Origin of the sequence: Methylobacterium sp. NFXW15 (assembly GCF_049887755.1) — a bacterium.
Lineage (GTDB): Bacteria > Pseudomonadota > Alphaproteobacteria > Rhizobiales > Beijerinckiaceae > Methylobacterium.
Genome location: NZ_JAGEKG010000004.1, coordinates 55,622 through 111,618, shown reverse-complemented (window position 1 = coordinate 111,618; position 55,997 = coordinate 55,622). Strand labels below are relative to the sequence as shown.

General features: G+C 67.0%; 54 protein-coding genes and 1 riboswitch (2 of these 55 running past the window's edge). Of the genes, 28 read left to right on the top strand and 26 right to left on the bottom strand.

The features are described 5' to 3' along the window. The 3 genes from mutS to J4O73_RS10535 all read right to left on the bottom strand — a co-directional run. A protein-coding gene (gene mutS, locus J4O73_RS10545) for a DNA mismatch repair protein MutS (RefSeq protein ID WP_426217082.1) crosses the window boundary here: on the bottom strand, window positions 1–2,187 show its 5' portion. It extends 546 nt beyond the left edge of the window; only the first 2,187 of its 2,733 coding nucleotides appear in the window; the start codon lies at window positions 2,185–2,187; its stop codon lies beyond the left edge, outside the window. Window positions 2,188–2,293: 106 nt separating this feature from the next. Then, window positions 2,294–2,587, bottom strand: coding sequence for a hypothetical protein (locus tag J4O73_RS10540; RefSeq protein ID WP_426217712.1), 294 nt, complete (start codon window positions 2,585–2,587; stop codon window positions 2,294–2,296). Window positions 2,588–2,716: 129 nt separating this feature from the next. After that, window positions 2,717–3,616, bottom strand: a complete 900-nt coding sequence (locus tag J4O73_RS10535; protein WP_426217080.1) for an alpha/beta fold hydrolase — start codon at window positions 3,614–3,616, stop codon at window positions 2,717–2,719. Between the two features lie 143 nt (window positions 3,617–3,759). Here J4O73_RS10535 and J4O73_RS10530 point away from each other — a divergent pair, with 143 nt between their 5' ends. Further along, complete coding sequence (locus J4O73_RS10530) at window positions 3,760–4,512, top strand: SDR family oxidoreductase (RefSeq protein ID WP_426217078.1); 753 nt, start codon at window positions 3,760–3,762, stop codon at window positions 4,510–4,512. 118 nt (window positions 4,513–4,630) lie between these two features. Here J4O73_RS10530 and J4O73_RS10525 read toward each other — a convergent pair whose 3' ends face one another. Further along, a complete protein-coding gene (locus J4O73_RS10525) occupies window positions 4,631–5,602 on the bottom strand; it encodes a polyprenyl synthetase family protein (protein ID WP_426217076.1) in 972 nt (323 codons plus the stop codon). A gap of 42 nt (window positions 5,603–5,644) precedes the next feature. Between J4O73_RS10525 and mtgA the strand changes: the two genes are divergently transcribed. Continuing rightward, complete coding sequence (gene mtgA, locus J4O73_RS10520; RefSeq protein WP_426217710.1) at window positions 5,645–6,409, top strand: monofunctional biosynthetic peptidoglycan transglycosylase; 765 nt, start codon at window positions 5,645–5,647, stop codon at window positions 6,407–6,409. On the opposite strand, the gene J4O73_RS10515 is transcribed toward mtgA, so the two are convergent. Continuing rightward, complete coding sequence (locus J4O73_RS10515) at window positions 6,410–7,648, bottom strand: argininosuccinate synthase (RefSeq protein WP_426217074.1); 1,239 nt, start codon at window positions 7,646–7,648, stop codon at window positions 6,410–6,412. A gap of 198 nt (window positions 7,649–7,846) precedes the next feature. Between J4O73_RS10515 and J4O73_RS10510 the strand changes: the two genes are divergently transcribed. From J4O73_RS10510 to J4O73_RS10480, 7 genes are all read left to right on the top strand, one after another. Next, window positions 7,847–8,473, top strand: a complete 627-nt coding sequence (locus J4O73_RS10510) for a 2-hydroxychromene-2-carboxylate isomerase (RefSeq protein WP_426217072.1) — start codon at window positions 7,847–7,849, stop codon at window positions 8,471–8,473. A 53-nt stretch (window positions 8,474–8,526) separates the two neighbouring features. Beyond that, complete coding sequence (locus J4O73_RS10505) at window positions 8,527–9,210, top strand: DsbA family protein (RefSeq protein WP_426217071.1); 684 nt, start codon at window positions 8,527–8,529, stop codon at window positions 9,208–9,210. 236 nt (window positions 9,211–9,446) lie between these two features. Then, entirely contained in the window at window positions 9,447–10,019 is a 573-nt protein-coding gene (locus J4O73_RS10500) for a F0F1 ATP synthase subunit delta (RefSeq protein ID WP_426217069.1), read from the top strand. A gap of 54 nt (window positions 10,020–10,073) precedes the next feature. Further along, a complete protein-coding gene (gene atpA / locus J4O73_RS10495) occupies window positions 10,074–11,606 on the top strand; it encodes a F0F1 ATP synthase subunit alpha (RefSeq protein WP_426217067.1) in 1,533 nt (510 codons plus the stop codon). 128 nt (window positions 11,607–11,734) lie between these two features. Then, window positions 11,735–12,625 (top strand): F0F1 ATP synthase subunit gamma, encoded by an 891-nt coding sequence (locus J4O73_RS10490; RefSeq protein WP_426217066.1) that lies wholly within the window; start codon window positions 11,735–11,737, stop codon window positions 12,623–12,625. A gap of 42 nt (window positions 12,626–12,667) precedes the next feature. Continuing rightward, window positions 12,668–14,125, top strand: coding sequence for a F0F1 ATP synthase subunit beta (gene atpD / locus J4O73_RS10485; protein WP_426217064.1), 1,458 nt, complete (start codon window positions 12,668–12,670; stop codon window positions 14,123–14,125). A gap of 82 nt (window positions 14,126–14,207) precedes the next feature. Then, complete coding sequence (locus J4O73_RS10480; RefSeq protein WP_426217062.1) at window positions 14,208–14,609, top strand: F0F1 ATP synthase subunit epsilon; 402 nt, start codon at window positions 14,208–14,210, stop codon at window positions 14,607–14,609. Window positions 14,610–14,690: 81 nt separating this feature from the next. Here J4O73_RS10480 and J4O73_RS10475 read toward each other — a convergent pair whose 3' ends face one another. The 8 genes from J4O73_RS10475 to J4O73_RS10440 are packed head-to-tail and all read right to left on the bottom strand — an operon-like array spanning window position 14,691 to window position 22,155. Beyond that, the gene (locus J4O73_RS10475; protein ID WP_426217061.1) at window positions 14,691–15,929 is read right to left on the bottom strand and encodes a CCA tRNA nucleotidyltransferase; all 1,239 of its coding nucleotides are present in this window, start codon (window positions 15,927–15,929) and stop codon (window positions 14,691–14,693) included. Further along, window positions 15,926–16,183: a DUF6111 family protein gene (locus J4O73_RS10470; protein ID WP_426217059.1), complete on the bottom strand. Its 258-nt coding sequence runs from the start codon at window positions 16,181–16,183 to the stop codon at window positions 15,926–15,928. Before J4O73_RS10470 ends, J4O73_RS10475 begins: the two co-directional genes overlap by 4 nt. Before the next feature lie 47 nt (window positions 16,184–16,230). Next, window positions 16,231–16,890 carry a CoA pyrophosphatase gene (locus J4O73_RS10465; protein WP_426217057.1) on the bottom strand — a complete coding sequence of 220 codons (660 nt, stop codon included), beginning with the start codon at window positions 16,888–16,890 and terminating at the stop codon, window positions 16,231–16,233. Beyond that, window positions 16,887–17,468: a DUF1285 domain-containing protein gene (locus tag J4O73_RS10460; RefSeq protein ID WP_426217055.1), complete on the bottom strand. Its 582-nt coding sequence runs from the start codon at window positions 17,466–17,468 to the stop codon at window positions 16,887–16,889. The genes J4O73_RS10465 and J4O73_RS10460 overlap by 4 nt, the downstream gene beginning before the upstream one ends. A 49-nt stretch (window positions 17,469–17,517) precedes the next feature. Continuing rightward, a complete protein-coding gene (locus J4O73_RS10455) occupies window positions 17,518–17,937 on the bottom strand; it encodes a PaaI family thioesterase (protein WP_426217053.1) in 420 nt (139 codons plus the stop codon). A 24-nt stretch (window positions 17,938–17,961) separates the two neighbouring features. Next, the gene (gene hrpB / locus J4O73_RS10450) at window positions 17,962–20,418 is read right to left on the bottom strand and encodes an ATP-dependent helicase HrpB (protein WP_426217051.1); all 2,457 of its coding nucleotides are present in this window, start codon (window positions 20,416–20,418) and stop codon (window positions 17,962–17,964) included. Window positions 20,419–20,464: 46 nt separating this feature from the next. Then, on the bottom strand, window positions 20,465–20,974 hold the full coding sequence (locus J4O73_RS10445) for an OsmC family protein (protein ID WP_426217050.1): 510 nt from the start codon (window positions 20,972–20,974) through the stop codon (window positions 20,465–20,467). A 59-nt stretch (window positions 20,975–21,033) separates the two neighbouring features. After that, complete coding sequence (locus J4O73_RS10440) at window positions 21,034–22,155, bottom strand: aminotransferase class I/II-fold pyridoxal phosphate-dependent enzyme (protein WP_426217048.1); 1,122 nt, start codon at window positions 22,153–22,155, stop codon at window positions 21,034–21,036. An 87-nt stretch (window positions 22,156–22,242) separates the two neighbouring features. Between J4O73_RS10440 and J4O73_RS10435 the strand changes: the two genes are divergently transcribed. From J4O73_RS10435 to J4O73_RS10420, 4 genes are all read left to right on the top strand, one after another. Further along, on the top strand, window positions 22,243–23,508 hold the full coding sequence (locus J4O73_RS10435) for an adenosylmethionine--8-amino-7-oxononanoate transaminase (RefSeq protein WP_426217046.1): 1,266 nt from the start codon (window positions 22,243–22,245) through the stop codon (window positions 23,506–23,508). A 121-nt stretch (window positions 23,509–23,629) separates the two neighbouring features. Next, a complete protein-coding gene (locus J4O73_RS10430; protein WP_426217045.1) occupies window positions 23,630–24,016 on the top strand; it encodes a response regulator in 387 nt (128 codons plus the stop codon). 141 nt (window positions 24,017–24,157) lie between these two features. Next, on the top strand, window positions 24,158–24,736 hold the full coding sequence (locus J4O73_RS10425; protein ID WP_426217043.1) for a MarR family winged helix-turn-helix transcriptional regulator: 579 nt from the start codon (window positions 24,158–24,160) through the stop codon (window positions 24,734–24,736). 129 nt (window positions 24,737–24,865) lie between these two features. Further along, on the top strand, window positions 24,866–26,992 hold the full coding sequence (locus J4O73_RS10420; protein ID WP_426217042.1) for a TonB-dependent receptor plug domain-containing protein: 2,127 nt from the start codon (window positions 24,866–24,868) through the stop codon (window positions 26,990–26,992). Between the two features lie 15 nt (window positions 26,993–27,007). Here J4O73_RS10420 and J4O73_RS10415 read toward each other — a convergent pair whose 3' ends face one another. Both J4O73_RS10415 and J4O73_RS10410 read right to left on the bottom strand, forming a co-directional pair. Further along, window positions 27,008–28,423, bottom strand: a complete 1,416-nt coding sequence (locus tag J4O73_RS10415) for a PepSY domain-containing protein (protein ID WP_426217040.1) — start codon at window positions 28,421–28,423, stop codon at window positions 27,008–27,010. Further along, entirely contained in the window at window positions 28,420–30,606 is a 2,187-nt protein-coding gene (locus tag J4O73_RS10410; protein ID WP_426217038.1) for a TonB-dependent receptor, read from the bottom strand. The genes J4O73_RS10415 and J4O73_RS10410 overlap by 4 nt, the downstream gene beginning before the upstream one ends. A 232-nt stretch (window positions 30,607–30,838) precedes the next feature. Further along, window positions 30,839–31,038, bottom strand: a riboswitch (cobalamin riboswitch). 112 nt (window positions 31,039–31,150) lie between these two features. On the opposite strand from J4O73_RS10410, the gene J4O73_RS10405 reads away from it, so the two are divergent. From J4O73_RS10405 to J4O73_RS10385, 5 genes are all read left to right on the top strand, one after another. After that, window positions 31,151–32,461, top strand: coding sequence for an RluA family pseudouridine synthase (locus J4O73_RS10405; RefSeq protein ID WP_426217036.1), 1,311 nt, complete (start codon window positions 31,151–31,153; stop codon window positions 32,459–32,461). A gap of 121 nt (window positions 32,462–32,582) precedes the next feature. After that, window positions 32,583–32,978, top strand: a complete 396-nt coding sequence (locus J4O73_RS10400; RefSeq protein WP_426217034.1) for a hypothetical protein — start codon at window positions 32,583–32,585, stop codon at window positions 32,976–32,978. Window positions 32,979–32,994: 16 nt separating this feature from the next. Next, a complete protein-coding gene (locus J4O73_RS10395) occupies window positions 32,995–33,651 on the top strand; it encodes an HAD-IA family hydrolase (protein ID WP_426217032.1) in 657 nt (218 codons plus the stop codon). 42 nt (window positions 33,652–33,693) lie between these two features. Then, window positions 33,694–34,485 (top strand): ATP12 family chaperone protein, encoded by a 792-nt coding sequence (locus J4O73_RS10390; RefSeq protein ID WP_426217030.1) that lies wholly within the window; start codon window positions 33,694–33,696, stop codon window positions 34,483–34,485. 74 nt (window positions 34,486–34,559) lie between these two features. Next, window positions 34,560–34,910: a hypothetical protein gene (locus J4O73_RS10385; protein WP_426217028.1), complete on the top strand. Its 351-nt coding sequence runs from the start codon at window positions 34,560–34,562 to the stop codon at window positions 34,908–34,910. On the opposite strand, the gene J4O73_RS10380 is transcribed toward J4O73_RS10385, so the two are convergent. Both J4O73_RS10380 and J4O73_RS10375 read right to left on the bottom strand, forming a co-directional pair. Continuing rightward, window positions 34,907–35,392 (bottom strand): glutathione peroxidase, encoded by a 486-nt coding sequence (locus tag J4O73_RS10380; RefSeq protein ID WP_426217026.1) that lies wholly within the window; start codon window positions 35,390–35,392, stop codon window positions 34,907–34,909. The two genes, J4O73_RS10385 and J4O73_RS10380, sit on opposite strands and share 4 nt — an antisense overlap. A gap of 82 nt (window positions 35,393–35,474) precedes the next feature. Next, a complete protein-coding gene (locus J4O73_RS10375; RefSeq protein WP_426217025.1) occupies window positions 35,475–36,014 on the bottom strand; it encodes a hypothetical protein in 540 nt (179 codons plus the stop codon). A 107-nt stretch (window positions 36,015–36,121) separates the two neighbouring features. Here J4O73_RS10375 and J4O73_RS10370 point away from each other — a divergent pair, with 107 nt between their 5' ends. Further along, window positions 36,122–37,504: an aminotransferase gene (locus J4O73_RS10370; RefSeq protein ID WP_426217023.1), complete on the top strand. Its 1,383-nt coding sequence runs from the start codon at window positions 36,122–36,124 to the stop codon at window positions 37,502–37,504. Between the two features lie 77 nt (window positions 37,505–37,581). Next, window positions 37,582–38,523, top strand: a complete 942-nt coding sequence (locus tag J4O73_RS10365) for an AraC family transcriptional regulator (RefSeq protein ID WP_426217022.1) — start codon at window positions 37,582–37,584, stop codon at window positions 38,521–38,523. Between the two features lie 6 nt (window positions 38,524–38,529). On the opposite strand, the gene J4O73_RS10360 is transcribed toward J4O73_RS10365, so the two are convergent. Both J4O73_RS10360 and J4O73_RS10355 read right to left on the bottom strand, forming a co-directional pair. Further along, window positions 38,530–42,597, bottom strand: a complete 4,068-nt coding sequence (locus tag J4O73_RS10360; RefSeq protein WP_426217021.1) for a Pls/PosA family non-ribosomal peptide synthetase — start codon at window positions 42,595–42,597, stop codon at window positions 38,530–38,532. A gap of 142 nt (window positions 42,598–42,739) precedes the next feature. Next, window positions 42,740–43,327 (bottom strand): histidine phosphatase family protein, encoded by a 588-nt coding sequence (locus J4O73_RS10355; protein WP_426217020.1) that lies wholly within the window; start codon window positions 43,325–43,327, stop codon window positions 42,740–42,742. A 96-nt stretch (window positions 43,328–43,423) separates the two neighbouring features. Between J4O73_RS10355 and J4O73_RS10350 the strand changes: the two genes are divergently transcribed. Beyond that, the gene (locus J4O73_RS10350) at window positions 43,424–44,416 is read left to right on the top strand and encodes a PPK2 family polyphosphate kinase (protein WP_426217018.1); all 993 of its coding nucleotides are present in this window, start codon (window positions 43,424–43,426) and stop codon (window positions 44,414–44,416) included. 27 nt (window positions 44,417–44,443) lie between these two features. Here the strand turns inward: J4O73_RS10350 and J4O73_RS10345 are convergent, their stop codons facing one another. Together J4O73_RS10345 and J4O73_RS10340 are read right to left on the bottom strand one after the other, a co-directional pair. Next, window positions 44,444–45,667 (bottom strand): serine hydrolase domain-containing protein, encoded by a 1,224-nt coding sequence (locus J4O73_RS10345; RefSeq protein ID WP_426217016.1) that lies wholly within the window; start codon window positions 45,665–45,667, stop codon window positions 44,444–44,446. A gap of 71 nt (window positions 45,668–45,738) precedes the next feature. Continuing rightward, complete coding sequence (locus tag J4O73_RS10340; protein ID WP_426217015.1) at window positions 45,739–45,981, bottom strand: hypothetical protein; 243 nt, start codon at window positions 45,979–45,981, stop codon at window positions 45,739–45,741. Between the two features lie 140 nt (window positions 45,982–46,121). Here J4O73_RS10340 and J4O73_RS10335 point away from each other — a divergent pair, with 140 nt between their 5' ends. Continuing rightward, entirely contained in the window at window positions 46,122–47,594 is a 1,473-nt protein-coding gene (locus tag J4O73_RS10335; protein ID WP_426217014.1) for an MFS transporter, read from the top strand. Between the two features lie 9 nt (window positions 47,595–47,603). Here the strand turns inward: J4O73_RS10335 and J4O73_RS10330 are convergent, their stop codons facing one another. Together J4O73_RS10330 and J4O73_RS10325 are read right to left on the bottom strand one after the other, a co-directional pair. Next, window positions 47,604–47,843, bottom strand: coding sequence for a hypothetical protein (locus tag J4O73_RS10330; protein ID WP_426217012.1), 240 nt, complete (start codon window positions 47,841–47,843; stop codon window positions 47,604–47,606). A 231-nt stretch (window positions 47,844–48,074) separates the two neighbouring features. Beyond that, complete coding sequence (locus J4O73_RS10325; RefSeq protein ID WP_426217708.1) at window positions 48,075–49,022, bottom strand: glucokinase; 948 nt, start codon at window positions 49,020–49,022, stop codon at window positions 48,075–48,077. A gap of 300 nt (window positions 49,023–49,322) precedes the next feature. Here J4O73_RS10325 and mqo point away from each other — a divergent pair, with 300 nt between their 5' ends. Beyond that, window positions 49,323–51,026, top strand: a complete 1,704-nt coding sequence (gene mqo / locus J4O73_RS10320) for a malate dehydrogenase (quinone) (protein WP_426217010.1) — start codon at window positions 49,323–49,325, stop codon at window positions 51,024–51,026. A 25-nt stretch (window positions 51,027–51,051) separates the two neighbouring features. Here mqo and otsB read toward each other — a convergent pair whose 3' ends face one another. Continuing rightward, window positions 51,052–51,795: a trehalose-phosphatase gene (gene otsB, locus J4O73_RS10315; protein ID WP_426217008.1), complete on the bottom strand. Its 744-nt coding sequence runs from the start codon at window positions 51,793–51,795 to the stop codon at window positions 51,052–51,054. 198 nt (window positions 51,796–51,993) lie between these two features. On the opposite strand from otsB, the gene J4O73_RS10310 reads away from it, so the two are divergent. Further along, window positions 51,994–52,197 (top strand): hypothetical protein, encoded by a 204-nt coding sequence (locus J4O73_RS10310; protein ID WP_426217007.1) that lies wholly within the window; start codon window positions 51,994–51,996, stop codon window positions 52,195–52,197. 41 nt (window positions 52,198–52,238) lie between these two features. After that, window positions 52,239–52,610 (top strand): DUF6894 family protein, encoded by a 372-nt coding sequence (locus J4O73_RS10305; protein WP_426217006.1) that lies wholly within the window; start codon window positions 52,239–52,241, stop codon window positions 52,608–52,610. 9 nt (window positions 52,611–52,619) lie between these two features. On the opposite strand, the gene J4O73_RS10300 is transcribed toward J4O73_RS10305, so the two are convergent. Continuing rightward, entirely contained in the window at window positions 52,620–53,063 is a 444-nt protein-coding gene (locus J4O73_RS10300) for a DUF488 family protein (protein ID WP_426217004.1), read from the bottom strand. A 276-nt stretch (window positions 53,064–53,339) separates the two neighbouring features. On the opposite strand from J4O73_RS10300, the gene J4O73_RS10295 reads away from it, so the two are divergent. Then, entirely contained in the window at window positions 53,340–54,140 is an 801-nt protein-coding gene (locus J4O73_RS10295) for a glycoside hydrolase family 25 protein (protein ID WP_426217706.1), read from the top strand. A 131-nt stretch (window positions 54,141–54,271) separates the two neighbouring features. Further along, window positions 54,272–55,120 (top strand): Crp/Fnr family transcriptional regulator, encoded by an 849-nt coding sequence (locus J4O73_RS10290; protein ID WP_426217002.1) that lies wholly within the window; start codon window positions 54,272–54,274, stop codon window positions 55,118–55,120. A gap of 3 nt (window positions 55,121–55,123) precedes the next feature. On the opposite strand, the gene J4O73_RS10285 is transcribed toward J4O73_RS10290, so the two are convergent. Then, the gene (locus tag J4O73_RS10285; RefSeq protein ID WP_426217000.1) at window positions 55,124–55,504 is read right to left on the bottom strand and encodes a VOC family protein; all 381 of its coding nucleotides are present in this window, start codon (window positions 55,502–55,504) and stop codon (window positions 55,124–55,126) included. A gap of 202 nt (window positions 55,505–55,706) precedes the next feature. Here J4O73_RS10285 and J4O73_RS10280 point away from each other — a divergent pair, with 202 nt between their 5' ends. Next, on the top strand, window positions 55,707–55,997 hold the 5' portion of the coding sequence (locus J4O73_RS10280; RefSeq protein ID WP_426216998.1) for a DnaJ C-terminal domain-containing protein. It continues 636 nt past the right edge of the window; only the first 291 of its 927 coding nucleotides appear in the window; the start codon lies at window positions 55,707–55,709; the stop codon falls past the right edge of the window.

The window sequence follows — 55,997 nt, the reverse complement described above, 5'->3', positions numbered from 1 at the left end:
CAGGGATCGCCGGGTCGCCTGGTTCAGGATCGCGGCGGTCTCGACCATCTCGACCATGAAGGTCGATTGACCCCGCGCGAGGTCGTCCGCCGCGCCGACGCGGGAGAACAGCCGGTCGACCCGGCCGATCTGCGCCGAGGCTGCCGGCACGAAGGCCCCCATCTGCGCCAGCACGACGATCAGCGCGTTCTGGCGCAGGAAGGTCGACTTGCCGCCCATGTTGGGCCCAGTGATCAGCCGGATGCGGCCCCTTCCCTCGCCCGACAGGTCGCAATCATTCGCGATGAACGGCTCGCCTGTGCGGCGAAGGGCAGCCTCCACGACCGGATGGCGTCCGCCGGAAATGGCGAAGCTCAAGGACTCGTCCACGATCGGTCGCCGCCAATCGTTTTCCAAAGCCATGGCCGCGTGGCTCTGCGCCACGTCGAGGGAGGCCAGCGCCTCCGCCACCGCGCCGAGGCTCGCCAACGCCGAGACGACGGCGCCCGAGAGATCGTCGAACACCTCGCTTTCTAGGGCGAGCGCCCGGTCGGCGGCACCGGAGATCTTACGCTCCAACTCGCCGAGTTCGACACTGGTGAAGCGCATGGCGTCCACCATCGTCTGCCGGTGCACGAACTCCTTCTGGAGCCCCTTCAGGCAAGCCTCACCAACGGATTGGGGCACCTCGATGAAATAGCCGAGGAGGTTATTGTGCTTGATCCGAAGGGTTCGGCAGCCGGTCTCCTCGGCGTAACGAGCCTGTAGCGCCGCCACGACCTTGCGCGAATCCTGCCCGAGCAGACGCGCCTCATCGATCTCCGCAAGAAAGCCCGGCCTGACGAAACCGCCATCGCGGCGCGACAGGGGGAGTTCGTCGGCAAGCGCGGCGCTCAAGGTCCGTGCGAGTTCGGGATCGACCCCCGATAGGGCACGACCGATCTCCACCAGGGCCGCCGGAAGTCCGGTCGTGGCACGCAAGGTCTCGGCGATGGTCGAAGCCGCCGCGAGGCTGTCGCGGATCGCGGCGAGATCACGCGGCCCGGCGCGTCCGAGGCCGATGCGCGACAGGGCACGCGGTAGATCGGGCGCCGAAGCCAGGGCTTCGCGGCAAGATTGCCGGAGAGCCGGGTCCTCCACGAGCCGCGCGACCGCCTCCTGCCGCCGCACGATGCGGCCAAGGTCGGTAAGCGGCCCGGCGAGGTGCTCCGCGAGAAGCCGCGCGCCATTCGCCGTGACCGTCCGGTCGATGGTGGCGAGCAGGCTGCCCGTCCGCTCGCCCGAAAGGGTGCGGGTCAGTTCGAGGTTGGCGCGGGTCGCGGCGTCGATGGCGAGGGTCGCGCCGGTTTCCTCACGACTCGGCACCGCGAGCGGCGCGCGGGCAGCGAGCTGCGTCCGGGCGATGTAGAGCAGCCCCGTTCCCGCCGCTGCGATTTCCGCGCGGGTGAACCGGCCGAATCCGTCGAGCGTCGAGACGCCGTATTGTTCGCGGATGCGCCGCTCGGCCGCCGCCGGTTCGAGTTCCGCCTGCGCCAGCGGGACGATGGCTGCCCGCGTATCCTGCCACAAACGGGCCAGGGCCGGGTCGGCGTGGATCGCTTCCGACAATACGATCTCGCGGGGATCGTGACGCGCGATGGCGCCAGAGAGCTCGCCTGCGGGAACCTCGCTCAGGGAGAAACGGCCGGTCGAGATATCGATGGCTGCCAGCCCGTAGACGAATCCGCTTTCGGACGCCTTTTGTCGGCCGATGGCCATGAGCAGGTTGGCGCTCGCGGGATCGAGTAGCCGGTCTTCGGTGATGGTGCCGGGCGTGACAAGGCGGACCACCTCTCGCTTCACGACCGATTTTGGGCCGCGCTTCTTGGCCTCCGCGGGATCCTCGGTCTGCTCGCACACGGCGACCCGGTGGCCGAGGGCGATCAGGCGGCTGAGATAATCGTCCGCCCGCTCGACCGGCACGCCGCACATCGGGATCTCCGACCCCGCATGCTTGCCGCGCTTGGTGAGGACGATGCCAAGCGCCCGCGATGCGATCTCCGCATCGGCGAAGAACAGCTCGTAGAAGTCGCCCATCCGGTAGAACAGCAGGCAATCCGGATTGGCCGCTTTGATCTCGATGTACTGCGCCATCATCGGCGTGGCGCCGACCGGGTCGAGACCGCCCGTTTCCTGCGGAACTTGAGGGAGACGAGATGAGCGGCCCATGCCGCGCTTCTAACAGAGCGTCGGCTTCGAATCAGTCCCGACGCCGCGCTTGGCTGGGGACGTCGTGGCCCGGCACCATCGGCGCCGGGCCCGTCTCACGAAAAACTCAGTAGCGCGGGCCACCCGTGGTGTTGCCGAGCTGCTGCTTGTAGCCGGGCTGCTGCGGGTTGCGGGCGTTCGGATCACCATGGCGCATGGTGTTCATGCGGCGCATCCGGCGCTGGTGCCGGGTCGAGTGGTGGCGGTGCATATGGTGGCGGTGATGACGATGCATCGCAGCCTGCTCCACGAGCCCGTCCTGGGTGAGGCCCGTCTGGACCGGAACCGGGGCGGCCTGAGCCGATCCGGCGAAGAGCGCACCAAGCACGAGCCCGGCGGCGAGAGAGGTACGAAGAGAAATCACGGTGGTCCTCCGGACGAGAATGTCTGGCGGCGGCGTAAGAGCTCGGGATCGCTGGAAGTTCCGTCTCTGCGAGCAAAAAGAAATATGATGTTCGTATACTTAGGCAGGGATTAAGCGCGAAAAAGCCTATCCCGACCTCGACCCGAGATCCTCGCCCTTGAAGAAAGCGGCAAGCGCGATCGAGACAGCTTCGAATTCTTCGTGCTGAATCCAATGCGTGGTGTCGGGAAACCAGTGGATCCGGCCACGGTCGCAGACACGAAGACTCGCTTCCGCCAGACCGGGCTGAAGGGCGTGATCGCGGCGCCCCCAGAGAATCAGCGTCGGCGTTATTACGCGATCCGGATCGCGCCGGGGAAGCCTGACCAGCGCGCGGTACCACGCCAGCATGGCCGTCATCGCACGTGGCCGTGTCCAGTCCCGCGCGTAGGCGTCGAGTTCGGCTTTTGTGAATGTGCCCGGCTTGCTGGTCTGTACGAGCGCCCGGCGTAGCGCCTTCGCGTTGTCGGCCACGAGCCAGCGTTCGGCGAAGCCTCGCATCTGGAAGAAGCCGACATACAGGCTTCGCAGCCACTGCCCGGGATGCCGCCGGATATAATCACGCACGATGCCCGGATGCGGAGCGTTGAGGATTGCAAGACGGGCGACGTGGTCCGGGTAGAGGCTTGCGACCCACCACGCGACGAGGCCGCCCCAATCGTGCCCTGCGAGATGAAATCGCTCGGCGCCACAAGCCCGTCCGAGGGCGACGACATCTTCGGCCAGACGGTCGAGATGATAGGGCTCGATGCCCGTAGGCTTGTCGCTCAGCCCGTAGCCCCGTTGATCGGGCACGATCACCCGGAAACCCGCTTTGGTCAGCGGACCGATCTGTTTCTTCCAGCCCACCCAACTCTCCGGGAAGCCGTGAAGCAGAATCACGACCGGCCCGTTCGCGGGGCCAGCCTCGGCGACATGAAGCGTGACGTCGCCGAGAGCGATGCGGCGGAAGGCAATCTCGGGAGAGGGGGACGAAGCGTGCGGCATCACTCCTTTCGACGCCCATGCCGCTATGAGCGTTCCCATTGCGACAATCACGGGCATTCGCGCCGGTCTCTGGGACACGGCCGATTGCATGCCGCGCAAGGCTCGCACTACAGCCTGTCACCAAAGAGATCAGGGAGGACATCATGAGCGGGACGGGCAAAATCGCGATCGTCACCGGCGCCGGGACCGGGGTCGGGAAAGCCGCGGCCGTGGCGCTTGCGGGCGCGGGTTGGAAGGTCGTGCTTTCCGGCCGACGTCGCGAATTGCTGGACGAGGTTGCGTCGGTGATCGGCGCGGACAACACCCTCGTCGTGCCGACCGACGTGACCGATCCCGAATCGATCCGCGCGCTGTTCGACACGACCGTGAAAACATTCGGCCGCCTCGACATGCTGTTCAACAATGCCGGGATCGGCGCCCCAGCCGTGCCGCTGGAGGATCTGCCCTTGGAGACGTGGCGTCAGGTCGTGGACACGAACCTGACCGCAATCTTCCTGTGTACGCAGCACGCCTTCCGCGTCATGCGCGACCAGAATCCGCGTGGCGGTCGCATCATCAACAACGGGTCGATTTCAGCGCATGCGCCGCGCCCGAACTCGATCGCCTACACGGCCACGAAGCACGCGGTGACCGGCATCACCAAGTCGACCTCCCTCGACGGTCGCGCCTACGACATCGCCTGCGGCCAGATCGATATCGGCAATGCCGACACGCCGATGGGCGGCCGGATGAAGGAGGGTGTGCCCCAGGCCGACGGAAGCATCCGCGCCGAGGCAGTGATGGACCCGCTCCATGTCGGCGAAGCCATCTTGATGATGGCAAACCTGCCGATCGAGGCGAACGTGCAGTTCATGACCGTCATGGCTACGAAGATGCCGTTCGTCGGGCGGGGCTAGTCTCTTGTCGCCGCGATCCCGGGTAGTGAGCGAGAGCGAAGGCGCACTTTCAAAAGGCGCGCCTCCCTCACTTGCTCCGCTTTCCTTGAAAAGACGGCGGCAAGATCTCTGAGTCTTCTCAAGTCTTGCGCGCAACCGTGAACCGCGCCGCATCGCGCAGGATGCGGGCACCCTCACCCCATTGCGAGACGGCATCCTCGCACTCGGCGACCAGGCGGTCGCATTCGGCGCGGGCGCCATCGAGACCGAGGCGGTCGACCAGAGTCGCCTTGCCCGCGTCCTTGTCCTTGCCGGTGGCCTTGCCCATCGCTTCCGGGGAGGCCTCGCGGTCGAGGATGTCGTCGGCGATCTGGAAGGCTTGGCCGAGCGCATGGCCGTAACGCAGAAGCGCGGCCCGCTGGTCCTTATCGGCCCCGCCGACGAGGGCACCGGCTTCCACCGAAAAGGCGAGAATGGCGCCGGTCTTCATCGCCTGCATGCGAAGGGTGTCGTCGACCCCGAGATCTACCGCACCGAACCGGCCTTCGGCGGTGAGATCGAGAAGCTGGCCGCCAACCATTCCGCCAAGGCCGGAGGAGCGAGCGAGCCCAAGCACGAGATCGGCGCGGATCGCCGGATCCGGCTGCCAAGTCGGGTCGGCGACCACCTCGAAGGCCAGCGTCTGAAGAGCGTCGCCCACCAGGATCGCGGTGGCCTCGTCATAGGCCTTGTGCACCGTCGGCTTGCCGCGGCGCATGTCGTCGTTGTCCATAGCCGGAAGATCGTCGTGGACGAGCGAGTAGCAATGGACGAGCTCGACACCCGCGCCCGCCGCGAGGGCCGCCGCCTCGGCGCCGCCGAGCATCTTCGCCGTTTCGATGGCGAGGAAGGGCCTCAGGCGCTTGCCGCCTCCGAGCACCGCGTGGCGCATCGCCTCCATCAAGCGTGGAGGGCGCGTGATCTCGCCGGGGCCGGTTCGCTCGCCGAGGCGCTCCACAAGGAAGTCTTCGACCTGTTGCGCAACCTGCGCGAGCCTGTGGGAAAAGTCATACGCGGAAGAGTTCGTCTTGACCGGACTGGCTTCCGACTGCGTTGAGGAGTTCAGGTTCATCGGGCGCTGCGTCCGGATCTGGCCGTGCGGGGTAAGTTGAGCATCGGCGTGAGAGAGGATGACATCAGAGCCGAAGCCGACGAGGGGCATTCGGGACGGCTCACACAGCCGCGACCGGCGAGCCGGACCCGACGGTCGGCGCCGTTTCGGCGGGCGGTCGGGCTGATTCTGCTCGTTCCCGCGGTAATTGTCGTCATTCTGCTCACGTTGGCGCTCGTCTATAGCGCAGTGACGCCGCCGTCGACTCTGATGCTGGGCCGATGGTTGACGCTGCAACCGGTTGATCGTCAGGCCGTCCCCCTGTCGCGGATCTCCCCGGCGTTGCAACTCGCGGTTCTGACCTCGGAAGATCAGCGCTTCTGCCTCGACCACGGTGTCGATTTCGGCGCCCTGCGCGACGTGGTGGAGGATGAGGATTCGCCCTCGCGCGGTGCATCGACCATCGCCATGCAAACGGTGAAGAACGTCTTCCTGTGGCCTGGACGGTCCTACATCCGAAAGGCGATCGAGATCCCCCTGGCGCTCGCGCTCGACACGCTGTGGGGCAAGCGCCGTATGATGGAGATCTACCTCAATGTCGCCGAATGGGGCGAGGGTATCTACGGGGCCCAGGCGGCGAGCCGCCACTGGTTCCGCAAGGACGCCGCCGATCTGACGCGCTCCGAGGCGGCGTTGCTCGCCGCCGTCCTACCCAATCCCATCATCCGAAATGCCGGCCGCCCCTCCCCCGGAGTGCGCCGCCGAGCGGCGCAGATCCAGGGGATGATGGGGCGGACGGAGGGCTTAGCCGCCTGCCTGAGGCGATGATCAGCCTTCGCGCTTCTTGCGCTGGGCGAGGGTGCGCAGCCGCAGGGCATTGAGCTTGATGAAGCCCGCCGCATCGCGGTGATCGTAGGCGACAGCGCCTTCCTCGAAGGTCACGAGGTCCTGATCGTAGAGCGAATTCGGGCTCTCGCGGCCGATGACGTGGACGCCGCCCTTGAACAGCTTGAGACGAACGGTGCCGGTGACCTTTTCCTGGCTCCTGTCGATCAGCGCCTGAAGCATCTCTCGCTCCGGCGAGAACCAGAAGCCGTTGTAGATCAGCTCCGCATATTGCGGCATCAGCTGGTCCTTCAAATGGGCGGCTCCGCGATCCAGCGTGATCGATTCGATCGCCCGGTGCGCCGGGAGCAGGATCGTGCCGCCGGGCGTCTCGTACATGCCGCGGCTCTTCATGCCGACGAAGCGATTCTCGACGAGATCGAGGCGACCGATGCCGTTGGCCCGGCCAAGCTCGTTGAGCTTCGCCAGCAGGCTTGCCGGTGACAGCGCCTCGCCATCGATCGACACCGCGTCGCCACGCTCGAAGCCGATGGTGATGACCGTCGGCTGATCGGGCGCCTCTTCCGGCGAGAGTGTGCGCGAGTAGACGTAATCCGGCACTTCGACCGCCGGATCCTCCAGCACCTTCCCCTCGGAGGAGGCGTGCAGCAGGTTGGCGTCCACCGAGAACGGGCTCTCGCCGCGCTTGTCCTTGGCGATCGGGATCTGGTGCTGTTCGGCGAAAGCGATCAGCTGCTCGCGCGAGCGCAGATCCCATTCACGCCAGGGGGCGATGACGGTCACATCCGGCTTCAGGGCATAGTAGCCGAGCTCGAATCGGACCTGATCGTTCCCCTTGCCGGTAGCACCGTGGCACACGGCGTCCGCGCCCACGCGCTCGGCGATCTCGATTTGCTTCTTGGCGATGAGCGGGCGTGCGATGGATGTACCCAGCAGGTACACGCCCTCGTAAACGGCGTTCGCCCGGAACATCGGGAACACGTAATCGCGAACGAACTCCTCGCGCAGATCCTCGATGAAGATGTTCTCCGGCTTGATGCCGAGGAGTTCTGCCTTGCGCCGCGCGGGCTCCAGCTCCTCACCCTGGCCGAGATCGGCGGTGAACGTCACCACTTCGCAGCCATAGGTGGTTTGGAGCCATTTCAGGATGATGGAGGTGTCGAGGCCGCCGGAATAGGCGAGCACGACCTTCTTCACGGGGGACTTGGCGAGATCGGTCATGCGACGTCCGGTAACGGGAGGGCCTGGAACGCGGCGGCTTATCGCGGGCAACACGGACCTGCAACCGGCATGCCGCCTTGAGCGTATGCCCCTGTGAGGATGGGCCCGAATCGACAGGTCGGACGCCTTTAGCCCTGGCGTCGGCGGCCCAACTTGGCCAGACCGAACCTGTGAGACGATTACCGAGAGGCCGAACAGATGGCGCGCCAGCCCACCTTGGAGTTCTGGTACGAATTTGCCTCGACCTATTCGCACCTCGCGGCGCACCGCATCGAGGCGGCGGCCGAGGCGGCGGGGGTGAGCGTACGCTGGCGGCCCTTCCTCGTCGGCCCGCTCTTCGCCTCGCAGGGCTGGACGACCTCGCCGTTCAACCTGTTTCCGACCAAGGGTCGCAACATGTGGCGTGATCTCGAACGGCAGGCCGCGAGTTACGGCCTGCCACCGATCACCAAGCCCGATCCCTTTCCGCAGAACAGCCTGAATGCCGTTCGGGTCGCGCTGTTCGGACAGGATCAGGAGTGGCTCGTGCCGTTCTCCAAGGCGGTTTTTTCGGCAAGCTTCTCGCAGGGGCGCTCCATCTCGGAGCCGTCGGCGGTCGTCGCCATCCTCGATTCGCTCGGGCTCGATGGGACGCAGGTGCTGAAAGCCGCCGCGTCGGACGCCAACAAGACAAAGCTTCGGGTCGCCGTCGAGGAGGCGCGGTCTCGCGGCATCTACGGCGCGCCGACTTTCCTCACGGATGATGGCGAATTGTTCTGGGGCAACGACCGGCTGGAACAGGCCCTCGCTTGGGCGAGCGGAGACCGGCCCCCGGGCTTAAGGTGACGACAACCGGGGGCGGCCATAAAAGCGCCATCTGACGCCGCACGGTTTCCCCCATGATGCTGTCCCGCCGCCGCCTCCTCGCGGCCTCTGCCGGTCTCGCTTTCGCGGGCCCGGCCGTCGCGCAATCCTATGGCCAACGTGTCGCCGTGACCGGCGATGACGGCAAGGCGGTAGCGAATTCCGTCCTTCCCGGCGAGATCACCGGCCAAATTCCGGCTCTGCGCGGCGTTACTTATGCCGGGCCGAAGGATGGCGAGACGGTTCTCTACGAGTTCTTCGACTTTAACTGTCCCTGGTGCCGGAAGGCCGCCGCCGACGTCGTAGCCCTGCACGAGTCGGACGCGACCCTGCGCATCGGCCTGGTCCAAAACCCCATCCTCTCGCCGGAATCGGCCCAGGCCGCAAAGGTGATGCTCGCCGTCCAGCGCAAGCTCGGCTCTGCGGCGGCCTTCGGCTTTTACCGCACCCTTCTGTCGAAGCCCGGCCGTATCGATGGCCCCGGCGCATTGACCGCCGCGACCGCCCTGGGGGTGCCCCAGGACGAGATCGAGCAGATCGCCGACAGCGACGAGGTCAGGTTGGCCCTGAAGAGCCATATGCGGATGGCGGCCGACCTCGGTCTCTATGCCACGCCGTCCTACGTACTCGGCAATGCGGGAATTCTCGGCCATCCCGGCGCAAAGTCCATGGCCAAGATGATCGGCAGTATGCGCCGCTGCGATCGCTTGACGTGTTGAAAAAGCACGAAGCGGGTGGCGTCACACTTCTGCCGCCCTGTCGAGCAGCACGTCACGTCGCCTTGCGCCCATCGGTCCAGCCATGCTAGGCGGTCGCCGCGCCGGACGGGGCGGCAACTGCCTTGCCCGACCCCGGCGCGATCCAAAAACCTTTGCCCAGGGCCGAAAGGCCTTGCGCAGCGCACGGGCGGGTTCCAAAGACCTGACCGGCGGGCAACGAGAGAAGAGAGCGACGGGTGGCGCAGAACGGTTCCGAGGCTGGTCCCCTGATCGCAGGCGTGGCGGGCCGGTACGCTTCCGCTCTTTTCGAGCTCGCGCGGGACGAGCGCCAGCTCGACTCCGTGGCCGAGGGCCTCAATCAATTCGACGGGCTGCTGAAGGAGAGCGCTGACCTGCGCCGCCTCGTGCGCAGCCCGGTCTTCAGCGCCGAGGAGCAGGAAGCCGCCGTCGGCGCCATCCTCGAGAAGGCCGGCATCACCGGCTTGGCCGCCAATTTCATCCGTCTCTCGGCGTCGAACCGCCGCCTGTTCGCTCTTCCGGGCATGATCGCGGCCTTCCGCGCCCTCGTGCAGGAATCGAAGGGCATCGTCCGCGCCGAGGTGCGGGTGGCCGAGAAGCCTTCCGATGCGCTGATCGAGGAGATCAAGGCGTCGCTGAAGGACATCGCGAAGGCGGATGTCGACATCGACCTCGTGGTCGATCCGAGCCTGATCGGCGGCCTCGTCGTGAAGATGGGCTCCCGCATGGTCGACGCCTCGCTCAAGACCAAGCTCAACGGTATCCGCCTCGCGATGAGGGCTGCGCGCTAAGGCGCCACTCCGCGATCCGCAATTCGACCAGACGCTAACGCCACAGGGGCACCCATGGACACCCGCGCCGCCGAGATCTCCGCGATCCTCAAGGACCAGATCAAGAACTTCGGCGAAGAGGCCGAGGTCTCCGAGGTCGGTCAGGTTCTTTCCGTTGGTGACGGCATCGCCCGCGCCTACGGCCTCGACAACGTCCAGGCCGGTGAGATGGTCGAGTTCGAGTCGGGCGTGCGCGGCATGGCCCTGAACCTCGAGCAGGACAACGTCGGCATCGTGATCTTCGGCTCAGACCGTGAGATCAAGGAAGGCCAGACCGTCAAGCGCACGGGCGCCATCGTGGACGTGCCGGTCGGCAAGGGTCTGCTCGGCCGCGTGGTCGACGCTCTCGGCAACCCGATCGACGGCAAGGGCCCGATCCAGTCGACCGAGCGCCGCCGCGTCGACGTGAAGGCCCCGGGCATCATCCCGCGCAAGTCGGTGCACGAGCCGATGGCCACGGGCCTGAAGGCCATCGACGCCCTGATCCCGGTCGGCCGCGGCCAGCGCGAGTTGATCATCGGCGATCGCCAGACGGGCAAGACCGCCATCGCGCTCGACACGATCCTCAACCAGAAGCCCGGGCATGCCGCCGGCGGCGATGAGAAGGCCAAGCTCTTCTGCATCTACGTCGCCATCGGCCAGAAGCGTTCGACCGTTGCCCAGTTCGTGAAGGTCCTCGAGGACCAGGGCGCGCTGGAGTACTCGATCGTCATCGCCGCTACCGCCTCCGACGCCGCGCCGATGCAGTTCATCGCGCCGTTCGCCGGCTGCGCCATGGGTGAGTACTTCCGCGACAACGGCATGCACGCCGTGATCGTGTACGACGATCTGTCCAAGCAGGCCGTCGCCTACCGCCAGATGTCCCTGCTGCTGCGCCGCCCGCCGGGCCGCGAGGCTTACCCGGGCGACGTGTTCTACCTCCACAGCCGCCTGCTGGAGCGCGCCGCCAAGATGGGCGACGCGGCTGGCAATGGCTCTCTGACCGCCCTGCCGGTCATCGAGACTCAGGCGAACGACGTTTCGGCTTACATCCCGACCAACGTGATTTCGATCACCGACGGCCAGATCTTCCTTGAGACCGACCTGTTCTACCAGGGCATCCGCCCGGCGGTGAACGTCGGCCTCTCGGTGTCGCGCGTGGGCTCCTCGGCCCAGACCAAGGCGATGAAAAAGGTCGCCGGCAAGATCAAGGGTGAGCTGGCGCAGTACCGCGAGATGGCGGCCTTCGCTCAGTTCGGCTCGGATCTCGACGCCTCGACCCAGCAACTGCTGAACCGTGGCTCGCGCCTCACCGAGCTCCTGAAGCAGCCGCAGTTCTCGCCGCTGAAGATGGAAGAGCAGGTCGCGGTGATCTACGCCGGCGTGAACGGTTACCTCGACAAGCTCCCGCTCGCGAAGGTCCGTCCGTTCGAGGACCAGCTCCTCGCCACCCTGCGCAGCAAGCACAAGGACCTGCTCGACTCGATCGCCGCCTCGAAGGACCTGTCGGACGAGAACGCCGGCAAGCTGAAGGGCGTCGTCGAGGGCGTGGCCAAGGCCGTCGCCTAAACCGAGCCCCCCTGATCCCGGGACCGCCCGGGATCAGGCTTGCGCTTGCCTGAATCGGGCGAGCACCATCCGCCTCCTCTCGATCCGCGGGAGGAGAGGCCCCTAGGAACGGACCTGGACCTCACTCGATGGCGAGCTTGAAGGACCTGCGGAACCGCATCACCTCGGTGAAGGCGACGCAGAAGATCACCAAGGCCATGCAGATGGTCGCCGCAGCCAAGCTGCGCCGCGCCCAGATGGCCGCTGAAGCGGGCCGGCCCTTCGCTGAGAAGATGGCGGGCGTGCTGGCGAATCTCGCGGGCAGCATGGTCGGCGGCGCTGGCGCCCCGAAGCTGCTGTCCGGCACAGGCTCGGAGCAGGTTCACCTGCTGGTGATCTGCACCGGCGATCGTGGCCTCTGCGGCGCGTTCAACTCCTCGATCGTCCGCATGGCCCTTCGTGAGCATGTCACGAAGCTTCAGGCCGCCGGTAAGACGGTCAAGTTCATGACCGTGGGTAAGAAGGGTTACGACCTTCTCCGCCGTCAGTACCGCGATCAGATCGTTGAGAACATGGACATCCGCGGCAACAAGCCGGTGGATTACGCCTTCGCGACAGAGATCGCCCAGAAGATCGTCGCGCGCTTCGATGCGGGCGAGTTCGATGTGGCGACGCTGTTCTTCTCCGAGTTCCGCTCGGTGATCTCGCAGGTTCCGACTGCGCAGCGTCTCATCCCGGCGGAGCTTCCGGCTAAGGCCGACAGCACGGCCAAGCCCGGCGGCGAGGCCTCGCTCGAGTTCGAGCCCTCCGAGGAGGCGATCCTCGAGACCCTGCTGCCGCAGAACCTCGCGGTGCAGGTGTACCGGGCGCTTCTAGAGAACGCCGCTTCCGAGCAGGGCGCGCGCATGAGCGCGATGGATTCCGCCACGCGCAACGCGGGCGAGATGATCAAGAAGCAGACGCTGGTCTACAACCGGACCCGTCAGGCGATGATCACCAAGGAGCTCATCGAAATCATCTCCGGCGCCGAGGCCCTTTAAGGGTATCAGCACCGTCCGCACAGATTGAAGGGTAGGCAGACAATGGCGAACACCGCGCTCCCCGGCACCGGCTCCAACAAGAGCGGCAAGATCACCCAGGTCATCGGCCCCGTGGTCGACGTGCAGTTCGAGGGCCACCTGCCCGAGATCCTGAACGCTCTGGAGACCAAGAACAACGGCGCCCGCCTCGTCCTCGAGGTCGCCCAGCAGCTCGGTGAGAACACCGTCCGCTGCATCGCCATGGACACGTCCGAGGGCCTGACCCGCGGGCAGGAGTGCACCGACACCGGCGAGCCGATCAAGGTTCCGGTGGGCATGAACACCCTCGGCCGCATCATGAACGTCATCGGCGAGCCGATCGACGAGCTCGGTCCGGTCGTCACGGACACCTACCGCGCCATCCACCAGCCGGCTCCCTCTTACGCCGAGCAGTCGACCGAGGCGCAGATCCTCGTCACCGGCATCAAGGTGGTGGACCTGCTCGCTCCCTACGCGAAGGGCGGTAAGATCGGCCTGTTCGGCGGCGCCGGCGTCGGCAAGACCGTTCTGATCATGGAACTGATCAACAACATCGCGAAGGTGCACTCCGGTTACTCGGTGTTCGCCGGCGTGGGTGAGCGTACCCGTGAGGGCAACGATCTCTATCACGAGATGATCGAGTCCAACGTGAACAAGAACCCGAAGGAGAACGGCGGTTCGGCCGAGGGTTCGAAGTGCGCGCTGGTCTATGGCCAGATGAACGAGTCCCCCGGCGCCCGCTCCCGCGTGGCCCTGACCGGCCTGACCATCGCGGAGCAGTTCCGCGATGAGGGCCAGGACGTGCTGTTCTTCGTGGACAATATCTTCCGCTTCACCCAGGCGGGCTCCGAGGTGTCGGCGCTTCTCGGCCGTATCCCCTCGGCCGTGGGTTACCAGCCGACGCTGGCCACCGACATGGGCGCCCTGCAGGAGCGCATCACCACGACGAACAAGGGTTCGATCACCTCGGTGCAGGCCGTCTACGTGCCGGCCGACGATCTGACCGACCCGGCGCCAGCCGCCTCGTTCGCCCACCTCGACGCCACGACGGTGCTGTCCCGCTCCATCGCCGAGAAGGGCATCTACCCGGCCGTGGATCCGCTCGACTCCACCTCGCGCATGCTGTCGCCGACCATCCTCGGCGAAGAGCATTACGACGTGGCCCGCCGCGTTCAGCAGACCCTGCAGCGCTACAAGGCCCTGCAGGACATCATCGCGATCCTGGGCATGGACGAGCTGTCCGAAGAGGATAAGCTCACCGTGACCCGCGCCCGCAAGATCGAGCGCTTCTTCTCGCAGCCCTTCTCGGTGGCCGAGGTGTTCACCGGCTCGCCGGGTAAGCAGGTCGCTCTCGAAGACACGATCAAGGGCTTCAAGGGCCTCGTGAACGGCGACTACGACGACCTCCCCGAGGCGGCCTTCTACATGGTCGGCACCATCGAGGAGGCCCAGGAGAAGGCCAAGAAGCTCAAGGCGGCGTAAGCCGGCTATAGCCCCCTCCCCTTGCCGGGGAGGGGCCATACTTCCCTTCGGGAAGAGAGCTTGAGGCGGGAATTCTGAGACGATGGCCACCTTCCATTTCGATTTCGTCGGCCCCGAGCGGACGCTGTATTCCGGCGAGGTGAACGCCGTTCAGTTGCCCGGTATCGAGGGCGAGATGACTGTGATGGCGGGCCACGCCCCGGTCGTCACGTCGCTGCGCGTCGGCGTCATCGTCGTCACCGAGAGCGCCGGTGCGGGCAAGCGCATCTATGTCCGCGGTGGCTTCGCCGATATCGGTCCGAACGGCGTCACCGTCCTGGCCGAGCGCGCAGCCCCGATCGAGGAGCTGAACTCCGCCTCGCTCGACCGCGACATCGAAGCGATTCAGCTACAGTACGACATGGCCGAGGATCCGCAGAAGCGCGAGGAGCTCAACGCTCAGATCGTGCAGTTGCGTGAGACCAAGGAACTGTTGAAGCTCTAAGCTTCACAGCATCATTCGATGACACAGCGTCCCCGTCCGAAAGGTGCGGGGACGTTTTCGTTTTCAGGATGGGTCGTCGCGCTATCCAATTGCGGCGGCAATGGCTTTCGCCAGAAGGTCGTTGCGCGAGACCTCATCCATCGGGCAGCCGAGAGCAAGCCATTCGGCCTTCGCTACCGCTAGCCCCTGACCGATATGGCGACCGGGCGTCAGGCCAGCGTCGATGAGATCGCTGCCTGCAAGGGGAAAGAGCGGATCGTTGTCCCCACTCGCCAGACGGTCGGCCTCCATCTGAGCTTCGTCGGCCAGCAGCGGTCGAGGCTCTCCCGCTAGGATTGCGAGGCTTTGCGCGACCATCGCCCCACCGTGCAGGGCCGCGAGTGCCCTGATATCCCCGCGACCGATGCGCTCCCGATCGTGCAGGGCCGCGAGCAGGCGGGCATAAGTCGCGAGTTGTGCGGCCTCGGCATTGGCGAGGCGCAAGTCCTGACGCAGGCGAGGCTCATCGTGAGCAGCGTGGACGCAAAGGGCCGCGAGCCGCATGGCAGCGTCCTGCCCAGCTTCCGCGCTCCGGGCGAGGCGTCCGAGTTCGGGCACGCCGCCGCCGATCCGTTGAAGCAACCCGATCGATGAGAGGAGAGCGGCCACCGGCACGCAGCCCGGTGCCAGCAAAAGCTTCAGAAGTTCGCTGCGCACCCGCTCGCGGGACAGGCCGTCGAGGGCGTCGCGCGCGGCGATGCAGGCGGTGAGCGCTTCCGCATCCGGCTCGCCCGAGGCAAAGCGCGCGTGGAACCGGAAGAATCGAAGGATGCGCAGGGCATCCTCGCGGATGCGGGCCGCGGCCTCACCGATGAAGCGGACATGGCCCGCCTGAAGATCGTCCACGCCCCCAACCGTGTCGTGCACGATGCCATCGGCCCCGACAGAGAGAGCGTTGATCGTAAAGTCGCGCCGGGCCGCATCCTGGGCGAAATCACCCCCGAACCGCACCACGGCATGGCGGCCATCCGTCTCGACATCCTCACGCAGCGTCGTGACTTCCAGCGGCTCCTGCGGCGTCACCACGGTAATGGTGCCATGCTCGATGCCAGTCGGCACGGCTTTCAGGCCTGCCGCCCTTGCCCGTTCCATGACCGCTGCGGGGCGAAGCGTCGTGGCGAGGTCGATATCCGCCGCGGAATGGCCCAGCAGCGCATCGCGCACACAGCCGCCGACGAGGCGCGTCTCCTCCCCTGGAGCAGACAGCGCCGCGAAGGTCGCGCGCACGCCGGGGCGGGCGAGAAGCGCCGCCGGGCCAGCCCTGTCGAGCTGGTGGCTCACCGGAACTGCCCTGGCACGAGGCGCCCGTTTTCCATGTGCGGAGGAACGTAGCCCGTGGAACGGCGCTCCGAGAAGAGGCCCTCGTACACAAGGGAAATGATGACCACGAACAGTCCGGCGAGCACGAGTCTGAAGCCCTGCTTGCTCCAGTGGTGGAGCTGGAAAGGATTGCGTCCCGTGACGACGAGCAACACGAGGAACAGGCCGAAGGGAATCAGGAAGAGGCCGAACTCTTCGATAAAGCGGCGAAGCATGATGATGCCGGCTTGAGGACGAGACGCGGAGGCTGGCGTCCGTCAGACTAGCGCGTCGCGTCCGCGCTGTCGTCCGGATAGAGCCGTTCGCGCAGATTGTTCAGGATTCCGGCGGTCACGCCCCAGATCAGCCGCTCACCGAAATGCATCGCGTAGAAGTAGCGCAACCGCCCCTGCCACTCGCGTGCGCGGAGGGCGTAGCGCTTCCGGTCCATCAGGAAGGCGAGAGGCACCTCGAACACTTCCGCCACCTCGGCGGGATTCGGCTGAAACGGAGCGGTGGGCTCGGCCAAGCCGATCACGGGGGTCACGAGGAAGCCCGTGCCCGAAAGATAGGGGTCGAGATAGCCGAGCACCCGCACCTCGTGCGGCGGCAAGGCAATCTCCTCCTGCGCTTCGCGTAAAGCCGCCTCGGCGGGACCAGGATCGGACGGATCGATCTTACCGCCCGGCAGGGCAACCTGTCCGGAATGGTCGCGCAGCCCCGTCGCGCGCTGTGTCAGCACCAAGGCAGGACCATCCGGCCGGTGGAGAACCGGCAAGAGCACGGCGGCGCGCCGATGGGGCGGAGGCGGGATCACCGCCGTCCCGTCAGGATCGATGCTGTGGTCGCCGCGCGGGTTCGAGGTCGGATCGTCCGGCCCGGGCGGATGGCGTGACAGACCCGCCTCGGCACGAGCGAGGAAATCGGCGAGCGATGGGCTCACGCTTCGGGAGCCGGGGCGATCGTGTGGAAGATCCCGCCCGCCTCGATCCCGAGCCAGGTTTCCCCGTCGATCTCGCGTTCCTCCGCGAGGTCCACGAGTTCATAGGTCAGGGATCGCGTCACCAAGGCCCACAGGCCCCGCCGGACATGGAGATAGGGCTTCAGACCACCCTGCGGATCCTGCTCGAAGCGCAGGCCGTGCTCGGCATCAACGCTCACGAGATCATCGACATTGGTACGGAAGGCGATCGTCCTGCTCGCGCCCTCCCCCTCGACGGCCATCTCGACCGCGCGGAACGGCGCGTCCTCCACCGTGATGCCGACGCATTCCGCCGGGGTGACGAGCACCGTCCGCCCATCCGGCTCGCGCCGCAGGATGGTCGAGAACAGGCGGACCAGCTTCTCGCGACGGATCGGTGAGCCGTTATGGTGCCACGTGCCATCGGCAGCGATGCGGATATCGATCTCACCGCAATAGGGCGGGTTCCAGGCCTCGACCGGCGGGAGGCCCCGTTTCGGCAGGGCGCCGAGGGCCGCGCTCAGGCGGCTCAGGGCCGGATCGGTGGCGTCGTCGCTCATGGTTGGAAGATAGCGCCGCCCCGCCGCCTCAGCCATGGGCATTGGCGGATCAACCCTTGCGGCCTTTCAGGATCTTCCAGACCCCGTCTGCCGTGGCGACGAGGCGCTCGCCATCGCGAACCTCGCCGCGCAGAAAGACCAGGGACCCGGTACGCTTCATCAGGAAGGGTTCACACGTCAGCCAATCACCGATCCGGCCCGCGTCGAGAAACTTCATTTCGAGCTGGATCGTGACGCAATTCGCTCCATCGGCCGCCGCCATGGCTGCGACGCCCATGGCGCGGTCGGCGAAACTCATCAGCATGCCGCCGTGCACGACGCGGATGAGGTTGGCGTGTTTCTGCGTGGCACGGAAGCCGTAGACGCTGCCCCGGGCATAGAGCGGGCCGACCAGGGCAATGAAGCCCTCATCCTCGATGGGGAGCCACTCGGCGCTCGGGGGTTCGACGTGCTCTGCTTCAGGCGTCATAGGGGGCAAACGTCCATTTCGAGGTCAGGTGCCGCGGGGCTTGGCCCGGCGGGTCGGCGCCTCGGCCAGGGGATCGTCCGGCCAGGGATGGCGGGGATAGCGCCCCCGCATCTCGGCGCGCACGGCGGCCCAGGAGCCGCGCCAGAAGCCCGGCAGATCGCGGGTGATCTGAATCGGCCGCTGGGCGGGCGAGAGCAGGTGCAGCACGAGGGGCCGACCGCCCGCGCTTGGATGGTTGTCGAGGCCGAACAGTTCCTGCACCCGCACCGACAGGGCGGGTTCCTCGGCGGCGTAATCGACCGGGATACGCGAGCCTGTCGGGACCTCGACATGGGTCGGCGCGGCCTTATCGAGTCGCGCGCGCATCTCCCACGGCAAAAGCGCATGGAGGGCGTTGGCGAGATCGTCGGCCGTGATCGCGGCAAGGCTGGTTCGGCCCTGGATCGACGGAGCGAGCCACTCGGCCGCGTTCGCTGCAAGCGTGGCATCGGACAGATCCGGCCAGGGCTCACCCTCGGCGGCACGGAGGAAATTCACGCGGGCGCGCCACTGGGCGATGGCGGGCGTCCAGGGGAGCCGGTCCAGGCCGAGCTTGGCGATGCCCTCGGCCAGGATCGCGGCGGATCGCTCGTCGCCCGGTACGGGCAACGTCTTCTCACCGAGATTCACGGATCCCAGGCGGCGCACGGCACGGGCGCGGAGGGCAGCCGCCTGCGGATCGAAGGTGACCTGCGTGACGGATTCGATGCGATCGGCGAACAGAGCCTCGATCGTCTCCGGGCCGATGGCGGCAGCCGCAAGGATGCGCGCATTCGCGGCGCTGCCCGCGAGGTCCGCGATGACGATGAAGGTCTCCCGCGCAAGGGGGCTCGCGGCGTCGAGCCGCCCGGCCCGGCCGCTGGCCATCACGAACTCGCCCTCCTTCCCCCGGGCGCGGGCGACGCGATCCGGGAAGGCGAGCGCCAGGAGGGGGCCAGCGGGTGAGGGATCGGCCGGGCCCGAAGCGCCCGCGATGCGCGCCCAATTCTCGGCGAGGCGCCGCATGTCGGCAGCGCGTCCACCCCGATCACGGCTGAAACGGTCGACGCGCTCATCGAGATCGACGCCATCCCCACCGAGGCCGCGCTCTACCAAGACGGCGGCAAGATTGGTCGCTGCATGGCCGCGCCCGTCGAGGGCGGCGCTCGCCACCATGCGCGCGAGCCGCGGGGGCAGCGGCAGGGCACGCAGACGGCGGCCCGTGTCGGTCAGACGCCCCTCTTTGTCCAGGGCGCCGAGCCCTTCCAGCATTGCGCGTGCCTCGGCGAGCGCCGGGGCCGGGGGCGGATCGAGAAAGGCAAGCGTGCGCGGATCGGTGACGCCCCAAGCGGCACAGTCCAGCAGCAGCCCGGCGAGGTCGCTCGACAGGATCTCGGGACGGGCAAAGGCGTCGAGCGCCCCAGTCGCCGCCTCCGGCCACAGACGCCAGCAGATACCGGGCTCCGTGCGCCCCGCGCGGCCCCTGCGCTGATCCACCGCCGCCTTCGACGCCCGCGCCGTCACAAGCCGCGTGAGGCCGAGGCCGGGCTCGTAGACCGGCACCCGCGCGAGCCCGGGATCGACCACGATGCGCACACCTTCGATGGTGAGCGAGGTTTCGGCAATGGAGGTCGCGAGCACGACCTTGCGCTGCCCCGGCGGCGGCGGGCTCACCGCCCGGTCCTGCTCGGCGGGGGTGAGCGCGCCATAGAGGGGGGCGAGGATCACGTCCGGCCCGACCTTTTGAGCCAGCGCCTCGGCGGTGCGGCGGATCTCGGCCTGCCCCGGTAGGAAGACCAGCACGGAGCCGGGATCGGCGCGAAGGGCGCGCAACACGGCTTCGGTGACGCTGTCCTCGATGCGCCTATTCGGATCGCGGTCGAGGTGGCGCGTCTCCACCGGAAAGGCGCGCCCCTCCGAGGTGACGATCGGCGCATCGCCGAGCAGGCCGGCCACCCGCGCTCCGTCGAGGGTCGCGGACATGACGAGGATACGAAGGTCCTCCCGCAGGCCGCCCTGCGCGTCGAGGGCGAGTGCAAGCCCCAGATCGGCATCGAGGGAGCGCTCGTGAAACTCATCGAACAGCACGGCGCCGATGCCGGTGAGTTCGGGATCATCGAGGATCATGCGTGTGAACACGCCCTCGGTGACGACCTCGATCCGGGTCCGCGCGGAGATCTTCGACCCGAGTCGCACCCGAAGCCCGACCGTTCCGCCGACCTCTTCGCCCAGGGTGCGTGCCATCCGCGCGGCGGCGGCACGGGCCGCGAGGCGGCGGGGCTCCAGTAGAATGACCTTACCATCGCCGAGCCAAGGCGCGGCCAGCAAGTCCAGGGGGACGCGGGTCGTCTTACCCGCGCCGGGCGGTGCGACGAGCACAGCGGCGTTGCGGGCTTCGAGCGCCCGGCGAAGTTCGGGAAGCGCCGCCTCGATCGGGAGGCTGGCATGGGGATCGGCGGCCATCACCGCCGCTGATGGCGCGGCGGCGGCGATGACGCAACCGGTGTGCTTACGCCGTGGTCAGCGCGACCGAGAGGGCCGGCTTGTGATTGAGCGTCTGGAACACCACGCAATACCGCTCGGTGAGCTTCAGAAGCTGGGCCAGCTTCTCCTCGGACGCGTCGGTATCGAGCTTGAACGACAGGCGGATATCACGGAAGCCGACTGGGGCCTCCTTGTCGACGCCAAGCGTACCGCGGAAATCGAGATCGCCTTCCGCCGATACGGTCCCGGAGCGAAGCGGAATTTCGAGGGCGGTGGCCACGGCCTTCACCGTGACGCCCGCACAGGCGACGAGGGCTTCGAGCAGCATGTCGCCGGAGCAGAGTTCGGCGCCGGAGCCGCCGGTCGCGGGATGGAGGCCCGCCACGGCCAGGGCGCGGCCGGTTTCGACCTTGCAGGCGATCTTGCTGTCATCGAGCGTGCCGTTCGCCTTCAGGGTGATGACGGCCGAGTCGGGCGCGTTGCGATACTGGTCCTTCAGCGGGGCCTGAAGGCTGCGCAGGGTGGTGGCGTCCATGATCGTCCTGTCCTCCGTTTTGTTGTTGTGGCTGGGCCTAACCTCTCGCGCCGCCGGGCTCAACCGGCGGTGAGGCGTGCCACCGCCTCGGACAGGGCATCGACCTGCGATTCGCTGTGAGCCGCCGAGAAGGCGACGCGCAGGCGCGCGGTTCCGGCAGGCACCGTCGGCGGGCGGATCGCCACGACGAGGAAGCCCTCGGCTTCGAGCTTTGTCGAAAGGTCGAGCGCCTGCTGCGCCTCACCCACCAGCACCGGCACCACGGCGCTCTCGGCCGCGGGCAATCCCAATCGGGCGGTGAAGCGCCGGGCCAGGGCGAGCGGCCGGGCGCAGCGGTCCGGCTCCTCTTCGAGAATCACCAGCGCTTCGAGGGCGGCAGCCGCCGAGGCCGGGGGCAGGCCCGTCGTGTAGATGAAGCTGCGCGCGCGGCTGGTCAGCAGATCGATCACCGCGCGAGAGGCGCAGAGATAGCCGCCATAGGAGCCCAGGGACTTCGACAGCGTGCCCATCTCGAGGGGCGCGCGCGGCCCGTCCTCGACGACGCCGAGGCCGTGGGCGTCATCGACCAGCGTCCAGGCATCGAAATCCCCGGCGATGGACAGGATGTCGTCCATCGGCGCGCGATCTCCGTCCATCGAGAAGATGCGTTCGGTGAGGAGGAGCGCCCGCCCGTGCCCCGCACGGTTGGCCGCGAGGACGGAGCGCAGATCGTCCATATCGTTGTGGCGGAAGGTGAGCACGCGGGCGCCGGAGAGCCGCGCCCCCGCCCACATGCAGGCGTGGGATAGTTCATCGAGCAGGACGAGATCGCCGGAACCGGCCAGAGCGGGCGTGATGCCGAGATTGGCGAGGTAGCCGCTGCCGAACACCATGGCCGCTTCCTTGCCCTTGTGGGCCGCAAGCCGCGCTTCGAGTTCGCCGAGAATCGCGTGGTTGCCCGTCACGAGGCGAGAGCCGCCCGCGCCCGCGCCATGGGCGGCCACCGCTGCCTGCGCCGCCGCGATGACGCGCGGATGTTGCGACAGGCCGAGGTAATCGTTGCACGAGAACGAGACCATTGTCCGCCCGCCGCGGGTCGCAGCAGAATCCGGCCCGCGTCCGGTGGTTGTGAGCCGCCGACGCAGGGCGCCGGCTTCGAGGGCCGCGAGCTTTTGCTCCGCGAAGGCATCCAGGCTGTTCATGGCGGCGAGAAGCCAGGGGCGCGACAGGCCGTCAAGGGGATGCGCCTGCGGTTGACCAGGGCGCCGCCGCTGTCCATCCCCGATGGCATGAACGAGGCACGATCCACCCACCTCTGGCGCCCCTACACGCAGATGAAGCGCGCTGCTCCTCCCCTTGAGGCGGTGGCAACGATGGGCACGCGCATCCGCCTCGCGGACGGGCGTGAACTCGTGGATGGCATCGCCTCGTGGTGGACGGCCGTCCACGGCTACAACCATCCCCACATCGCCAAGGCTGTTGCGGCCCAACTCGCCTCCATGCCTCACATCATGTTCGGGGGTCTGACCCATGCGCCCGCCGAGAGGCTGGCGGCACGGCTCGCCGCCCTTCTGCCGGGTGATCTCGACCACGTCTTCTTCAGCGATTCGGGCTCGGTCGCCGTGGAGGTCGCGCTGAAGATGGCTGCCCAGCTCTGGATTAACCGGGGCGTCGCGGGGCGGACCAAGGTGCTCGCCTTCCGGGGCGGCTACCACGGCGACACGATGGGGGCGATGTCGGTCTGCGACCCCGAGGAGGGCATGCATCGCCGTTTCGGCGCGTGGTTGCCCGAGCAGATCGTCTGCGACCTGCCCCGGACCGAGGCCGAAACGAACGCCCTTGACGCCGCCCTGACGCACAATCGCGACCGGCTCGCCGCCCTGATCGTGGAGCCCCTCGTGCAGGGCGCGGGCGGGATGGTGATGCATCCACCGGAGGTTCTGGCCCGCATCGCCACCCTCGCCCGGCGCCACGGTCTGCCGCTCATCGTGGACGAGATCTTCACCGGCTTCGGCCGCACCGGAACGATGTTCGCCTGCGAGCAGGCAGGCATCGTCCCCGACATCGTGTGCCTGTCGAAGGCTCTGACCGGCGGGACCCTCACCCTGGCCGCCACGGTGGCGCGGACGGACATCTTCTCGGCCTTCTGGTCGGATGACCCGGCGGCCGCCCTGATGCATGGGCCGACCTTCATGGCCAATCCCCTCGCCTGCGCCGCCGCCAATGCCAGCCTCGATCTCTTCGAGCGCGAGCCCCGTCTCGAGCAGGCGCGCGCTATCGAGAGCCGTCTCACCGAAGGCCTCGCGGACCTGCGCCGCCTGCCGGGCGTAGCGGATGTGCGCGTGCTCGGCGCCATCGGCTGCGTGCAATTCGCCACGTCGCCGGATCTCGCGGCGCTGAAGGAGCGGCTCGTGGCCCGCGGCGTCTGGGTGCGCCCCTTCGGCGACATTCTCTACCTGACGCCCGCGCTTTCGATCGAAGCGACCGATCTCACTCGGCTGATCGAGGCGGTGACGGAAACGGTCCGAGAGGAGACCCAGTGCGCGATTTCGTGAGCGCGTGCGCGAGAGGTACAACCAGGGCTGCAACTCCGTCGCGTTTCTCCCGTTGGGCTTAGGGCTGGAGACGCCGCAAACCGGTCATGCCGGGGGGATTGCGGCGGGGGAGGAGCATGACGTGACGAGCGAGCAGACGAGAGCGGACGATCGGCCGGTGATCCTCCTCGTCGAGGACGAGGCGCTCACCATCATGGACCTCGGCGACGTCCTCGAAGAAGGCGGCTATGACACCATCCAGTGCGCGTCGGCGGAGCGCGCCCTGAGCATTCTTCAGACACGGCCCGATATCTGCGGGCTCGTCACCGACGTTCAGCTTTCGGGAAAGACAGATGGGTTCGATCTCGCCGCCTCGGTGGCCGAGGCGCGCCCGCAGCTGCCGATTCTCATCGTGTCGGGCCGTTCCGCGCCCGATCCCGAGCGCATGCCCGGACACGCCGAATTCATTGCGCGGCCATGCAGCGGTGAAGACATCCTACAGCGCTTGCGTCATCTGATGGATTGCTGATCCGCAAGCCATCTCGGCCTTTGTCATCCGACCGTCACCGGTCTTCCTCCAAGAGCCTCGTGCCGGGAGAAGGACGGGAATCGAAGGGTGCAGGTCTACGATCTTCCGGTGGTTGCCGCCGGATCCGACTCAGGCTCGCCAATGGGCGACAAAGCGAAGCTCGATCACGGGGCGGGGGTGGATAACACCGTTTTCGATCCCGGATCGAAGAAGCTGCGGCCTCCGGGCTCTCGCAGCGTCGGTTGGGCGCTGATCCAGGCAGCCCGCCTCCACCGTGCCCGAACGGGCGACAGGCTGGCCAAGATCGGTCTGTTCGCCGGCCAGGAGCAGGTGGTGCAGGTGTTGGCCGCCGCCGGCACGATGACCATGGGCGACCTCGCCGCGCTCCTGCGCGTGCGCCCGCCCACCGCCTCCAAGACCGTAACGCGGCTTGCAGCCCTCGGCATCGTCGAGCGCCGTGCCGAAGCCGGAGACGGTCGTGTGGTTCGCGTGCGCCTGACCGAGGCTGGTCTCGCCAAGGCTCAGGCGATCGAGGCGATCCAGGAAGAGGTCGAGGCGGAATTGCTCGATCACCTCGACAAGGGCGATCGCCGCCGACTCAGAAAGCTTCTGCGCAAGGCCGCCAAGGGCCTCGCCGGAGCCGCTGGCGCGGCGGGTCCGGCCTCCGACATGGATGCCGAGATGGAAGGCGAGGACGAGGCCGACGCCCTCGAACCGTAGAGTCGCCGTCCAAGCGGACAGTTGCAACTTTGTAACGTTTCACAGCCTTCTCGGCGGCGAGCGCCGGCACCCCTTGCAGGGCGCGACCGCCACGCGGCATTGAAACGTTATAACGAGTTGTGAGAGCCGATGTCGTCCGCGCGCCACCCCGCCGTGCCCCTCCTCGCCTGCGCCGCCTTCCTCGGCGCGAGCCCGGCGCTTAGCCAGAGTGCGGTCACCCTGGACCAGATCAGCGTCACGAGCCCGACGCCGGTGCAACCGGTCCGGCCCGTGACGGTCGCCACACCGGCACTCCCCACCGGCATTCTTCCAGTGGCGACGGACACCTTCTCGCCGGTCACGGTGGTGACCGGAGAGCAGATCGCCCGCGACCAGCCCCGCACCCTCGGCGACGCGCTGTTCGACCGGCCCGGCATCTCCGGCACGACCTACGCCCCCGGCGCAGCCTCCCGCCCGATCATCCGCGGACTCGACAATGCGCGGGTGCGGATTCAGGAGAACGGCATCGCCAATGGCGGCGTGTCCGATCTCGGTGAGGACCATACCGTTCCGGTCAATCCGCTGGTGGCGGATCGGATCGAGGTGATCCGCGGCCCGGCGACGTTGCGCTACGGCTCCGGCGCGATCGGCGGCGTGGTCTCGGCGGACAACAATCGTGTCCCGACCTTCATTCCGGCCAACGGTGTGCAGGGGCAGGTGACGACGGGCTATTCCACCGTCGACAACGGAAGGCTCGGCGCCGCGACCGTCGATGCGGGCGGCGACGGGATCGCGGTCCACGCGGACGGGTTCAAAACCGCCGCCGACAATTACGCCATCCCCGGTGGCATCCAGCGCAACTCCTACAACGAGTCCCAGGGCGGGGCGTTCGGTATCTCCGCCATCGGCGACCGCGGCTTCGCGGGGATCTCGTTCAGCCATTACGACGCGGTCTACGCCATTCCCGGCGACGTCTCGGCGGATGCCCGCACCCGACTCACGCCGAATCAGGACCGCGTGGTCAGCCGGGGTGAGTACCGCCCCGAAGACGGGCCGATCGAGGTCATCCGCTACTGGGCGGGCTACTCGGTCTACAAGCACAATGAGGTCGGTATCGGCGGCGACGGGATCGAGGGGATCCAGGCGACCTTCAAGAATCGCGAGGCCGAGGCCCGGGTCGAATTCCAGCACGTCCCGGTCTTCACCGCGCTCGGCAAGCTGACCGGCGCCCTCGGCTTCCAATCCGACCGGCGGGTCATCAACACCGCTCTCGAATCCTTCCTGCCGAAGACCGAGTCGCGCGCCAACGCGGTGTACCTGTTCGAGGAACTCGAACTGCGCCCGGGCACCCGCCTCCAGGCGGCGGGCCGCTACGAGGTCGATCGCGTGTCCGGTACGGCGGCGATCTTCCCTGAGAACTTCCTGCCGGAGAATGGTGCGGAGCCGTTCCAGTTCGCCCGCACGCGCCGTTTCGCGCCCAAGAGCGTGAGCCTCGGCGCCCTGCAAGATCTGCCCTTCGACTTCGTGGCGAGCCTCACCGGCTCCTATGTCGAGCGGGGGCCGAGCGGCTACGAGCTGTTCTCACAGGGGCCGCACGATGCCACGGCGACCTTCGAGATCGGCAACCCGAATCTTAAACGCGAGCGTGCCCGGACCATCGAGGCCAGCATCCGCCGGGCGGTCGGGCCGCTGCGCCTGGACGCCACCGGTTATTACACGCGCTATACGGGCTTCATCTACCGCAACTATACGGGCCTGTTCTGCGACGACGACTTCGCCTCCTGTGGCACCGGTACGGAAAACCGGCAGATCGTCTACCAGCAGCAGAATGCGACCTTCTACGGCGCGGAGATCATCGGCCAGTACGACATCCTCCCCATCGGTGATGGCTTCGCGGGTGTCGAAGGGCAGTTCGATTTCGTGCGGGCCCAGTTCGATGACGGCACCAACGTGCCGCGCATCCCGCCTTATCGCGTCGGCGGCGGCGTCTATGTGCGGGCCGATGGCTGGTTCGCGCGGGTGAACCTGCTCCACGCCTTCGACCACCGGAGCATTGCGCCGTTCGAAACGCCCACGGCGGGCTACGACGACCTCCGTGCCGAGGTGAGCTACACGAAACCGCTGGATCCGAAGCTCTACGGTGCGAGCTCGGTGACGCTGGGCGTCCAGGGCCGTAACCTGCTCGACGCGGATATCCGCAACTCGGCCTCGTTCAAGAAGGACGAAATCCTTCTGCCGGGCCGCAACGTACGCCTGTTCCTCACCGCCCGGTTCTGAGGACAATTCGCCCGATCACGGACGGGGCGTCCGTGATCGGGCGAGACGCCGCGCTCCTGCGACAAGCCCGGTGAGTGCGATCCCGCCGCAGAGCAGGTTCAGTAGCCATTGGCTCGCCTGCCGGGCCGAGGGGCGCAGGGTCAGGCCGGGAACGTCGAGCCTATGCGGGGCGGAGAACAGCCACCGGTTGATCCGGCCCGAGCGGTCGAGCCGGTTGAGAAGCGTGCCGTCGCGCGGATCGACATGCAGCCACGTGGCGGCCGGGTCATCGAAGATCAGGCGTAAGACCGGCAGTGGGCGCTCATCCCCCTGCGGATACCAATAGGCATCGTAAGCCGGGAGTCGCTCGACGGAGACGAGGCGCCCGCCCGAAACGTGCGCGGCGGCTTCGATGGCGGAGGCATCAAGTCCGGTCGCCTGCGGGCCGTCCCGCATTTCGCGGATCACGAACCACCGCCCGCCGATGGAGGCGAAGCGCATGAGCGTCAGACTCGGCCCGCCACTATCGCGAAGGTCGGTTGGCGAGAGGCCGACGGGGCCGGGCGTGCCCGCATAGGTGGCTCGCATGGTCGCGGGGGGCGTGAGCGACGAGAACCAACGGTTTGGATTCATGGACAGCCAGCCGCTCACGATGAATCCGATGAGCGCGGCGCCCCCAACGAGGCCGAACGCGTGGTGCCACAGGGCGAGGCCGCGATACGGGCTGACCGCGCCGCCACGATAGCGACGCCGCAGACGCATCCGCCAGATGCCGATGACGATGCCGGTGATGGCCGCAAGGCTCGCCGCGCCGGAGAGCCACAGCACCACCTGCCGCCACGCCTCGGGCGCCGCCCGCAGGGGCGTGAGATAGACCCAGTGGATGACCGAGCCCGCCCAGTTCCAGCCTCGTTGCCAGCGTGTGGTGACGAGGGCGATCTCCCCCGTAGCCACGGAGACGTAGGTTTCGGTGCCGTCCGGATCCCCGGCGAAGACTTTTATGAACGGCCGCAGGGGATCGTAGCGTGCGGTGACGGTCCACTGATCGCGCTCGACCGATTTGAACTCGCCCCCGCCCGCGATGCGCCGTGCGCTGTCGGCACTGACCAGCCCTAGCTTTTCGCCGGTTTCGGCCGAGACCGTGATGCGGGCGCCGTCAGGACGGGCGAAGCGATAGACCGGCGCTCCGTCCCGCATGTCCAGCCGAAGGCCCGATGCGGCATCCACCGGGCCAACTCCGGCCATCGCGGCATCGGGGCCGATTCGGACCCTGTCCCAATCCAGCGGCGCCAGCCGGGCCAACGTGTCCGCGCGGCTCAGCGAGGGAAACGGCACATAGAGCATGATGAGCCCGGAGCCGATCCATAGGGTGAAGAGCAGCGCCGTGCCGATCCCGAGCCATCGATGGCTCAGGAGCAGCCAACGCCGCGCTGCCTTTCCCGCTGCGCTCACCACGCCACCGTGTAGGCGACCTCGACCGAACGAGGGCGCCCGAGCAGCCAATTCGTGCCGACCCCGTCCACGGCGTTGCCGTTGATGGCGTAGACTTTGTCGAACAGGTTGTAGACTCGCAGCGACAGACGCGAATCCGCCGTCACCTGCCGGTCGAGCACTAGGTTCACCAAGGTATAGGCCGGGCGCCGGGCGGTGTTGCCGAAGTCGCTATAGACCTGACCGATGTTCTGCAGGCCGATCCGGGCCGCCCAATCCCGGCTCGGCTCCCAGGTGAGCCAGAGGTTGGCCACACGCTCCGGCACGTCGATGGGCTGCTTGCCCGCATAGGAGACGGTGGCGCCGTTCACCACTTGGGTGAAGCTGTCATACTGCGCGTGAAGCAGCGCGAGGTTGCCGTCGATCCGCCATCCGGGCGCGACACGCCAGCCGAGGGCCAATTCCACGCCTTGTGAGGATTGGCTGCCCACCTGAACGCCCGCGGCAGGCGAGTTCGGAAGCCGCGAGATCAGGTTGTCCTTCACGATGCGATAGCCCGCGAGCGTCCATTCGAGCTGGCCGTCGAAGGCAAGGCCTTTTGCCCCTACCTCGATCTGATCACCGGTCGCGAGCTTGAAGCCTGCCAGCGACTGCGACAACGTGATGAGGCTCCCCACCGGATCGGTAGCGTAGCTGTATTGGGCGTAGAGCGCGCTGTCCGGCGTCGGGTTGTAGACGAGCCCGAACCGGTAGCCGAGGGCATTGAACGTGCGTTCGAACTGCGCCCCAGTCTGCAGATCCGTCCGCCGCAGCGTCGGCACGTCGAGCCGGGCGCCGGTGAGGAAAGAGAGTTTGTCCGTGATGATCAGACGATCCTCGGCGAAGACCGAGGCTTGGCTCGTCTGCGTCGCGTAGGCCGGGCGAGCTCGTCCATTTTGCGGGAACAGGCCGGGATCATAGCCGGTAAGCGGCACGCTGGTGGTCTGGTCGAAGTAGAAGTTGTTCGTGTGCAGGAAATCGATGTGGTTTACATCGAAGCCCGCTGCGAAGACATTCGGCAGGCCGAGTACATCGCTCCGGAAGGTCGCGTCGAGCCGATTACCGACCTGCTCCTGATTGTGGTAGATTTCGAGGTAGTTGCTGCGGTCGACCAACCCTGTGCCGCGGTTGAACGCGTATTGCTCGACGTCGAGCCAATGCCGACGCGAGGTCAGACGGTAGGCCGTATTGCGGATGGTGATATCGGCGCTCGGCGACCATTCGGCCTTCAGCTGAGTCCAGTTGTCGGCCCAGGTGATCTTCGCGTCTCGCACATTGTAGTTGTTGAAGCGGATCAGGTCAGGGATACGCCCTTCGACGAGGGGCGTGCCCCAGTAGCGCGCGGGCTCCTGGTAGCCGAGATCGTGCGAGAGGGTGATCGCGAGATCGGGGCTCGGCTGGAACAGCAGGGCTGCCGAGACGGCGAGATTGCGGAAATCTCCCTCTGGCCGCAACCAGCCATCGGCCCGGTTGCCGCTGACATTGAGGCGGTAGGCGAACGTGTCGCCATATTCGGCCTGCGCGATGCCACCGCCCGAATCGAAAGCGAGCCGGGCCAACCCGTCGGAACCCACCACGGCGCGGGCGGTATTGATGGGAACGAAGACCGGCTTTTTGGGCACCACGTTGATGATGCCGCCGATTGCCCCGTCGCCGTAGAGCACGGAGGACGGGCCGCGCAGCACCTCGATCCGCTCGACGTTCCACGTGTCGAACGGGAACGTCACGGTTCCCGCGCCAACGTAGAAGCGCGTGCCGTCATAGAGTTGCTGGATCGAGTTCGGCCCCGCGAAGCCGCGGCTGGTGAACGCCCCGTTGCCGTTGCCGGGATCGGCGATCGTGGTGATGCCGGTGGCGTCCTGCGTCACCGCCTCGGCGATGGAGGTCTGGCCGCGCAGGCGCGCAGCCTCCCCCGACACGATGTCGATGCTGGCGGGCGTCTCCAGCGGGGTCAGGCCAATGCGGCTCGCCGTGCGATCGGGCGTGCGCAGGTTGAGACCGACCGGCGCGGCACGGGTGAGGCTGACCCCGCCTTCCCCTTCGACCGACAATTGTTCGAGGGTGACGACCTCCTGCGCCGAGGCGGGCGGCGCGGCGAAGATGAGGGGAGCATGGCTGAGCGCCGCGAACAGGCGCTTGCGGCTCAAAGGATGAGAAGCGGACATCAGACGGCGGACTCCGGCGCGGCGAAGACCGGCCTCGCTCCCATTGCAATGTAACAACATTACATGTCCAGAGCCGCGCGGACGAGTTCCTGCGAACGGGTCGAACGGACGAGAGGGGAACATGGCGGTTGCGGGCGCGCTTGCTGTGGCACGTCACCGCGAACGAGGCCTCGGCACGCCCATGGGGCAGTGCCTCGACACCCGCCGGGGCACCCCGCCCAGCGCGTTTCGCGTGTGACCACGGCTGACGGCAGGTCTCCTGGCTCGCGGGTCATCGCCCTCGCACCGTCTTCCCGGATGACAGGCATCCAGTGACGCGGTGGTGCTGGGCTCGCCGCTTACAGTTGCGGGGGCAGCCGCGGCTTCGGAGCGAGCTCCCCACCGCGTTCCCTTTTGATCCCTTTGCAGGGAACCGTCACGGCTAAGCTAGGCCACGGGATCGCCACGCGTCAACGCGGGCTCGGCGCTTATCGGCTACCATCCAAGGTGAAGACTTTGCCGGGTGGCTCCCGCGATGCTATGCGGCGGGCATTCCAGGAAGATCATGACCACACGACCTCCCCGCCGCGGCGGCCCCTCCGGCGGCAATGGCCGCCCCGACGGACGGCCCGGCCGCAAGCCCCCCTTTGGCGCGGATCGCGCCCGCACGGGCCCGCGCACCAGCGCCAAGGACGCCGCCGAACGCGCCGCACGGGCGCGGGGAGACGATGCGGGCGAGCGCGCCCCGTGGATCCCCGCCGCCGCGCCCGAGCCGCGCGAGAAGGCGCCTCCGCGCAAGCCCGCCAAGCCGGAGGCCGTCGCGCCCGCCCCTGGACCGACGCGCCGCGAGCAGCGCGCTGAAGCCTCGGCGACGCTGGCTTCCGGCGTCCAGACGCTGACGGTCGAGGCCGACGAGGCGGGAATGCGCATCGATCGCTTCCTGACCGCCCGCTTCCCGCAGCTGCCCTTTACGCGGGTGCAAAGCATCGTCCGCAAGGGCGAGTTGCGCGTGGATGGCAAGCGCGCCAAGCCGAATGACCGGTTGGAGCCGGGGATGAGCGTGCGCGTGCCGCCGCTCCGCCTCGACCAGCCGAGCGAGCGCCCCCGCAATCCCGCCCGCGAATCCGACGACGCAGCCTTCATCCGCAGCCTCATTCTCTACGAGGATGCGGAGATGATGATTCTCAACAAGCCGTTCGGCCTCGCCGTCCAGGGCGGCTCGGGCACCGTGCGCCATGTCGACGGCCTGCTCGAGTCGATGATCGGGCCGGATGGGCAGAAGCCGCGCCTCGTGCATCGGCTCGACAAGGATACGGCGGGCTGCCTCATCATCGCGAAGACGCGCCTCGCCGCCTCGACGCTCGCCAAGAGCTTCCGTTCGCGCGCCGCCCGCAAGATCTACTGGGCGCTGTGCGCGGGGGTGCCGCGCGTGCGCCAGGGCCGCGTTTCGACCTACCTCGCCAAGGACGAGCCGACCGATGCCGACGCACGGATGCGCATCGCCAAGCACGGCGAGGAGGGCGCGAGCCACGCGCTGACCTATTACGCCATGGTCGATCAGGCGGCGCAGAAGCTGTCCTGGTTGTCGTTCAAGCCGGTCACCGGCCGGACGCACCAGTTGCGTGCCCACGCGGCGCATATCGGCCACCCGATCGTCGGCGACCCGAAATACTTCTCGGTGGAGAACTGGGAGTTGCCCGGCGGCATTCAGAACCGTCTGCATCTCCTGGCCCGGCGGATCGTGATTCCCCATCCGCGTACGGGCAAGCCCGTGGATGTGAGCGCGCCTTTGCCGCAACACATGGCACAGAGCTGGAATCTGCTCGGCTTCGATGCGAGCCGCTACGATCCCGTGGTGGATGCACCCGAAGATTGAGCGGGTCGTGAGAGCCCACACCGGCGCCGATGCCTTGGCAACGGCGCCGACCGCCTCATATGCTGCGTTGCTCGGCCGTGCGCCTACCTGCCGGGTAATCCGACGGTCGAGACCCTGGGATATGAAGCACGCGATTCTGGCCTGCCTCGCCGCTCTCTGTTTGACGGCCCCCATCGCCCAGGCGGCGCCGGGCGATGCCGCTCAACAGAAGCCCGCCCCCGCGCGGCAGGAGGCTCCGAAGGCGGAGGCTCCCAGGGCCGATGCGGCGAAAGCCGAACCGCCCAAAACGGAAGCCCGTGCGCCCGGCGCACCAGTCGTGGCGGGGCGGGACAAACGGCGACGCTCCTATGCGGCCTGCAACCGTGCCTCGCACCAGCGCGGATATCGCGGCGGCAAACGACGGCGCTTTCTGATCCGCTGCCGCCTCGGCTACGAGCGCACCCGCGCGCATCAGCAACAACAGCAGCAGCAACAGGCGCCCACTTTGCCTGCCCCCGCGCCGACCCGTAAGCCATGACGAAGCGAGGCCGGAGATGAGGCTCGTCGTCTTCGACGTGGACGGGACGCTCGTCGACAGCCAGCACTTGATCGTCGCTGCGCAGGCTGTGGCCTTCGCCGAGGTCGGCCTTCCGGCGCCGGAGCGGAGGATTGCGCTCTCCGTGGTTGGGCTATCGCTGCCGCAGGCGTTCCGGCGCCTCGTCGGCGAAGACGGGCCGGTGGCCGAACTCTCCGAGGCCTACAAGAACGCCTATAATCGGTTGCGACTCGACCCCGAGCATGAGGAACCGCTGTTCCCCGGCATGGGCGACCTTCTCGATAGGCTCCATGCCCGGCCGGACGTTGTCCTCGGCATCGCGACGGGCAAGTCGCGCCGGGGCGTCGACCGGCTGATCGAGCATTACGGATGGGAGGACCGCTTCGTCACCACGCAGACGGCCGACGATGCGCCTTCGAAGCCGGACCCGGCCATGCTGCTGCAAGCCATGGAAGACGCGGGCACCACACCGGACTCGACTGTGATGATCGGCGACACGACCTTCGACATCACCATGGCGGTGAATGCGGGCGTCGCGCCCATCGGCGTCGCCTGGGGGTATCACGCGCCCGGCACGCTGCTACGCGCCGGAGCGGTGTCGGTGGTGGAGAATGCGCTGGCTCTGGAAGGCTTGATCGGCGGCGGAGTGGCCTGAAACCCTCTCGCGCAGCGCGTCCTGAACGCCTATGTCCCTCCCATGAGCGACGTGACGCGAGACTGGCTCGGTGAACCGGGCGACGAGGGCAAGCCGGACCCCATGCGGGCGGCCCGGACGGGAGCGAAACCCGCCCTCCCCCGGCGCTTCTACAAGGAAGCCGGGTTTGCGCCCGCAGAAGGCGGCTTCCGGCTGACCCTCGACGGCCGCTCGGCCAACACACCCGCCCGCAACCCGCTCGTGCTGCCGACCGATGCGCTGGCCAGCGCCGTGGCGGCGGAATGGGGGGCGCAGGACACATCGATCGATCCGGCGACGATGCCGCTCACACGTCTGGCCAATACCGCGATCGACGGCGTGGCGACTCGGATCGAGGCGGTCGCCGACGACCTCTGTGCCTATGCTCAGACCGATCTCCTGGCCTATCGCGCGGCCGAGCCGGATCGCCTCGTCTCGGCGCAAGCCAAGGCCTGGGACCCCTTGCTCGATTGGGCCTACGAAACGCTCGGGGCGAAGCTGATTCTCAGCGAGGGCGTGATGCACGTCACCCAACCGCCGCAGGCCATTCAGGCGCTCACTGAAGCGGTACGGCGAGTTGACGACCCGTTCCGCCTCGCGGCTCTGCATACGCTCACCACCCTCACCGGGTCCCTGATTCTGGCGCTTGCCGTCCTGGATGGCCGCCTCGAGCCTGGTGCCGCGTGGGATGCAGCCCATGTGGATGAGACCTATCAGGCCGATGTTTGGGGCCGGGACGAGGAGGCCGAGGCGCGCTTGGCGGTCCGCCGGGCCGAATTCGACGCTGCGGCGAAGACGATAGCCGCCTTGCCCTAAGGGTGTGGCGCCGATGCACGCCAGCAACATGCCGGCGCCATTTTCACCACAATCCTCGGTCCGCAAATCGCCCTATGGCGCAACCGGCCGAAATGCTATTAGCCTGGACATCGAAAGGTTTCGGCCGCCCGATGTCCGCTCAAAACACCGACGAAAACTCTATTGCCGATGAATTGAGAGCGATTTTTCGCGCCTCTCGGGATCATCGTGACCGCGATTCGCGCATTGCGTTATTCGACTCGCTCGCTGACCTGGAACGATCGATGGTTTTGAGCGGCGCTCCCGAGTCGTTCCTGCGCCGCGTTGCCGAATGCCGGTTCCTGGCCGGCATCCTGCGCGACTCGGTTTCGCCGGTGCACCATCAAGCGATGCGTGCCACCCGCCGTATCTGGACAGCTCCGCTCGAAGCGATCGAAGCGCGCTAACCCTTCAGGGCTTTCTCCACCGAGTCACGCAGCTTCGCGGGCCGGTCCGTCGGCGCGAAACGCTTGATCGGGATGCCGTCCCGGCCGATCAGGAACTTGGTGAAGTTCCACTTGATGTTGGACGTGCCGAACAATCCCCGCTTGGCCCGGCTGAGATAGACGAAGAGCGGGTCCGCGTCCGCGCCATTCACCTCGACCTTGGCGAGGACGGGAAAGGTCACGTCGTAGGTCAGCGAGCAGAACTTGGCGATCTCCTGTGCATCGCCGGGCTCCTGCTTGCCGAACTGGTTGCACGGAAAACCGAGGACGGTGAGCCCCTCGTCCTGTTTCTCCCGCCACAGATCCTCGAGCCCCGCATATTGCGGCGTGAAACCGCACCGCGATGCCGTGTTGACGATGAGCAGCGCCCGGTCGCGATACTGATCCAGAGGATGGGGGCTGCCGTCGGCAGCGCGGACGGTGAAATCGTGGACTGTCGTCATGCCCGTTCGAATCCCATGGCGCAGGCACGCTGCATAGAGCCTTCAGCCAACGGGCGGGCCTATCCCCAGCGGACCGATCGCCTCAGGCGGCGGACTTCACCTTCTCCACGTCGAAGGTCAGACCCTGGGGCGTCATGCGCTCGCGGGTGACGATGCGCTCGTCCGGCGCGACCGTGCCGAGGGCAACGTCTCTGTCCGGCAGAACCAGCGTGGTCGTCTTGTTCACGTGGACGAGGACGTGCCTGCCTTTGTCGGCCGAGGCCACGGCCCAGCGGCGCAATTGGCCGTAATACGGCTCGCGCTTCCACGCATTCGCCTGTCCGGGATCGACCTGCACGTTCATGTTGCGACTGACGGGGTCGAGGGTCAGCACCATCTTCGCGCGGTCTGGCTTCCATTCCGGACCGAGCCAGCCCTCCGTCATCCAGAGGCAATGAAAGGCGCGGCAATGGTCCGGCCGCGTCGCATGGATCGCGCAGCCCCGGCCGGAAACGGTGTGGCGGCACCATTGCCCGGCGACGCTCTCGACCGCCGGAACGTCGTAGACCTTGCAGCACAGGGTGCAGGTGCCGCAGGCGCGGCCGGGCGCAGGATGCGCGACGAAACTCTCTGGGCTCTGCATGGACTGTCCGGCATGCATCCGGGGCGGAGGAATCCACGGATGGCGGACCTTTCTGCGAGCCCATCGTGCCGGTAGTGTGGCACGGTCTCCGCCCAAGGACCGTTCGCATGCTCTCGAACCTCGCGACCCGCGACGTCGAAACCCTGCTTCACCCCTATACCCATCTGTCGAACCACCGCCGCACCGGCCCGCTCGTGCTGGAGCGCGGCGAAGGCGTGCACGTCTTCGACACGGAGGGCCGCCCCTACATCGAGGGCATGGCGGGGCTGTGGTGCACGGCGTTGGGCTATTCGAACGCGGAACTGGTTGAGGCAGCCTCTGCGCAGATGGGTCGGCTGCCCTTCACGCATCTCTTCTCCGGCCGCAGCCACGATCCGGCGATCGAACTCGCCGAGACGCTGAAGGAGCTGATGCCGATCCCGACCTCGAAGATCTTCTTCTGCTCGTCGGGCTCGGAGGCGAACGACACGCAGGTCAAGCTGGCGTGGTACTACAACAACGCGCTGGGACGTCCGAATAAGAAGAAGATCATCGCCCGCAAGAAGGGCTATCACGGCGTGACCATCGCCAGCGCCTCCATGACCGGCCTGCCCGCCAACCACATGGACTGGGATCTGCCGCTTCCCGGCTTTCTCCACGTTTCCACGCCACACCATTACCGGGGCGCCGCGGCGGGCGAGAGCGAGGAAGCCTATTCGGCTCGCCTCGCGGCGGAGCTGGAAGAGACCATCCTCCGTGAGGGGCCGGAGACGGTGGCGGCCTTCATCGCCGAGCCCGTGATGGGCGCGGGCGGGGCCATCATCCCGCCGAAGGGCTACTTCCCCGCCATTCAGGCCGTGCTCACCAAATACGACGTAAGGCTCATCGCCGACGAGGTGATCTGCGGCTTCGGTCGCCTCGGCACGTGGTTCGGCGGGCAGGCCCTCGACATGCGGCCCGACACCCTGTCCTTCGCCAAGGCCGTCACCTCGGGCTACGTGCCGCTCGGCGGCATCACCATCGATCCGGCCATGTACGACGTGCTTGTCGGGCAGAGCGAGAAACTCGGCGGCTTCGGCCACGGCACTACCTATTCCGGCCACCCGGTCGCCTGCGCCGTGGCGATCAAGGCGATCGAAATCTACAAGCGCGACCGCATCATCGAGGGTGCGGCCGAGAAAGCCCCACAGTTCCAGCGGCGGCTTTCGGCGCTGGTCGAGCACGATATCGTCGGCGAGGCGAAGGGAATCGGTCTGATCGGCGGGCTGGAGATCGTCGCGGACAAGGCGAGCCGCCGCCAGTACGACCCGAAGGCGGGCGTGGCCGCACGCTGCGTCGCCTTCGCCCAGGAAGAGGGTCTGATCGTCCGCTTCCTCGCGGGTGACCGTGTGGCGGTGTGCCCGCCGCTGATCATCACGCCGGACGAGATCGATGCCCTCTTCGACCGCCTGACCCGGGCGCTCGACCGCACACGGGATTGGATCCGCACCGAAGGCTTTGCGGCAGTGTAACCTTCGCGCTTCTTCACGGCGCGCAAGAACTCCATCATGCTGCGAGCTTGAGTGTTGGCTGACTCAAGCGATCAGCAATGGCCTTGACCTACGTACCCCGAGCGCATTTCTCGACCGACGCTCTGCCGGAGCGAGAACGTCTGGACGCGTGGCGCTCCTTGTTCTCAGCGCATGATCTCGCGGCCGACGCGCAGGGTTTCTCTGCGCGGATCGAGACGGCGCAAGTGGGTCCGATGTCCCTGCGCGTCATGAACGCGGTTAGCCAGGGTCCGGCGCGGAGCCGTCTACAGACCCGGCGTGATGGCCTCGATTCCTTCGTGCTGCACCTGAGCCGCCATGCCTACAGCGCCGATACCGAACGCGGCGTGGTGGATGTGCCGGCGGGTTCGGTCAGCTTCAACGATATGTCGCAGAGCTACCGGCGCAGCCTCGTGCCGGAGACGGATTCGGTCATTCTCGTGCTTCCGAGGGCGTCGGTGACCTCCGTGCTGCCCAACGAGGATGGGTTGCACGGGCTGGTTCTCCAGGGCGGCACGGGTCTGCTGCTGGCGGATCACCTGCGTTCGCTGGCCAGGAACAGCCACGCGATCACCACGGCCGATTCCGCCCACATCGCGCAGGCCACGCTGCACATGCTCGCGGCCTGCGTCCGCCCGAGCCTCGCGACTTTCGCCGAGGCGAGCGTGCCGCTCAACGACGCCCGGCTTCGGGCCGCGAAGCGCTTCGTCAGGGACCACCTGAATTCGCCGCTGAAGATCGACGCGATGTCGAAGGCGCTGGGCATGTCGCGCTCCCAGCTCTATCGCCTGTTCGAGCAGGAAGGTGGCGTCGCGCGCTACCTCGCGCGGCAACGGCTCTCAGCCCTTCGCGTTGCGCTGGAAGATCCGCTCGAACGGCGGACGATCGGCGAATTGAGTGACGCGTTCGGCTTCAGCAGTACGGCCGCCCTGTCCCAGGCTTTCCGGCAAGCCTACGGCCTGACCCCGCGCGACTACCGGGCGAGTGCGCGGGGCTTCTAAGCCGGTTCAGGCCTTGTGCACCACCGGCACGGCGGGCGCCCCCTCCCATTCGGTGTTGGCGGGGATCGACTCGCCCTTCATCACGATGGTGAGCGGGCGAAGCCGGGCATAGTCGCCGACCTTGGTATCGTAGAGCACCGTCGAGAAGGCGCCGACCGACACGCCGCGTCCGACCACCACCCGTCCGACCTTCATGATCCGATCCTCGTAGAGGTGGGTCTGGAGGGCGGAGACGCGGTTGATGGTGCAGAAATCACCGATCTCGACACAATCGAATTCGGTGATGTCGGTAGTGAGCATGCACACCCCCTGCCCCACCTTTACGCCGAAGAGGCGCAACGCCCAGGGCAGGAACGGCGTGCCCTGGAGGTGTTCGAGAAGCACCTTTCCGGCGAGACCCCAATAAGCCACGGCGATGGCCTCGGTGCGCATGGCCCACCACGACCACATCGGCCGCATGCCGGGGCGATAGACACCCATCAGCGCCCATTTCATCGCGATGACGGCCGAGGACTGGATCAGCGCGATGACGACGCTGATCGTCACGAAGCTGATGGCAAGGCCCGACCAGTCGCGTTCGAGGATCGCCGGGTAGAAGTACCAATCGATCGCCGTGATCGCGAGGGTGATGTAGAGCATTGGAGAGAACGAGGTCGAGAATGCCTCGAACACGCCGCGCCGCACCTTCGGCCACAGGCCGGGCTCATAGGTCTGGGCGGCGGAGCCGAGATCGACCTTCTGGCGGGCGGGTAAGCGGATCGGGGGCGAGCCGAACCACGTCTCACCTGGCGCCATCTTGTCGTTGGAAGGCGGCTTCGACTTGATGCCGATCAGCACGTCGTCGGGAATCACGGCGCCTGGCGGCACCACCGCATCGTTTCCGACGAAGACCCGCTTGCCAGTCTGGACCGGATCGAGATGCATCCAGCCCCGGCGGATCTCCTCCTCGCCGAACACCACCTCGTCGGCGATGAAGTTGCGCGCGCCGACCTCCGCAAGGTCATAGCGCCCGGCGAGATTCGTCGAGATCTCGGCTCCCTCGCCCATCCGGGCGCCCATCAGCCGGTACCATGCGCGCATGTAGACGGTGGCGAAGAGCGAGGCCAACGTCTCCAGCGTCACCTCGACGGCCAACGCCAGAGACCATTTCCGCAGATAGAACAGGGAGTGGATCGAGTAGGTCCCATGGCGGGTGCGCGGCAGGATAAGCCAGCGCAGGCCGGTGATCAGCAGCACCGTCCCGGCGGTCATCAGCATGGCGGTCGGCCACGTGAGGATCGGCAGATAGAAGTGATAGTCGATGTCGGTGATGTCGGAGAGCGAATCCGAGATCTGATCGAAGATGAAGAAGGCCGGGAAGATCGGCAGGAGCCCCACGGCAGGGATAGCGCCGAGCAGCAACACGTAAACGATGCCGAAGGCCATTCGGCGGCCGGGCGAGGCATCCGATTGCGGCGGCAGATCGCTCGTGTCGGCCATACCGACCTTGCGGCCGGGCGAGCCGTCCCATCGCTCGGCGTCGCCGACACGGCTGCCGGCCGGGATGGTGGTGAGGTCGGCCACCTCGGCCTGGGCGCCGATCACCGTGTCATGAGAAATGACGCAGGACGTGCCGATGATGGCATCGGCCCCGATCTCGACCTTGCCGATGACGAGTTCGTTGCCGACGATTTCCGCGTTGGCGATGACGAGCCGTCCGCCGAGCGAGGCACCGTCACCGACGCGCAGCAAGTCCGGTGCGCCGATCTCGATATCGGAGATGAGGGCGTCCTTGCCGATCCGCGCCCCCATGAGGCGCAGATAGGTCGCGATGGCGGGCGAGCCCTGGAGCCACTTCACGTGGACCAGCGGCGCGAGCCGCTGCGCCAGCCACCAGCGATAGTAATAGGCACCCCATAGTGGATAGCGGCCGGGCTTCGTCCGCCCGAGCACCAGCCACTTGCCGATGACCGCGATGGCTGCCGTCACCGCGTTGATCGCGATGTAGACGAGGAGCAGCACGCCGAGCTCGGCGAAGAAGCTCAATCCGCCGCCCGTCAGGAGCAGATAGGTGACGAAGATGCCGAGCCATTGCACCGTGGCGAGCGCAATGAGGAACGGCAGCGCGACCGCCTGGGCGAGCCCGCACAGGGCGCGGCGCAGGAGGGGCGGCGGCGCGAAGCTGAGGTCGCGCACGGCCGCTTCCGCGCCGACGCCACCGGTCCGCTCGATCAGCGTGCTGGCCATCGCCCGAAGGGTGCGCTGGGCATAGACGTCGGGCAGCGTGATCCCCGCGAGCGCGGGCGTCTCGCGCACGGCGGAGACGAAGCGCGCGGCCAGCAGCGAATGTCCGCCGAGATCGGCGAAGAAGTCGCCTTCGAAGGGGATCGGCTGCGCGCCGAAGACCTGCTTGGCGGCGGCGAGCAACGCGGCCTCGGTGTCGTTGTCCGGCGGCTCCTGCTCACCGTCCGCGGCGACCACGGTCAGCGGGGCGACTTTCAGCGCCTTGCGATCGACTTTGCCGGAGGTGAGGCGTGGCAGCGTCTCGGCCACCTCGAAATGGCCGGGCACCATGTAGGGCGGCATCTCGGCGGCGAGGCGCTTGCGCAGGGCGGGCGTGTCGAGAGGCTGTCCGCGCTCGGGGATCAGGAAGGCGACGAGGCGGTCGACCCCGTCGTCGGAGCGCAGGACCACCGCCGCCTGGTTGATCTCCGGCACCGCGCGGATGCGGGATTCGATCTCCCCCAACTCCACGCGGAAGCCGCGGATCTTCACTTGGTCGTCGATGCGCCCGTGGAAGACGATGCGTCCGTCCGCATCGAGGGAGACCGCATCGCCCGAGCGATAGAGCACGGGGTCCGACCCATCCGATGGGAAGGGGTTCGCGAGGAACTTCTCGGCCGTCAGTTCCGGCCGCTGCAGATAGCCCGCCGCGACGCCGGGGCCGCCGATCAGCAACTCACCGTGCTCGCCGCGCCCGAGCAGACGAAGCTCCTCGCTCGCCACATAGACCGAATAATTCGGGATCGGCCCACCGATCGTCACCGGCTCGCCGGGGCGCATCTCGGCGGCGGTCGCCACGACCGTCGCCTCGGTCGGTCCGTAGGTGTTAAAGAGCTGGCGGGTCGCCGTCGCCCATTTGGCGATCAGCGGCTCCGGCAGCGCCTCGCCGCCGAGCAGCACGAGCCGCACCTTCGGCAGGTCACCCGTGATCATGGCGAGCAGCGTCGGGACGGTGTCCAGCACTGTGATGCCGTTCGCCGCGATGATGCCGGGTAGCGCCTCCACATCGCCCATCATCGACGGGCTCGCAACGAACAGCGTCGCGCCGACGAGGTAGGGAACCCAGATCTCCTCCATCGAGAGATCGAAGGCGACCGAGGCGCCCTGGAACACCACGTCGTCGGCCCGCATCCCGTAGAGAGCGTTCCCCGAGCGGAGGAAATGGCAGATGTTGGCGTGGCTGATGACGATGCCCTTCGGCACGCCCGTCGAGCCGGAGGTGTAGATCAGGTATGCGGGATGGCCGGGGGTGAGGCCCTTGGTCCGGGCATCGGGCACGGGCGCGTCGGACGGCGTATCCCTGTCGAGGGCGGCTTGGGTCAGGGCCGGGGTGTTGGCGGGCGCCTGAGGCTCCAGGGCGGGCGAGACGAGAAGCGCCTTGGCCGCCGCATCGCCCAGACAGATGCCGACGCGATCCGCGGGAGCCTCGGCATCGAAGGGAAGCCATGCGGCGCCCGAGAGGGTGATGCCGATCTGCGCGACCAAGAGGTCCGGCCCGCGGGCCATCCAGAGGCCGACCACGTCGCCGGGGCCGATGCCCCGGTGCGCCAGCCCGGCGGCGATGCGCTGCGCTCTGACGACCACCTGCGCATAGCTCACATGCGGATGCAGGCCACCCGCGCCGAGGCTCGCGCCGTCGATGAGGCAGGGGTGATCGGGCCGCGCCTTCGCGGAGGCGAGGAAGATCTCACCGAGCACTTCATCGCGGATCAAATCGGGCCGCCGGTCTCCGTAGAGAACCGCCCCACCGTCCGACGGCCGCGCGTCCCGCGCCGCCGATGCGGGCAAGGACTTCTCGGCGAGGTCGCTCATGCGCTGCTCCGCTGCCGGCCACACCCGCCGGCGCTCAACATCCCAGCGCCCTATAGCCCGTGGATCGTGCCGTTAGCGAGGCGGCTTTGCACGCAAGCGCCTCAGAGGCGTTGACGAAGTGTCGACCGTGGCTTGCGGGTCATCAGGCCCAGCGCCAACCGGTCTCGTCCACGACGAGAACCTCGCCCTGGCGAATGCCTAGGCGCGGGGCGGCGTAGATGTCGAGTTGGCCCAGAGCCACGAGCATGGCACGCGCCACACCACCATGGGCGACCACGACGGAGACCGGGCCGAGTTCCGCGAGGAAAGGCGCGACACGCTCGGCGAGCATGGCATAGCTCTCCCCGCCCGACCCCGGCGGCTGATATTGCCAGCGGTTGCGGTCGCGCTGATGCGCTCCGGCCGGGTCTCGGCGACGGATTTCCGCCCAGGTCGATCCTTCCCAGGCGCCGAAGCCGATCTCCCGGAGGCGCGGATCGACGGCGTAGTCCTCCGGCGGCAGGCCGAGGGCTGCGCGCATAATCTCCATGGTCCGGCGCGTCCTGATCAACGGACTCGCGAAGAAGGTCGCCTCCGCGAGGGAGGAACCCGCTACGGCGGCAAGACGCGAGGCGACCGATGCCGCCTGCTCCTCGCCGATGCCGTTCAGATCGATATCGTGCGCTCCCTGGAGCCGACCTTCCGCATTCCAGCCCGTCTGGCCGTGGCGGATGAAATAGAGTGTCCGCAAACCCAACGTTCCTTACGAGGAACACGACACGCGGAACGAGCCGACGTCCCGGCCGTTCCGAAGCCGCACAGCAAAGCCCCCCACAGGCGTCACCGGATGTCCAAGAAAAACGGTAAGCACGAAAGCGGCCAATCCGTCTCCGGCAGCGAGGTAGCAGACCGGGACGATCTCTCACACGGGCAATTGAACCCACCATCGACATCCCTGTGGGCGAACGCCGCCGGGGTGATCGCCGGAGTGAAGCCCGGCGTCCTCGCGGGACACACCCCCTCCCCCATCGTGCCCGCGCCCGGACTGATCGCGGCGAAGCCCGGCGATGTCGTGGATCTCGCGCGCATCGACACCCGCGCCGATGGTGGTTTGGACAAGGCCTGGGCGGAGGCAGAGCTCCGCACGTTGCGCGACCGGATTTCCGACAGCCAGGAGAAACTCTACGCCGAGCGTCGACGCAGCCTGCTCATCGTGCTGCAGGCGATCGACACGGGCGGCAAGGACGGCACGGTGCGCGCCGTCTTGAAGGGCGTGAACCCCCAGGGCTGCACTGTGTCCTCGTTCAAGGTACCTTCGGCCGAGGAGATGGATCATGATTTTCTCTGGCGCTACCATCGCCGCGTTCCTGGACGGGGGATGATCGGCGTCTTCAACCGCAGCCATTACGAGGATGTCCTCGTGGTTCGGGTGAAGAACCTCGTGCCCGAAGAAGTCTGGCGTGCCCGTTACGAACTCATCAACGATTTCGAACGGCTGCTCAGTGAGAGTGGCACGACGATCCTGAAATTCTTTCTGCACATCTCCAAGGACGAGCAGAAGAAGCGGCTGGAGGAGCGCATCGCGGACCCGGCCAAGCACTGGAAGTTCGACCCGTCCGACTTGGTCGAGCGCAAATCATGGGACCGGTATCAAGAGGCCTTCGCCGACGCGCTCGGGCGTTGTTCGACGCCCTATGCGCCTTGGCTGATCGTCCCTGCGGACCGGAAGTGGTTCCGCAATTACGTGGTGGCCAAGACCGTGGCCGATACGCTCGACGCCATGAACCCGCAATTCCCCGAAGCCTCGAAAGACATCGCGTCTCTCAAGGTCGAGGATTGATGACGGCGTGGGTCAGCCCCGTTCGAATCAATCGACGAGGGCCGCGTAGGTCAGCACCCGCAGTTCCTTCCGGATCGGCAAGGCCGAGGAGGGAACGAGCTGGGTCATCAGCACCACGGCGAGATCCTCGGCAGGGTCGATCCAGAAGGCGGTGGAGGCCATGCCGCCCCAGGCGATTTCGCCCGGCGTCCCGACGATCTGCGCCCTGGCCGGATCGAGCATCACGGAGAAGCCGAGGCCGAAGCCGATGCCGGTATAGGTCGTCTCGGCGAAGCGCGGCGTGCCCATGGCGGCGAGATCGCCATTCAGGTGGTTCGAGGCCATCAACGCCACGGTCTTGCGCCCCAAAAGCCGCCGCCCGTCGAGCTCACCGCCGTTGAGGATCATCCGGCAGAAGCGGTGGTAATCCGCCGCCGTCGAGACGAGGCCGCCGCCGCCGGAGGGGATGGCGGGCGGACGCGCGTAGGCGGTCTCGATGGAATCGTCGAAGGAGCGCAGCTTGCGCTCCCGGTCGAAGACGTAGCAGGCGCAAAACCGGTCCATCAGGTCCGGGCGGACGTGGAAATCGGTATCGACCATGCCGAGCGGCGCGATCACCTCGTCCCGCAGGTAATCGGCGAAGGGGCGGCCGGACACGACCTGCACGAAATAGCCGAGCACATCGGTGGCGACGCTGTAATTCCACGCTTCGCCGGGTTGGGCGAGCAGGGGCGCCGAGGCCGTTCGCGCCGTCATTTCGGCGAGCGTGCCCTCGCGCGCCAGAAAGTCGATACCCTTCTCGCGATAGACGGCATCGACCAGCGTGGCGTCCATGAAGCCGTAGGTCAGCCCCGCCGTGTGGGTCAGCAGATCGCGGATGGTAATCGGGCGGCGAGCCGGCTCGGTCTCGATCTTCGCCCGGTTCCCGCCCACCGCAACCCGCATCTCCGCAAATTCCGGCAGGAAGCGCGAGACCGGGTCGTCGAGCTGGAATAGCCCCTGCTCGTAGAGCTGCATCACCGCCACCGAGGTGAGCGGCTTCGTCATCGAATAGATGCGCGTGACGGTATCCAGGGTGAACGGGGTGCCGCGCGCCATGTCGGCTTGCCCGCAGGCACGGGCGAAGACCGTCTTGCCGCGCCGCTGGACGCTGACCGACAGGCCCGCGAGGCGGCCATCGGCAACGAGGCGATCCATCCACGGCTCGACCCGCGCCAGACGCTGCGAGCACAGCCCCACTTCACGCGGATCCGCATCGAGGCTCACGCCCATCGGCCACTCCTTCGCCCTGAGGGTTGCGAAGGACGCTGTACGCCCTCCGGCGTACAGGCGCGAGCTGGATCTCAGCGTCCCGCGAGGAGCGGCGGATAGACGACCCGCACGGTGTGACGGGTTGCAGGTGTGTCGATCGGCGTCTGAATGGCCTCGCCCGGGCGCAGGGTCCATCGCGGCTCGGAACCCAGAGCGATGCGGTGAGGGGCGTCATCCGCGGCGCCGCTCGGGAGGGCGGCGAGGCCGCCGAGCGTGATCGTGACGAGGAGGGCGAAGCGCAGGCGGGTGAGCATCGGGAGGGGCTTTGCGATCACGCGTTGTGAATGTCCTCACGATGAAGCCTGGGAGTGAAAACGGGATCGAACCGAATCGAGCAAGCGACTGTTGCGAACAGCAAGTCGGTGGCGCGGTTTATCGCGTCTCACGATTCGTGGTGAACGGAGGATGGGGCTGCATGGCGACCAAGGTGGAGGGGGTGGCCGGTACGCCCGAACGCGCCGAGATCGGCAGTGTGGTCGATACGGATATCGCGGGGCGCCTCGATCGGCTGCCCTGGGGCCGCTTCCACGTTCTGGTCATCGTGGCGCTCGGGATCACCTGGGTGCTCGACGGTCTCGAAGTGACCCTCGCCGGCTCCCTGGTCGGCGCCCTCCGGCAACCGCCCATGGCCTTCTCCGAGTTCGATGTCGGCCTCGCAGCCTCATCCTACCTCGTCGGCGCCGTGACCGGTGCGGTGGGCTTCGGCTGGTTGACCGACCGGATCGGCCGCAAGAAGCTCTTCTTCATCACGCTGGCGCTCTACCTCGTGGCCACGGCGGCGACCGGCCTGTCCTGGAACGTGGCGAGCTTCTGCTTCTTCCGCTTCCTGACCGGCGCGGGAATCGGCGGCGAATACACCGCCATCAATTCGACGATTCAGGAACTGGTCCCGGCGAGCGCGCGCGGCTGGACGAACCTCGTCATCAACGGCTCCTTCTGGATCGGCGCTGCCCTGGGCTCCTTCATGTCGATCGTGCTGCTGAAGCCGGAGGTGATCGACCCCGCCTGGGGCTGGCGGATCGCCTTCCTCACCGGCGGCGCCATCGGCCTCGTCATCCTGTTCCTGCGGCGTTGGATCCCCGAAAGCCCGCGCTGGCTCGCGACCCACGGCTACACGGCGGAGGCCGACCGGGTGGTCTCGCAAATCGAAAAGCGGTTCACGGATGCGGGCGTCACCCTTCCCCCGCCGGACCCGAAGAAGCACACCAAGATCCGCGTTCGCCATCACACACCCCTCTCCGAGGTGGCGCGCGCGATGTTCGTGACGAGCCGCAAGGAAACCATCGTCGGCCTGTGCCTGATGGTCGGGCAGGCGTTCTTCTACAACGCCCTTTTCTTCACCTACGCCCTGGTGTTGGAGAAGTTCTACAACGTCCCCGGCGGACAGGTCGGCTGGTACCTGCTGCCCTTCGCGCTCGGCTCGTTCCTCGGCCCGGTGGCGCTGGGGCGTCTGTTCGACACGGTCGGTCGGCGGCCGATGATCGCCTTCACCTACGGCATCTCGGCCGTGATGTTGGTCGGCGCAGGCTACCTGTTCCTCATCGACGCGTTCGGCGCCGTGGGCCAGACGGCCGTGTGGATGGCGGTGTTCTTCTTCGCCAGTGCGGCGGCCTCGTCGGCCTATCTCACCGTGGCGGAAACCTTCCCGCTGGAGATCCGGGCACTCGCCATCGCGGCCTTCTACGCCATCGGCACGGGCGTCGGCGGCGTGTCGGGACCGCTCCTGTTCGGGACGCTCGTGGAAAGCGGTTCGCGCGAATATGTCTTCGCGGGCTACCTGCTCGGTGCGGTGCTGATGGGCATCGCGAGCATTGTGGGCGGCATCTGGGGGACCGCCGCGGAAGGGCGGTCCCTCGAGGATGTGTCAAAGCCGCTGGCCTCGGTGTGAGGCCTGACCTCAGCGATTGGCGACGTCGATCCGGGACACGGCGGCCGACACCTGACGCGGCGTGTCCGACGACAGGACGGGCTGCGGCGTCACGGTGAAATCGCTCGCCGGGTGGGCGGCCTGGATGGCGCGGGCATGCTCGCGGCTGATCGGCGGGGTGACGTGAATCCGGTCGTCGGCCGAGGCAAAGCCGGCGGCGAGGGTCGCCGCGGCGAGGGCGGACGACGCAAGAACGAAGATCGTGCGCATTGTGTGCTCCGATGCGGCGCCGGAACATCCCGGCCCACAAAAGAAAACACAGATTTGGTGCGTTGCGGTTTGAAAATTTCGCAATGCAACAAAACGCGGGCAGTCAAGCGGAGCAGCGCTATTTTGCGCGATACGAAGGGAAACAAACCGTTTCGACTGTCACCGTCCATGCATTTATCGCATGGCTCATGCCGTTAGCCGGCGCTCCCATGAACGAAACGGCTGACTGAATCAGGCGGGACGGCGCCACACCTGCCCGTGGTAGACGAATTTCTCGCCTTCGCTCGCCAACGCCGAAAGCCCATTGAAGGCCGGGTCATGAACGGTAATGACGCTTGTCGGGATGTCCCGCATCATGGCGGCGAAGGGCGCCTTGCGCTCGAAGGCGTCGCGAAAGCCACTTTCCTCCAGAACCTGTAGGATGCGGGGAGCGATGCCGCCGCCGATATAGACGCCGCTCGTCGCGAGGAATGTCAGGGCGAGGTCGCCGCAGACCCGGCCCAGCAGCCGGGCGAACAGGGCCAGAGTTTCCACGGCATGCGGATCGGAGGCGTTCAACCCGGCCTCCGTTATAGCGGCGGGATCGATCTTGTCGTGCGGGCGGCCGCTGCGGACGTGAGCGACGGCCGCATGGAGCCTGGCGAGTCCCGGGCCGGAGAGGATGGTCTCGACGGTGATGCGATCCTCGACGCGTTCCAGCGCGTGCCAGACCTTTTCCTCGAACGCGTCGGCCGGGCCGATATCGGTGTGACCCGCTTCGGTCGACACGATCGCGAGGTGAGCCGAATAGGGGACGAGGGCCGCCGCACCGAAACCCGTGCCGGGGCCCAGCACGACGCGGGCACCGCCGGGCACGGGAGGGCATCGCCCGACCGGCGTGAGATCATGCGGTTCGATATCCGCCGCACCGGCGGCGACGGGCACGTAGTCGTTCACGATCACGGTCGAGGACAAACCGAAATCCCCGGCGATGCGCTCGCCACACACGACCCAATCGGCATTCGTCAGCCGGATCTCGGGACCGTCCACCCGACCGGCGATGGCGAGGATGGCCGAGCGCGGCGGCGGCAATCCGTCTCCCGCCTTCGCGAGCGAGGCGCGAATGGCCGAGGACGGATCGGGATGCTGGGCCGTCGCCTCGTGCGAGAGCAGGCGCGGCTTGGCGCCCTGACGCTCCACCAGCCCAAAGCGGGCATTCGTACCGCCGATGTCGCCGATGAGGACCGGGAACTCGAACATCGACGCTAGCCTCCTTGCCACTGCCGCACGGGCCTGAGCGCCCTGTGTGGCAAATGGCGGGAGCTACGGGAAGAGCGCCTTATCCCGCCCGCTCATCCACCCTGTTCTGCACTCGACGCGCACCCCCGATGCGTGTGCACAGGCTTGAGCATCAGCCAGGCAGTGTCGCATCTACCGCCGTCAAATTTTGTTTCGCCATTCGACAAATATAATTTTGCAACTTGGGGCTGATCCTTCCTGATGATCGACGCTGACGACCGCTATCCGACCCTTAATGAGCACGATAATTCCGGCAACGTGAACCGTCGGCAACTTATCGGTACTGCGCTGACGGGCGCGGCCGTCGCCGCCCTGCCCTCGACGATTGCGGAAGCGGCAGCGGATACTCGCAAGGTCGATGTCCTGCTGATCGGCGGCGGCATCATGAGCGCCTCCCTCGGGATCTGGCTGCGCGAGCTGGAGCCGGACTGGTCGATGGAAATGGTCGAGCGTCTGGATGGCGTCGCGTTGGAGAGCTCCAACGGCTGGAACAATGCCGGGACCGGGCATTCCGCCCTGGCCGAGCTGAACTATACGCCTGAGGATACGAAGGGCCGGGTGACGATCGACAAGGCCGTCGCCATCAACGAGTCCTTCCAGATCTCACGTCAGTTCTGGTCCTGGCAGGTGAAGAACGGCGTTCTCAAGAACCCGCGCAGCTTCATCAATTCCACCCCTCATATGAGCTTCGTGTGGGGAGACGAGAACGTGGATTTCCTGAAGCGCCGTCATGAGGCGCTGAAGGGCAGTCCGCTCTTCTCGAGCATGCAGTTTTCGAGCGATCCGGAGCGCATCAAGTCCTGGGTGCCTCTGATGATGGAGGGTCGCGACCCCAAGCAGAAGATCGGCGCCACCTGGGCTCCCATCGGCACCGATGTGGATTTCGGCGAGATCACCCGGCAGTTCGTCGGCCATCTGAAGAGTCAGCCGAAGTTCGACCTGAAGACCGGCACCGAGGTCGAAAGCCTGACCCGCAACGGCGACGGCTCCTGGCGCGTGTCGATCCGTAACGTGAAGACCGGCGCGGTCGAGGCGATCGACGCCAAGTTCGTCTTCATCGGCGCGGGCGGCCGGGCCCTTCACCTGCTTCAGAAGTCGGGCATTCCGGAAGCCGACGAGTACGCGGGCTTCCCCGTCGGCGGCTCGTTCCTCGTGAACGACAATCCCGATACGACCTCGCTCCACCTTGCGAAGGCCTATGGCAAGGCCTCCGTCGGCGCCCCGCCGATGTCGGTACCGCATCTCGACACCCGGATGCTGGGCGGCAAGCGCGTGCTGCTGTTCGGGCCGTTCGCCACCTTCTCGACCAAGTTCCTGAAGGAAGGCTCGTACTTCGACCTTTTGTCTTCGACGACGACCAGCAACATCTGGCCGATGATGCGGGTCGGCATCGATCAATATCCGCTGGTGGAATACCTCGCGGGGCAGCTGATGCTCTCGGACGAGGATCGCTATCAGGCCCTGCGCGAGTACTTCCCCAACGCCAAGAAGGGCGAGTGGCGCCTGTGGCAGGCCGGACAGCGCGTGCAGATCATCAAGCGCGATGCTGAGAAAGGCGGCGTGCTGAAGCTCGGCACCGAAATCGTCGCGTCGAAGGACGGCAGCATCGCCGGCCTGCTCGGAGCCTCGCCCGGCGCCTCGACCGCCGCGCCGATCATGCTCTCCGTGCTCGAGAAGGTCTTCGCCAAGAAGGTCGCGACGCCCGAGTGGCAGGAGAAAATCCGCCGCATCATCCCGAGCTACGGCACGAAGCTCAACGACAATCCGCAGCGGGCCTTCGAATCCCTCGCCATGACCAGCGAGACGCTACAGCTGACCCCGCCTCCGCGGATCGAGGCCTCCATGCCGACCCCGGACGCCCCGGCGGATTCGGTCGTGAAGCCCGTGCCGGATATGGCTCCGTAAGGTCGCCCACGAGCCGTACCGCGTTCTATGCGGGCGGCAATGCGTCCGGGTCGATCGGTTCTCCGGCGGCCCAAGACGCGATGAGCGCCCGCACGGCAGCGGGGTCCGGCAAGCGCCGGGCGGCGGCGGTGTCCCCGTCGCCCACGCGGATTGCGACGCCCCCATCCTCCGCGACGCTGACGAACGCGATCTCGTCGGTCTTGTCGTCACCCAGGAAAACGGCACGGCGCCCGGCATAGGGAGCCTCAGCCATGAAGGCACGAATGGCGACGGCCTTCGTCGCCTTGGCGGGGACGATCTCGCCCACAGCCTTGCCGAGTTGCAAACGATAATCCCCGCCGAGCGCCTCGGCCGCCTGCTTCACCAGCGTCTCCGCGCGCTCGGCATCCGACGGGCTGGCGAGCCGCCAATGCACGGCGACGGAGGCACCCTTGTCCTCGATCAACACCTGAGCGAGCGGCGCAGATTCTCTTTGCAACCGCTCGACCTGAGCCCGAAGGGCCGGGTGATCCTCCGGCCGCCCCCCTTCGAGGTCGCCGTCGCGTCGCCGCTCGACCCCGTGCAGCCCCGCCGCATCGAGCAGGCTCGGCGCCAGGAACCCGTCGATCTGCGCGATCGGCCGTCCGCTGATGATGGCGAGCGCACCGCCGAGGCGCCGCCGCAGCGTTTCGAGATTCTCGATCAGGCCCTCCTCCACCTTCACGGCATCGGGCGTCGGCGCGATGTCGACGAGGGTGCCGTCGAAGTCGAGAAAGAGGGCGCAATCCATCGCAACGATCCTGGCGGCATGACGGCGCCTCGGCGAACGAGGCAGCCAGTGGCGGAGGTAGCGCGCGGGCCGATGCGCGCAACGGGAAGTGTGGTGGAGTGGGCGATCCACTCAATCCACAGCCTTTCACCGGCCGAGGATACGTCATGGTAACTCGACCGGCCGAACCTGCCGCCATTCCTTCGCCGGACAGCGGATATGATGACAAGCCAGCAACTTGCCGAGGAACTGAAGCGCATCGCCACGGCGCAGGTGAGCGACATCACGCGGGCTGTGAAGGAAGGCCAGAAGTCCATCGCCCTCAACGAGGTCCGCGACATGGCCCGCCGTATCAGCCTGCTGGCGGATGCCTTCGATCCGAAATCGGCTGCCGAACCCCCGTCCGGCGTCGAAGCGGCCTGATCCCCAGGCCTCGCCTCCCTCGCAAGAAAGCCTCGCCACTCATGCGTGCCTTCTTCAACATCATCGTGAACGGACAAGTCGTGCCGGATCGCGTCGGCCAGGAGGTCGGCGATGCGGCGGCTCTGCGCCTTGTCGCCTCGACCGTCGTGCGCGGTCTCGTCCAGCGCCACGGAGGCGAGGCGAAGCTCCTGGATGCGTCCCTCGTCGTCACGAACGAGGCGGGCGAGAACCTGATGGAGATCTCCTTCTTCGAGGCGCTCTACCTGCCCGTGGCGCCCGTGGCCGATCCGGCCCGTCGTCGGCCGGAAGAGCGCACGGAACGCCCCTCGGCCTTCCTCGGCGCGGCCCTGAAGCCGATGCGGCGCATTGCCGGGGCGGTGAGCGCCCGCGTCCAGTCGCTTGCGCATCCCTGACGGGCGGCGTCAGCCGAACAGATCGGTGACGACGAAACCGCGCGGCGCCAGCCGCTCGGCGAGCAGGCGGCGATGGCAGCGAGCCGGGTCGCGCTCGAAACACAGGAGACAGGTCGGCGCCTTCGCGGCGAGAGCTTGCAGCTCATCGAGGGCCGCGATGCCGCCCGCCGTCTCCAGCACCTCCTCGCAATAGATCCGCTTCAGCAGCGTGGCATCGTCCGCCCGCGCGGCCTCACGCCCGGATTTCGGCGTGCCGAGCGCACGCAGATGGGCGTAGCCGAGCCCAGCCTCCTCGAGCCCCGTTTTCAAGGCGTTCTTCGAGAAGCCGCGCTTGCGCGAATTGGCCACCGCCCGGACATCGGCCAGCACGGACACGCCCGCCGAGCGGAGCGCGCCTGTGAGTCTCTCTGGATCGAGGCCTTCGTAGCCGATGGTAAACAGTGTCTTGCTCACGCGCGCCCGGCCCGACTTCCCTTGCTCCGCCGGGACTTAGCCGTTGCCGACGCTTCCTCCAACCCCGTCCCGCAGCGGCCATGTCACTGGCAAGACACGCTTCCCGGAATTCCGCCGCAATGATCGCAAAGGTCCGTTAACTGAGCAGGGGTCATCGAATACGCCTGTCCTTGGCGCTTTTCTGAGAAACGGGCGGTGGCGCTGATGTTGGGGGATCGAGTGTCTTCATCGCTCTGCGAGGGCGCCTTGGGTGCGTCTCTCTCGGCGGTGATCCGGATGTCGCGCCGTGTTCTCGCAGTCGCGGCCCTGGCGGGGCTGGCGGCGTGTTCCAACGGCAGCGATTTTTATCCGACCAAGGGCGACGTGAAGCCCCATCCGGGCGTGGCCAAGGCCAAGCTTCATCCGATCCAGGGCATCGATATCTCGAAATGGCAGGGCCCGGTCGACTGGGCCTCCGTGCGCGCGGCCGGCACCCAGTTCGCCTTCATCAAGGCGACCGAGGGTGGCGACCACGTGGACGAGCGGTTCCGCGCGAACTGGGACGGGGCGGCGGCGGCGGGCGTTCCGCGCGGCGCCTACCACTTCGTGTTTTGGTGCCGCTCCGCCCGCGATCAGATGAACTGGTTCAAGAAGAACGTTCCCAACGATCCGACCGCCCTGCCCCCGGTTCTTGATGTCGAATGGAACGGTCATTCGCAGACGTGCCCGCGCAAGCTACCGAAAGAGCAAGCCCTCGCCATGGTGCGGGAAATGCTCGATGAAATGGAGCGCTATACGGGCAAGCGACCGATCATCTACACCGATATCACTTTCCATAAAGATGTTTTGGAAGGCGAATTGCCCGATTACCCGCATTGGCTGCGCTCCACCGCCGCCGAGCCTGAGCAACGCTTCGTGAACCGGCGCTGGATGCTGTGGCAATTCACATCGACCGGGCGCGTTCCTGGTGTGCGTGGCGACGTAGATCGTAACGCTTTCTATGGGACCCCCTCGGACTGGGCGTCCTTCCTATCGACGGATTGTGATCCGAGAGATCACAAGCGCTTGTCATCGCAGGGAATTTGTACCGATAAATAAGCCGATACTCGAACGGGCGTAAGAAATCCTCCGAAAGTCAGGAAATTCTTCAATTTCGGTCTATTGGTGAACAGACGGACCGCTTGTAAGTGGTTAGGGAGTAGGAAGAAAAACGACACTTCTACCGACCTATGGCTTCCGACACAGCTGCTCGCCTCGAAACGAACCTTCTGCTGAAGGCGCTTCGCGGTCCCGACCGCGATCTTCTGTTGCCTCATCTTGAACCGTTGAATTGCGGGAAAGGGGCGACGATTTTCGAGGCGGGGTCGCCGGTCACGCACATCACCTTTCCCTGCGAGCATGCGGTCGTGACCCTGGTGATCACCACCAGCGATGGCCGCAGCGCCGAGACGGCCACGATCGGCCATGAGGGCGCGGTCGGCGGTGTCGTGAGCCAGGGTTACGTCCCTGCCTCGACCCATGCCGTGGTGCAGATCGCCGGGCCGATGTTGCGGATGGACTCCTTTGCCCTCCAAGAGGCCAAACGGCAGTCGCGGCATGTGCGCGATCTCTTCGCCCGCTATTCGGATTGCATGCTTGCCCAGGTGCTCCAATCCTCGGCGTGCAATGCCCTGCACCCGATCGATCAACGCTGTCTCCGTTGGCTGCAGACCCTTCACGACCGGATCGGCTCACCTGTCCTGCCGATCACCCACGAATTGCTTGCCGCGATGCTCGGCGTGCAGCGGACCTACCTCACGCGCATTCTGCGGATCTTGCAGGATCAGGGGCTGATCAAGGTGGGCCGGGGCAGGATCACGATTTTGAACCGTCTCGGAATGGAGGCGGCGTCCTGCGATTGTCACGCGCGGGTGCGCGACCATTACCGCACCGTACTCGGCGCCGTGTACGACGATCACGGGCTGATCGCGATCGACCAGCCCCAACCGCGCTTCATGGCGACGGATCCCGAGGCCGAGGCCCGGCGGCGCGTCGATAGCTGGGCCGGAAAAGGCTCCGGCTCTCGCGTGGATCCCTGACGTTCAAGCCGCGCGCTGAAGCAACTCGATCACCGCGCCGTCGGGCCCATCCAAGAAGGCGATGCGCAGGGTCGGGCTGCGCGCGATGATATCGGTCCTGAAGGAGACTCCTTTGCCCTTCAGCTCCGCGACAGAGGATTCGATATCCTCGACGGCGAGTCCGATATGCTCTAGGCCGAGGCACGGCGTCGTCAGAGGCGCGTGTGCCTCCTCGGGCGCCTGCTCAATGAAGACGGCCAGGCCTCCCAGATCGAGAATCACCCGTTGGACGGTTTCGCCGCCGATACGGTCGGTTTCGCGGGCACCAAACATCTCCACGTAGAACGCAGCGGCAGCGACGGGATCGCGGCTGCGCAAATGGACGTGATCGCAACGATAGGTCATGGAATTCGCTCGGCTTCGGGATCGTCGAGTGTAGGTCGCTGGACACGCCCTGGCGATGCGTCGAAAGCCGGATCGGCCCGCAGAGTCTGCGCTTGACGACGGACACGTTCGGGCAGACTTTTGGCGATCAGACCGTTGCAGAGATGCAACAGGGCTCCCACATGGAAGCCGTTCCCGCTTCGCTGAAAGCAACTTACGACCGATGCGCAACCCATACGACGTTCTGGGCGTGCCCAAAGCTGCGAGCGAGGCCGACATCAAGAAGGCCTATCGCAAGCTTGCCAAGGAATTCCACCCCGACCGCAACAAGACCGACGCCAAGGCCAAGGATCGCTTCTCGGAAGTGAACTCGGCCTATGAGATCCTGGGCGATGCCGACAAGCGCAAGCAGTTCGACCGCGGCGAGATCGACGCCGACGGGCGCCCGCGCGCAGCCGGCTTCGAGGGGTTCGGCGGCTTCGGCGGCGGCGGCGGCGGCGCCCGTGGCTTCGAT

Bases quoted from the DNA above. Each gene is read 5' to 3' on its own strand.
- J4O73_RS10535 (WP_426217080.1), bottom strand. From the start codon at position 3,616: ATGCCGCACGCTTCGTCCCCCTCTCCCGAGATTGCCTTCCGCCGCATC.
- J4O73_RS10530 (WP_426217078.1), top strand. From the start codon at position 3,760: ATGAGCGGGACGGGCAAAATCGCGATCGTCACCGGCGCCGGGACCGGG.
- J4O73_RS10525 (WP_426217076.1), bottom strand. From the start codon at position 5,602: ATGAACCTGAACTCCTCAACGCAGTCGGAAGCCAGTCCGGTCAAGACG.
- J4O73_RS10515 (WP_426217074.1), bottom strand. From the start codon at position 7,648: ATGACCGATCTCGCCAAGTCCCCCGTGAAGAAGGTCGTGCTCGCCTAT.
- J4O73_RS10510 (WP_426217072.1), top strand. From the start codon at position 7,847: ATGGCGCGCCAGCCCACCTTGGAGTTCTGGTACGAATTTGCCTCGACC.
- J4O73_RS10505 (WP_426217071.1), top strand. From the start codon at position 8,527: ATGATGCTGTCCCGCCGCCGCCTCCTCGCGGCCTCTGCCGGTCTCGCT.
- atpA (WP_426217067.1), top strand. From the start codon at position 10,074: ATGGACACCCGCGCCGCCGAGATCTCCGCGATCCTCAAGGACCAGATC.
- J4O73_RS10490 (WP_426217066.1), top strand. From the start codon at position 11,735: ATGGCGAGCTTGAAGGACCTGCGGAACCGCATCACCTCGGTGAAGGCG.
- atpD (WP_426217064.1), top strand. From the start codon at position 12,668: ATGGCGAACACCGCGCTCCCCGGCACCGGCTCCAACAAGAGCGGCAAG.
- J4O73_RS10480 (WP_426217062.1), top strand. From the start codon at position 14,208: ATGGCCACCTTCCATTTCGATTTCGTCGGCCCCGAGCGGACGCTGTAT.
- J4O73_RS10470 (WP_426217059.1), bottom strand. From the start codon at position 16,183: ATGCTTCGCCGCTTTATCGAAGAGTTCGGCCTCTTCCTGATTCCCTTC.
- J4O73_RS10460 (WP_426217055.1), bottom strand. From the start codon at position 17,468: ATGAGCGACGACGCCACCGATCCGGCCCTGAGCCGCCTGAGCGCGGCC.
- J4O73_RS10455 (WP_426217053.1), bottom strand. From the start codon at position 17,937: ATGACGCCTGAAGCAGAGCACGTCGAACCCCCGAGCGCCGAGTGGCTC.
- hrpB (WP_426217051.1), bottom strand. From the start codon at position 20,418: ATGGCCGCCGATCCCCATGCCAGCCTCCCGATCGAGGCGGCGCTTCCC.
- J4O73_RS10445 (WP_426217050.1), bottom strand. From the start codon at position 20,974: ATGGACGCCACCACCCTGCGCAGCCTTCAGGCCCCGCTGAAGGACCAG.
- J4O73_RS10440 (WP_426217048.1), bottom strand. From the start codon at position 22,155: ATGAACAGCCTGGATGCCTTCGCGGAGCAAAAGCTCGCGGCCCTCGAA.
- J4O73_RS10435 (WP_426217046.1), top strand. From the start codon at position 22,243: ATGAACGAGGCACGATCCACCCACCTCTGGCGCCCCTACACGCAGATG.
- J4O73_RS10425 (WP_426217043.1), top strand. From the start codon at position 24,158: ATGGGCGACAAAGCGAAGCTCGATCACGGGGCGGGGGTGGATAACACC.
- J4O73_RS10420 (WP_426217042.1), top strand. From the start codon at position 24,866: ATGTCGTCCGCGCGCCACCCCGCCGTGCCCCTCCTCGCCTGCGCCGCC.
- J4O73_RS10410 (WP_426217038.1), bottom strand. From the start codon at position 30,606: ATGTCCGCTTCTCATCCTTTGAGCCGCAAGCGCCTGTTCGCGGCGCTC.
- J4O73_RS10405 (WP_426217036.1), top strand. From the start codon at position 31,151: ATGACCACACGACCTCCCCGCCGCGGCGGCCCCTCCGGCGGCAATGGC.
- J4O73_RS10400 (WP_426217034.1), top strand. From the start codon at position 32,583: ATGAAGCACGCGATTCTGGCCTGCCTCGCCGCTCTCTGTTTGACGGCC.
- J4O73_RS10395 (WP_426217032.1), top strand. From the start codon at position 32,995: ATGAGGCTCGTCGTCTTCGACGTGGACGGGACGCTCGTCGACAGCCAG.
- J4O73_RS10390 (WP_426217030.1), top strand. From the start codon at position 33,694: ATGAGCGACGTGACGCGAGACTGGCTCGGTGAACCGGGCGACGAGGGC.
- J4O73_RS10385 (WP_426217028.1), top strand. From the start codon at position 34,560: ATGGCGCAACCGGCCGAAATGCTATTAGCCTGGACATCGAAAGGTTTC.
- J4O73_RS10380 (WP_426217026.1), bottom strand. From the start codon at position 35,392: ATGACGACAGTCCACGATTTCACCGTCCGCGCTGCCGACGGCAGCCCC.
- J4O73_RS10375 (WP_426217025.1), bottom strand. From the start codon at position 36,014: ATGCAGAGCCCAGAGAGTTTCGTCGCGCATCCTGCGCCCGGCCGCGCC.
- J4O73_RS10370 (WP_426217023.1), top strand. From the start codon at position 36,122: ATGCTCTCGAACCTCGCGACCCGCGACGTCGAAACCCTGCTTCACCCC.
- J4O73_RS10365 (WP_426217022.1), top strand. From the start codon at position 37,582: ATGGCCTTGACCTACGTACCCCGAGCGCATTTCTCGACCGACGCTCTG.
- J4O73_RS10360 (WP_426217021.1), bottom strand. From the start codon at position 42,597: ATGAGCGACCTCGCCGAGAAGTCCTTGCCCGCATCGGCGGCGCGGGAC.
- J4O73_RS10350 (WP_426217018.1), top strand. From the start codon at position 43,424: ATGTCCAAGAAAAACGGTAAGCACGAAAGCGGCCAATCCGTCTCCGGC.
- J4O73_RS10345 (WP_426217016.1), bottom strand. From the start codon at position 45,667: ATGGGCGTGAGCCTCGATGCGGATCCGCGTGAAGTGGGGCTGTGCTCG.
- J4O73_RS10335 (WP_426217014.1), top strand. From the start codon at position 46,122: ATGGCGACCAAGGTGGAGGGGGTGGCCGGTACGCCCGAACGCGCCGAG.
- J4O73_RS10330 (WP_426217012.1), bottom strand. From the start codon at position 47,843: ATGCGCACGATCTTCGTTCTTGCGTCGTCCGCCCTCGCCGCGGCGACC.
- mqo (WP_426217010.1), top strand. From the start codon at position 49,323: ATGATCGACGCTGACGACCGCTATCCGACCCTTAATGAGCACGATAAT.
- otsB (WP_426217008.1), bottom strand. From the start codon at position 51,795: ATGGATTGCGCCCTCTTTCTCGACTTCGACGGCACCCTCGTCGACATC.
- J4O73_RS10310 (WP_426217007.1), top strand. From the start codon at position 51,994: ATGATGACAAGCCAGCAACTTGCCGAGGAACTGAAGCGCATCGCCACG.
- J4O73_RS10305 (WP_426217006.1), top strand. From the start codon at position 52,239: ATGCGTGCCTTCTTCAACATCATCGTGAACGGACAAGTCGTGCCGGAT.
- J4O73_RS10295 (WP_426217706.1), top strand. From the start codon at position 53,340: ATGTCGCGCCGTGTTCTCGCAGTCGCGGCCCTGGCGGGGCTGGCGGCG.
- J4O73_RS10290 (WP_426217002.1), top strand. From the start codon at position 54,272: ATGGCTTCCGACACAGCTGCTCGCCTCGAAACGAACCTTCTGCTGAAG.
- J4O73_RS10285 (WP_426217000.1), bottom strand. From the start codon at position 55,504: ATGACCTATCGTTGCGATCACGTCCATTTGCGCAGCCGCGATCCCGTC.